This window comes from Nocardia sp. NPDC055321 (assembly GCF_053645575.1).
Window position 1 is genome coordinate 37,743 of sequence record NZ_JBSHMS010000025.1, and the last position, 56,652, is coordinate 94,394.

A 56,652-nucleotide genomic window follows, 5' to 3' on the forward strand; every position below is an offset into this window, starting at 1 on the left:
CGCCGACGGCGGGGTGGAGGCCCACCCCGCCGTCGAATTCCGTTCGGTCACCAAGGTTTTCCAGGCCGGTAAGCAGCGGCACACCGCGCTCGAGGACATCGATCTGCGCATCGAACGCGGCGAGATCTTCGGCGTGATCGGCTACTCCGGGGCGGGCAAGAGCACGCTGGTGCGGCTCATCAACGCCCTCGAGAAGCCGACCAGCGGGCAGATCCTGATCTCCGGGGACCCGATCACCGGGGTCTCCGAATCGCGGGTGCGGCGGCTGCGCCGCGACATCGGCATGGTGTTCCAGCAGTTCAACCTGTTCCGATCCCGCACGGCCGCGGGCAATGTCGAGTACCCGCTGAAGGTGGCGGGCTGGCCGCGCGACAAACGCAAGGCCCGGGTCGCCGAACTGCTGGAGTTCGTCGGACTGACGGACAAGGCGCGCAGCTATCCCGATCAGCTGTCCGGCGGGCAGAAGCAGCGCGTGGGCATCGCCCGCGCGCTGGCCACCTCGCCCACGCTGCTGCTGGCCGACGAATCCACCTCGGCGCTGGACCCGGAGACCACGGGGGAGGTGCTGCGCCTGCTGAAGAAGATCAACCGAGAACTGGGCGTCACCATCGTGGTGATCACCCACGAAATGGACGTGATCCGCGCCGTCGCCGATCGCGTCGCGGTGCTGGCCGAGGGCCGAATCGTGGAGCTGGCCAGGACCTTCGACGTGTTTGCCGATCCACAAGCCGCGCCGACCCGATCCTTCGTGGAGACCGTCCTGCACAATCGGCCCACCGCCGAGGAGCTGCGCCGACTCGGCGACAAGCACGCGGGCCGCCTGGTCACCGTGGACGTCGACGACGAGCGCGGCATCGGCGCGGCGCTGACCGTGGCCGCGCGGGCCGGCGTCGCCTTCGAGGTGGTGTACGGCGGGGTGAGTTCGTTGCAGGACAAGACGTTCGGCAGCATCACCCTCGCGCTGGACGGCCCCGAGGACGCCGTCGCGCGGGTCGTGGCCGAACTCGAGCGGGGCGCCGAGCATCGGAAGAGCGCGTGAACTACGCCGCCGTCCCCACCGATTGGGACAAACTACAGCCGGTGCTGATCGAGGCCATCGGCACCACGATCTACCTGGTGCTGCTGACCTTCGTGGTCGGCGGGCTCATCGGCCTGGCCCTGGGCACCGCGCTCTACACCACCCGCAAGGGCGGTCTACTGGCCAACGCGCCCATCAACCTGGTGCTGAACTTCCTGGTCAACGTGGTCCGCCCGATTCCGTTCATCATTCTGCTCGCGGCCCTGGGACCGGTGACGCTCGAAGTCGTCGGCACCACGATCGGCACCGAGGCCGCCGCGTTCGTCATGATCGTCGCCGCCTCGTTCGGTATCGCGCGCATCGTCGAGCAGAACCTGGTCACGGTCGACCCGGGCGTGATCGAGGCGGCCCGGGCCATGGGCGCGACGCCGCTGCGCATCATCGCGACGCTGCTGATCCCGGAAGCGCTCGGGCCGTTGATCCTCGGCTACACCTTCATCATCATCGCCATCGTGGACATGTCGGCCATGGCCGGCACCGTCGGTGGCGGCGGCCTGGGTGACTTCGCCCTGGTCTACGGCTACCAGCGCTTCGACTGGCAGGTCACCCTGGTGGCCACGCTCATCATCATCGCGGGTGTGCAGGCCATCCAGTTCGTCGGGAACTGGCTGGCCCGCAAGGTGTTGCGCCGCTGATCGACTACTGCGACTGCCGCATACCGGCCTCTCGACCCCACCCGCTGACGCGCAGGTCGAGGGGCCGGAGCCGGTCGTAGTAGATGTTGCGGAGCTGCTCGGGCGCCGACGGGCGTTCGGGATCCACCTCGTCGATGGCGAAGGAGATGGCCGCCAGTTCGCCGAGGAAGTCGTCGCGCTGGCCGGGGAGCCGGGCGCGGTCCTGGGCCTCGAGGCGCGGATTCGATTGCAGGTCGCTGTATTTGGCGCGGATGGCCATGTCGGTCTCGTCCATGCGCTCGCGCAGCCAGCCGCGCAGCGCCGAGGGGGTCTGCTGCATGATGACGATCTCGCGGATGGCGGGAATCCGCATGCCTTCGCGGATCAGGTCGTCGAGCTTCTCGTTGACGCGCGGCCAGGCCACGAAATCGCCTGCCGCGTAGGCGGCCCGGCCCTGCGCCTCGAGGTCGTCGCGGCGCAGCCGGAAGGCCGGGGCCGAATCCGGTTCGGTGCGCTGCAGCAGCAGGATGATCTCGTCGATCTGACGCAGATCGCGCTCGAACTCGGACAGCGGGGGTTCGAGGTAGTCGTCGGGGCCGTGGCTGTTGAGCAACCCCTGCACGATGGTCTCGGCCTCGAGCAGCAGGTGGTGGGCCTTGGCCTGATCCTGGGTCCGCTCGATGAGCGGCTCGAGCGCGGTCAGGCGCTGGGTCATCTCCGGCTCGGCCTTGGCGGCCTCGGCCTGGTGCACCTCGCGGCGCACCTGCTGCCAGTCCGTGCGCACACTCGCGGCGCGGGTGCGCAACGCGGACCAGGGGGCGACCTCGCGCACCGGGATCTCGATGGCCGCGGTGGCCGAGCGATCCAGGTGCGGGATGCGGACCGCGGCGTGAATGGTCCAGCCCGCCGCGAATTCCAGGGTGAGCTCGACCGGGGTGCCGGGCTCGAGGTCGTCGGGCAGGTCGCGAATCTTCACCTCGCCGATGGGAATCCAGCCCTCGTACAGGCGCACCGCCAGGGTGGTGCCGCGATTGGCGGTCTCCAGGCGCTGATAGACGCGGTGCGGAATCTTGGTGCCCGCCTTGACCACCCGGCACAGCTGGCGGTCCAGCATCTCGACCGAGAAATCGTGGGCCAGGATGTCACCGGCCAGATCCGGTACGGCCGGGCCGGATTCGACCCGCACGCTCAGGCGCTCGGCGGCGATCTCCGTGCCGTTCGCCAGGACCCGGACGACGCATTCGCCGGTGGGCAGCGCGATGTCGATGAACAGGAACGCGCCGTCGGCGTCGGTGACGACCTCGCGAACGGGCTCGCCGCCGTCCGGATGCACCTCGACGACGAGTTCCGCGGCGTCGACGCCACCGCGCAGCACCCGGCCCGCGATGTCCGCGCTGCCACCGTCGGCGACCAGGGGTTCGAGCTCGAGGACGCCGCCGCGGCTGGTCAGGCTCCCGGCCTTGAGCGCCGCGCCGACCGCGACCACCAGTTCGGGATGGAACAGGCGCGGGGTCACCTCGAAACGCTGTCGCAGCAGCTCGGCGACCAGCGGAATCCGCGAGGAACCCCCGACCAGCACGATCTCGTCGAGGTCGCCGGACTTCAGGCGCGCCCGCTCGACCGCGTCCGCGCAGTGCTCGAGGGTGCCGCGCACGAAATCCTCGATCATGCGCTCGAATTCGTGCCGCCCGAGCGGGAGATTGATGCTCATGGGCGTGCCCGCGCGGTCCTCGAGATCCTGGCTGACGATCTCGGTCTCGGTCTCGCGGGTGAGGTCGTGCTTGGCGGTCTCGGCCAGTGACAGCAGCCGGGCCCGGCGTTCGGCGTCGGCGGTGTTCCCGGGCTCGGTGCGCAGGTCGTAGGCGGGCAGCCGCTCGATCATCCAGTCCACGATGGCCTGATCGAAGTCGTACCCGCCGAGGTAGCGGTCGCCGTCGAAGGAGCGGCTGGCGAAGCCCTCCTGCGCGTCCCAGGACACCACCGAGGTGTCGAACGTGCCGCCGCCCAGGTCGTACACCAGGAAGCGGCGGCGCTCGGCGGTCGTCCCACCGGTCTCGTGCATGTGGGCCAGGGCCGCGGCGACCGGCTCCATGAGGGTCTCGGCCACCTCGAGCCCGGCTTCCGCGCCGGCGCGGGTGGTCTGGGTCTTGGCGCTGGTCTCGAAGTAGGCGGGCACGGTGACCACCGCGCGGTCGATCGGCACGCCCAGGGTCTGCTCGGCCACGGTCTTGAGGTGGCGCAGCAGATGCACCGACGCTTCGAGCGGGGTCAGGATCGCGTGCCCCGCGGTGACCAGGGCGTCGGTGCCCATGTTGCGCTTGAAGAACATGGCCGGCGGCGAACCGGGCAGGCGCGCTTTGCGTTTGGCGAGCGCGCCGACCAGCGGGGCACCGTCGGCGCCGATCCAGACCGCGGACGGGGTGGTCAGCGACAGATCCGGGTTGGCGACGATGAGCGCGCCGCCGAGCGGGCGCAACCGGCGGGAGTCGATGAGCTCCTGCTTGTTCGGGATATCGGCGTCGGCGGGAATCGCGAGACAGCAGTTGGTGGTGCCGAGGTCGATGCCGGCGACGATGCTCATGCGAGGGGCTCCTCATGGGTACGCGGGGTGGCGGGTTCGTCGCCGGTGGGGTGCGGCACCAGCGCGGGCAGCACCGAAAGCCGCAGGCGCAGTTCGGCGGAACCCGGCGGGGGCGGCGGTGCGGCGGACAGGGTGCGGCTGAACTCCAGCAGCTCGGCCAGCTCGGCCAGGTCCTCGCCCGCGGGTTCGGGCCGATGGGTGAGCAGGTCGGCCCGCAGCCGGGCGAGCGGGGTCGCGAGTTCCTCCTCGGCCGCGTTGATCTGCGCCACCGTCAGGGTCTCGCCGAAGAGCGGGAAGCGCTTGGCGTCGTAGGAGATCCGCTTGCGGCGCGCGGCGATCCGGGCGCGGGTGGTGGCCCGATCGGCCCCGGGATCGAGGTCCAGGATCTGAAAGGCGGTCTCGTAGTAGGGATTGCGATCGCGCCAAGCCCAGGGGTTCACGATGTGGTTGTCCTGTTCACGCTAGAAGAAGCCGATGGCGCTGCCCTGGGAGTAGCGCGCCCACTGACCCGCGCCGACCAGGATCTTGCGGGCCTGGTCGTAGGGGCTGTGGTCGGGAAGTCCCAGGGTCAGTGCGGTATTGAGGTGATTGGCCGCGATCCGGAAGCCGGCGCGATCCTCGAAGGGATTGCTCTGCAGCCGGTCGATGGTGGAGATCACGATGGCCAGGCCCAGCCAGAACTCGTGCCGTGCCAGTTTGGCGGCGAAGGCCGTGCGGTTCGCGTCGTCCAGTCGCGGGCGCAGGGCCGAACTCAGCAATTGTCCCGGGGTGAGGCCGAGTTCGGTGCACAGCGGGCGCACCATGGTCTCGACGCGTTCGAGGACGGTGCGCGCCTGCTCGGCCCACTTGTCGCCGCGGCGCTGTGCGGTCTCGGCGGCTTCGATGCCGACGTCCAGGGCCTGTTCGGCGAGCGGGACGTTGTCCGCGTCGATCTCGACCCACATCTGGGCCTCGTCCAGGGCGCGTTCGAGGTGGCCCTCGCGGGTCGAGCGGCGGATCTGCGCGCCCGCCTCGCGGGCCAGCCGGGTCCGGGCGCGGGTCAGCTCGTCCGCGGCGAAGGGCGCGGTGCGGATCAGCTCCAGATGCGCACGGGCCCGGGGGAGTTGGTCGCGGCGCAGTTCCAGGACGCGGGTGACGTGCGGCTCCAGCAGCTGGCCGGGCAGTTCCGCGCGCGCCCGGTCGACGATGAGCGCGCTCTCCTCGGGGGTGCTGTCCGCGGTGACCGCGTGCGTGCGGGCGCGCAACTCGTCCCAGAAGTCGTCGGCGGCGTGCAGCCGGGACCACAGCGCCAGGGCCTCGCGCCAGGCCTCGAAAGCCTCGGCGTCGCCGGCGATTTCGAGGGCGTACGCCCGGGCGTGGGCGGCGATGGCGAGGTGGTGCAGGCCCCGGCCGTCGGCGGCCTGTTCGGCGTCGCACTCGCGCCACAGGCGCAGCGCGGACGGCGTCCACGGGTGGACGTCGCCGTCGGCGCGCAGTTCGGCGTAGCCCAGGCGCTCGAGCGGGCGGTCGAGCGGGCGGTCGGCGGCGCGGGCGCGACGGCCGGCGGCGATCTCGGCGATTCTGGCCGCGGCCGCGCGCAATCGGTCCGCGTCCGCGCCCTCGAGCCCGGCCAGCAGCCGCGCGGCCCGGGCCAGCGCGCGGTCGGCGTCGGCCGGCGCGTCGAACAGTTCCGCGCGGGCGGCCTGCGCCAGGTCGGCGCCCGCCACGGAGACGCGCAGCTCGCGCAACCCGTCGCCCGCGCTCGTACCGCCCGCGCCGATGAGTTCGGAGACCAGTTCCGGCGCGTGATGCGCGACCGCGGTCAGCAGGGTCGTGGGATCGAGCAGGGTGCGGATGGGCCAGGCGCTGCCGTGCCGGGCGAGCAGGGTGCGCGCGCCCCGGGCGACGAGTTCGGCGTCCGCGTCCAGCGCGCCCAGCGTCAATTGCCCGTTGGCCAGCAGGGTTTCGTCGGCGGCGGTGGCGCCCAGCAGCCGGCGCAGGTGTTCGCGCGCGCCGTCGCGGTCGTCCGCGCGGATCCGGTCCAGGGCGGCCAGCAGGAGGGCGGCGGGCAGCAGGCGCGGCTCTCCGGCGCGCAGGACGCCGGTCAGCCGGTCGCCGGACGGGGTTCCGGACATGACGGCGGCCGCGCTCACCACCAGGTTCCGGTAGGGGCTGGGTGTGCCGGGACCCTTCAGCTGGTCGCCGGCCGTGATACCGCGCGCCAGACGGTGATACGCGCCGATGTCGTGCAACGCCCGGATGCGTTCCTCGGCCAGGTCGCCGCCGCCGAAGCGGCGTGCGAGTTCGTAGCGGCGCGCGGCCTCGTTCTCGTCGCCGCGTTCGGCGGCCAGATCGCCGACGAGCAGGAACCAGTCGGGTCTGCTCGCCGGGCCCAGGGCGTACAGCAGCAGCCAGACCGGTGAGGTGGGGCCGGTGAACTGGTAGTGCTCGAATTCCTTGTCCAGCAACCCGAGCAGATGCCTGCGCGCCACGCGGCGGAAGTCGTCCGAGACCGCCGGGCCCGGGGTGCGGACCGAGTTGGCCAGCCAGGTCGCCAGGTCGGCGTGCTCGGCCAGGAGCCCGCTCACCCCGAACCAGGTGCGCGCGAACTCCGGTACCGCGGGTGCGCGCAGCCAGGCCCCGAGTACCTCGCGCGCGGACTGTTCGTCGATCGCGCAGCGGTCGGCCACGTCGCACAGCAGGCGCACGGCGGCGTCCGGGGCGGCCCCGGCGAGTGTGCTCAGCCGAGCCTGCACCCCCGCGCGCTCCCGAGCCAGTTCGGCGTCGTCGTAGCGGTCGAGCAGGGCCTGAACAGCGGCCAGTACCAGGCGAATTCGGTCGGCGGGGTCGGCCTGTGCCTCGGCCCGTGTCACCTCGGTCTCGAAAACCGAGGGGCCCCGGGGTGGTTCCGGTCGCCGCGCCGGTCGCGGTGGCTCGGCCGACGTCTGCCCCACCGGTTCGTCCGGTCGCTCCTCGCCGCCCCGCGACCATGGCCAGTTCACGCGAAAACTCCTGCCGGAGGGCGGTATCGGGAAAACGTGCCGGGGATAGCCACCCGGATCCGCCCCCTGCCCGGTTCGAGAATATCCCTCGCCCGGCCCTTTTCGTCAACCGGTTCGCTCGGAATCGTTGTCGCGCCCCGGACATCGCGGAGACCGCTTCGTCGCGGAGCGGGCCGACCCGGCGACCGGTGGGACCGTGCGGTCCCGAGTCGCCCGGCTCGCGCCCGCTAGCCGCGTTTCTGCACGGCGACGGCCGCCTTGCGGGCCGCGACCTGCACCGGGTCCCAGACCGGGGAGAACGGGGGCGCGTAGCCCAGGTCGAGGGCGATCATCTGTTCGGCGGTCATGCGGGCGGTCAGGGCCACCGCGGCGATGTCGATGCGTTTGGCCGCGCCCTCGCGGCCGACGATCTGCACGCCCAGGACGCGGCCGGTGCGGCGTTCGGCGAGCATCTTCACCGTCATGGGCGCGGTCCCGGGGAAATAGCCGGAGCGGCTCGTGGATTCGATGGTGACGGTGACGAATTGCAGGCCCACCGCGTGGGCGTCCTTCTCGCGCAGGCCGGTTCGGGCCACCTCGAGTTCACACACCTTGCTGACCGCGGTCCCGACCACGCCGGGGAAGGTGGCGTAGCCGCCGCCGACGTTGGCCCCGATGATCTGGCCGTGCTTGTTGGCGTGGGTGCCCAGCGCGATATGGCGTTCGGTGCCGGACACCAGGTCCAGGACCTCCACGCAGTCGCCGCCGGCCCAGATGTGCTCGTGCCCGCGTACGCGCATGGCCAGGTCGGTGAGCAGACCGCCGGACGCGCCGAGCGGGAGCCCGGCGGCCCGGGCCAGATCGGTGGCCGGGCGCACGCCGATGCCCAGCACCACCACGTCGGCGGGGAACTCCGCGTCGGCGGTGGCGACGGCCCGGACCCGGCCCGCGTCGTCGGTGTGGACCGCGGTGAGCTCGGCGTCGCACAGGACACGAATGCCCATGCCGTCCATCGCCTTTCGAATGAGCACGCCCATGTCGGGATCGAGGGTCGCCATCGGCTGGGACCCGCGGTTGATCATGGTGACCTGGTAGCCGCGATTGATCAGGGCCTCGGCCATCTCCACGCCGATGTAGCCTGCGCCGACCACCACCGCCCGGCGGCCGTCGGTGGAATCGAGGGTGTCGATCAGCGCCTGCCCGTCGTCCAGGGTCTGCACGCCGTGCACACCGGGCGCGTCGATGCCGGGGATGGGCGGCCGGATCGGGGTCGCGCCGGTGGCGATGACCAGATCGGTGTATTCCAGCCAGCTTTCGGCCCCGGTGGTCAGATCCCGGGCCCGCACGCGGCGGCCCGGCGGGTCGATCTCCACGACCTCGGTGCGCATGCGCAGGTCGATGTCGCGCGCGCGGTGCTCCTCGGGCGTGCGGGCGATGAGGTGATCGCGGTGCTCCACGTCCCCGCCGACCCAGTACGGAATGCCGCAGGCGGAGAAGGAACTGAAGTTTCCGCGCTCGAAGACCACGATCTCGAGTTCCGCCGCCGGCCGCATGCGGCGGGCCTGCGAGGCCGCCGACATACCCGTCGCGTCCCCACCGATGATCACCAGGCGATCGCTCATGGGTACGACGGTACGGCGCGGGGCGCGCGGGCGGTCGCGCACATGCCGAACCGTCCCGGTGCGAGGTTCGCGCACCGCCCGTCGGGGCCGCCGCGAACCTGGTAGTACTGGACTTCGTGAGTATCGATGACATGGACGACGACAAGGTCCTCGAGCTGGCCACGCGCATCTTCGATTTCGCGCGCCAGGGCGACGCCGCACAGCTCGCGGCCTACCTCGAGGCCGGGGTGCCGGTGCAGCTGACGAACGCGCGCGGCGACAATCTGCTCATGCTCGCCGCCTACTACGGGCACGCGGCGGCGGTGGACACGCTGCTGGCCCACGGCGCGGACCCCAACGTCCTCAACGACAGCGGTCAGACCCCGCTGTCCGGCGCGGTGTTCAAGGGCGACACCGAGGTCATCGGCGCGCTGCTGGCCGCGGGCGCGGACCCCGACGCCGGGGCGCCCTCTGCCCGCGAGACGGCGATCACCTTCGAGCGCACCGATCTGCTGAAGCTCTTCCCCTAGCCGGGGTTGGACGCGAAGGAGCGCCCGCCGTAGCGGACGCTCCCCGTGTTCCGGTACGCGACTACACGTTGACCGGGTAGACCGGCTCCTGGATCTCCGGCTTGATGCGGTCCTCGACGAAGATGCCGTGCCAGATCATGAAGACCAGCAGCGTCCACAGCCGGCGCGAATGATCCACCGGGCCGGTGCGATGCGCCTCGAGCATGTCCGCGATGGCGGCCTTGTTCAGCAGGTGATCGGTCTGGCTGTCGGCGATCTGCTCCCGGGCCCAGTCGTGCAGCTCGGGCCCGCGCAGCCAATGCCGCAGCGGGACCGGGAAACCCAGCTTGGCGCGGTTGAGCACGTGCGCGGGCACGATGTCGCCCAGCGCCTGGCGCAGCGCGTACTTGGTGGTCTCCTTGGTGATCTTCTGCTCGAACGGAATCTTCTCCGCGACCTTGAAGACCTCGTGATCCAGGAACGGCACCCGCAGTTCCAGGGAGTTGGCCATGGTCATCTTGTCGGCCTTGACCAGGATGTCGCCGCGCAGCCAGGTGAACAGGTCCAGGTGCTGCATGCGCGCCACCGGGTCCATGCCGCGATCCTGGCTGCCGTAGATGGGGCCGGTCACGTCCTGATGCGTCCACTCGGGACGGAAATCGCGCAGCACCGAACGCAATTGGGCGTCGTTGAAGCTGCGGGCGTTGCCGTAGTAGCGGTCCTCGAGCTTCAGCGAGCCGCGGTGCAGCAGGCTCTTGCCGCGGGTGCCCTCGGGAATGCGGTCCGAGAGCTTGCCCGCGAGCCTGCGCAACCCGCTCGGCAGGTACTCGAAGGGCTTGAGCGAGAGCGGCTCCCGGTAGATGGTGTAGCCGCCGAACAGCTCGTCCGCGCCCTCGCCCGAGAGGACGACCTTGACGTGCTTGCGCGCTTCCTTCGCGACGAAGTAGAGCGGCACCAGCGCCGGGTCGGCGACGGGTTCGTCCAGGTACCAGACGATCTCGGGGATCGCGCCCGCGAAATCCTCGGGGGTGACCGTGCGGATGAAGTGCTTGGCCCCGATGGCCGCGGCGGTCTCGGCGGCCACATCGGCCTCGGAGTAGCCCTCGCGCTCGAACGCCGAGGTGAAGGTCAGCAGGTTCGGGTTGTGCCGAATGGCCAGCGCCGCAATGGCGGTGGAGTCGATGCCGCCGGACAGGAACGAGCCGACGGTGACATCGGCGCGCATGTGCTTGGCGACCGAGTCCTCGAGCGCCTCGGCGATCTCGCGGTACCGGTTGGCCGGGGTGTTGGGCCGGACGCCGGTCGGGCGGGTGGTGGGCACGTGCGCGTTCACGTCGTCCGGCTTGCCGAAGGGCACCACGCGGAACCGGGGATCGAAGTAGCGCGTGATGCGCGGGGCCGCACCGGGTTCCACCCAGGCGTAGCAGCCGGACTCGAGCCGGCGGATGTCCCGGTGCAGGGTCTCGGGCTCGGGCACGTACTGCAGCACCGTGTAGTGCTCGAGCGCGCGCGGGTCCAGGGCGTCGGAGAGTTCGAGCTCGGGCAGCAGCTCGAGGATGCTCTTCTTCTCCGAGGCGAACGCGGTGCCGCCGGGGCCGGTCGCCAGGAACAGCGGCTTGATGCCGAACGGGTCGCGGGCGATGAAGAGCTTGTTCAGCTCGGTATCCCAGATGGCGAACGCGAACATGCCGCGCAGGCGCTTGGTGGCCTCGGCGCCCCAGTAGTGGAAGGCGGCCACGATGGTCTCGGAGTCGCCCTCGGTGGCGAACATGGGGGAGTCGCCGAACTCGGCCCCGTGCGCGGCGGTCAGCTCCTCGCGCAGTTCGAGGTAGTTGTAGATCTCGCCGTTGAAGGTGAGGGCGTAGCGTTCCCGGTTCTCCGGCGGGCCCCAGCGCAGCGGCTGGTGCGAGTGCTCGATGTCGATGATGGACAGGCGATTGAATCCGAAGATCATGCGATCGTCGTTCCAGGTGCCCTTCTCATCCGGGCCCCGGTGACGCTGGCAGTGCAGGGCCTCGTACACCTGCGCCGCGGTGGTCTCGACCGTCCGCCCGTCCGGGGTAGTCGCCGTCTGAGCCGTCAGAAATCCGAGCAGTCCACACACTGCGGGCAGAACCTCGTTTCCGGAGTCAAGGGAAATGCGGGGATGTTCGCGCGTCGACACGCGAAACGTACTGTCCGAGTATGCCGCACGCGTGCCGATCACGCCGCGAGAGGCCGTATCCACGGCTTATGAGCTTTCCGGAGTGTCGAAGCGGACCCCATCACAATGACCGGCCAGGTTTGGTCTACGCTGCGTAGTACTCGGGAACTCCCGGCCCGGATCGTGCGTTGTGCGCGAACCTCGCCGGGAGCTCCCAAACGTGCTGTAGTTGTGTCGCCCGGCGGAAGGGAGCCCGGGCGACGCCAGTCGAATAGACGACCAGGAAGGCGTTGAGCGTGGCGCACAAGGCGAGCGAAGCGATAGGGGCACGATCCGCCCAGGGTCGGCAGGGCCGCATCCTTCGGCGGGCCGGGTTGGTGGTGTCCCTCGGGATCACCGCGATGCTCGTCTCGGGCTGCTCGATCGACAACCCGTGGCTGCGATTCGGTTGGCCCTCGGGTGTCACCCCGCAGGCCACGAAGATGCGGGAACTGTGGACCTGGTCCGTGATCGCCGCGCTGGTGATGGGCGTGCTGGTCTGGGGTCTGACATTCTGGACGATCGCGTTCCACCGCAAGAAGCCGAACTCCCCGGAGTTCCCCCGCCAGACCGGTTACAACGTGCCGCTCGAACTGAGCTACACGGTCGTGCCGTTCTTCATCATCGCGGTGCTGTTCTACTTCACCGTGGTCGTGCAGAACTACGTGCACGAGAAGGTCGACAATCCGGACGTCGTGGTCGACGTGACCGCGTTCCAGTGGAACTGGAAGTTCGGCTACCAGAAGGTCGACTTCAAGGGCGGCTACCAGTTCGACGGCGTCGACAAGACCCGTCAGGGCATGAACACCGAGATCCGCGAGAAGTACGAGGATCAGGTCAACGAGCACGGCCACAAGTCGCCGGGCCCGAACAACGGCCTGCCCGCCAACGACATCTCGTACCTGAACTACGACCGCGTCGAGACCATCGGCACCTCGAACGAGATCCCGGTGCTGGTGCTGCCGACCGGCAAGAACATCGAGTTCCAGCTGGCCGCCGCCGACGTCATCCACTCGTTCTGGGTTCCGGAGTTCCTGTTCAAGCGGGACGTCATGCCGAACCCGAAGGAGAACAACTCCGACAACATCTTCCAGATCACGAAGATCGAGAAGGAAGGCGCGTTCGTCGGCCGTTGCGCCGAGATGTGCGGCACCTTCCACTCGATGATGAACTTCGAGGTCCGGGCGGTCTCGCCGGAGAAGTTCGAGCAGTACCTGAAGGCGCGTGAGGCGGGCAAGACCAATGCCGCGGCGCTGTCGGAGATCGGCGAGGAGCCGCTGGCCGTCACCACCAAGCCTTTCGACACCGAACGTACGGCCCGCGGCGCGGGTCTCACGGAAGCCAAGTGAGGACTGAACTGACATGAAGGTCGAAGCGCGCATCTTCGAACTGATCACGGTCTTCTTCGTGATCGTGGCCGTGGTGTACGGCTACTTCACCGCCCAGTCGCGTACCGGCGTCGAATGGGCCGGTACCACCGCCATCGTGCTCTCGGCGGGCCTGTCCCTGATCGTGGCCACCTACTTCCGCTTCGTCGCCCGCCGCCTGGACCTGCGTCCGGAGGACTTCGAAGAGGCGGAGATCGTGGACGGCGCCGGCGACCTGGGCTTCTTCTCGCCCGGTTCGTTCTGGCCCATCCTGCTCGCCGCCGCCGGTTCGGTCTGCGCCCTGGGCTTCGCGTTCTTCCAGTACTGGCTGATCGCCATCGGCGTCGTGCTGATCCTGATCGCCTCGGCCGGTCTGGTCTTCGAGTACCACCTCGGACCCGAGAAGCACTGAGCTCACCCCGCTGAACACGCAAGCGCCCCATCCGAATCCGGGTGGGGCGCTTCGCTGTTCTCGGGGGTCGCGGCCGGGTGCGCTCAGATTCCCAGGGCGTGTCGGAGGCGGGTGCGCGGGGTCAGCCCGGTCAGGGTGAGCAGCGCGCGCGGGAAGCGCGGCTGCATGGTCGCCGGGCGGGTGCGCACGGCGGTCTCGATCCAGCGCGCGGCCTCGGACGGGTCGGGCGCGGGCTGCCCGCCGGCGTCGATGTGCGCGGCCGGATAGTGCACCGTGGTGACGTGGATGCCGCGCGGGGACAGCTCCGCGTCCGCGCACTGCCCGAACGTGGTCCAGGCGGCCTGGGAGCTGGCGTAGGAGGCGAAATTGGGGGCCGCGCCGGTGACCGGGCTCCAGGGCCCCACGTTGATCACGTGGCCCGAGCCGCCGGCGAGCATCGCGGGCAGCAGGCCCAGGGTCAGGCGCAGCGGGCCGAAGTAGTTCGTGGCCATCATGCGCTGATAGTCGGCGAAGCGGTCCAGCGACTGCAGCACCGGGCGCCGCGCGGGCCGGCCCGCGTTGTTGATCAGTACGTCGATGCTGTCGAACTCGGTGCGCAGCCAGCGCACCAGTTCGTCGACGTCGCCCAGGGCGGAGATGTCGCAGCGGTGCCAGTGCGCCTGCCCGCCGGATTCGATGATGGCGGCGCAGTCTTCGATGAGCAGACTCCCGCGGCGCGCGACGAGGAGCACCTCTGCGCCACGGGAGGCCAGTAATCGCGCGGTCGCGCGGGCGAGGTCGGAACTCGCGTCGGTGATGACGATGCGTTTGCCCGCAACGGAACCGGCGGGGTGCGTGCGGCGGGCAGCGCGAAATTCGATCATGGGATGCAACCTTCACTCACGATACGAGAGCTGAATGGTGCACCGGCATCCCGCCGACGTTACCGATGCGGACCGCGCCCGCGGGCTGCTGGAGCGTTGCCAGCGGTGCGGCAGCACACATCCTAATCGGTGGGGTCGTACCGCCGGGCGCGTTCGGCGACGCAGATCTCGTCGATCGAGGAAACGATGTCGCGCAACAGTTCCGAGGGCAGCGCGGCCGGGCGCAGGCGGCAGGTGAAGGTGATGAAGCCGTGCTCCTCGCCGTCGAGTTCCTGCAGGTAGCGCGAGCGTACGCCGTAGGTGAGCGCGGAGATGACGGTGAAGCAGCCGGTGGCCTCGCGGTGCCCGGAGAACAGGTCGTGCAGCCGGTGGAAGACCCGGGGATAGGTCGACAGCGGCGCGAAGACCGAGATGCGGTAGGCCGCACCGCGTTCGGAGGAGCTGATGACGGTGTCGGCCAGATACTCCGCGTCCCGCAGGGTCAGCACCTTCGGAGCGAACATGAGGGCGCCCGCGGCGGCGTTGCGGACCGGCATGCCCGCCCGGCCGCCGGCGGACGCGGCGATGGCGCCCAGCGACTTACGCGCGCGCGAGCCGACCTCGCGTCTGGCGCGCAGCGAGAGATTGGGGGCGGTGGGGTGCAGGCTCGACCACTGGCCGAAGCGCACCGTGCCCAGCTGCACCTTGCCGGTGCCGACCGGGCGGGAGACCTTCAGCGGCGCGGTGTCGACCCAGCGGCCCACCTGCAGCAGGGATTCGCCGGGCGACTGGATCTCCTTGAACGCCTGCTCGACGAAGGTGTCGAAATCCAGGAAGCGATGCGCGTCGGTGGTGAGCCAGGTGCGGTCCTTGTCCACATCGGTCACCTCCAGGGTCAGCGCGGTGATGATGCCCGTGCGCCCGCCGCCGCCCAGGATCCGCCGGAAGCGCTCGGTGTGGTGATTGCGCCCACAGGTGCCGAAACGCCCGTCCTGATCGACGTATTCGAGCTCCACCACGTTGTCGCTGAACATGCCGAAGCGGTGCGAGGCGGCACTGAGCCCGCCGACCGCCGCGAAGCCGCCCGCGGTGATGTCCCGATGGTCGCCCACGATGGGCAGGCCGAGCCCGTGCGCGCCCAGGGTGCGGTCGATATCGGACAGGCGGGCCCCGGCCTGCACCCGCACCGTGCGCGCGTCCGCGTCCACGACCTGGACGCGATTCATCTTGCGCATGGACAGCACCGAGCCTTGATCCGGTGGCGAGAGCTCCTCGTCCGGGCGCTCGCCACCGCGGATGATCAGCGGTTTCGTCGACTTGCGCGAATCCCGAACGGTACGAACCACATCCGCGGTGTCGCGGGGGAGGAATTCTTCCGGAAGGGTGGAGACGGGCGTGCTCATGGCGCTACAGCTAACCATAGTCACGCGCATTGTGCTCGCGGTTGGCGCGGCGTCTCAGTGAGCGGGGGCCAGACGCTGTGTGAACAGCACGTTTCCGGTTGCGTCGCACAGGTTTACTGTGAGTTCGCTGGACTTGCCGTCGATGGTGACTTCGCCGAAATGCTGATAGGCGCCGTCGAGCGGGGAGGTGTTCTGGACCGGCGGCGCGTGCACGAAAACGGCCTCGGGGCCGAAGGTCCCGTCCAGATCGTTGGGGCCGAACGCGCCGGCGTTGAGCGGGCCCGAGACGAACTCCCAGAACTCGTCGAAATCACCGAACGCGGCGCGGGCGGGCGAGTAGTGGTGCGCGGCGGTGTAGTGCACGTCCGCGGTGAGCCAGACGACGTTGCGCACCTTGTCGGACTTGATGGCGCGCAGCACCGTGGCGATCTCGGTCTCGCGGCCCGCGGGTGCGCCCGGATCGCCGTTGGCCGGACCTTCGAACGCGGTGTTCCCGTCCTTGACGGCCAGGCCGAGGGGCAGGTCGTTGGCGATGATCTTCCAGGTGGCCCGGGAGTCCCGCAGTCCCTCGGTGAGCCAGCGGGTCTGGGCCGCCCCGAGGATCGTGCCCGCGGGGCCGCGGTTCGCGCCGTTGAGGTCCTTGTAGGTGCGCATGTCGAGCACGAAGACGTCCAGCAGCGGGCCGTAGGAGATCTTGCGGTAGAGGCGGCCGTCGGCGGCCTCCTTCGGCTCCACCGGCATCCATTCGTGGAACGCCCGCCAGGACCGGGCGGCCAGGGTGTCCATGCTCCGCTCGGTGTATCCCTTGCCCTCGGCGATCTGCCCGCCGGGCGACCAGTTGTTGACGGTCTCGTGGTCGTCCCACTGCACGAGCTGGGCGACGGCGGCGTTGAAGCGGAGGTAGTTGGCGTCGGTGAGGTTGTAGGCGTAGTTGCCGCGGAACTGGTCCAGGGTCTGGGCGACCGCGCTCTTGGCCTCGGAGACGGTGTTGCGCCAGATCCGGCCGTCGGGCAGGGTCACCGATTCCGCGAGCGGGCCGTCGGCGTAGATGGAGTCGCCGGAGTGCAGGAACAGGTGCGGGTCGCGGGCGGCCATGGCGGCGAAGATCTTCATGCCGCCCAGATCCGGATTGATGCCGTAGCCCTGGCCCGCGACATCGCCGGACCACAGCAGCCTGATGTCGGCGGGCGCCGCGGGCGCGGTACGGAAGACGCCGGTGACCGGTTCGGACACCGCGCCGTCCTCGGCTTCGAGGGTGACGCGGTAGTGCACCTGCTGTCCGGCGGGCAGGCCGTTCACCCGGACCCGGCCGGTGCCGTCGGTGTCGGGGGTCAGCAGTCCGCCCTCGAAACGCGCGGCGTCCCTGAAGGATTCGGTGGCGGCGGTTTCGACGATCAGGGTGGCGGGGCGGTCCGCGCGGGCCCAGATCAGCGCGCCGTCGCTGCGCGGGTCGCCGACCGCGACGCCGTGCGTCAGGCGCGGGCGCTCGCGCACCAGGGCCGGGCCGCTGTTCGAGGAACAGGCTGCCAGGGCGGGCGCGACCAGCAGGCCGGCGGCGGAGGCGCGCAACAGGGTGCGGCGGGAGAGACCGAATTCGCGTGCGGGGGGAAGCGAGGCCATGCGCCGACCATTACGCAGTGAACTCAACACCGGTTGAACTCTGCCGTGCGGGCCGGCGAATGCTCGGCAACGGCGCGGCGTGCCCGCGGGGCGGCCGAATATCATGCGGCGCGCGGCGGTTCGGGTCGGCTAGTCTCGGCGGCGTGGACAGAGCGCAGCTGACGGCGGATATCGCGGCCGGAGAATCCCCGGAGTTCCTTTTCTTCTGGGGGCACACGCGCACTCCCGGGCACTCGGTGGGCAAGTGGGTGCTGAGCCAGTGGTGGCCGGTGGAGTTCACCGTGGACGGGCAGCGCTACGGCAGCGCCGAGCATTTCATGATGGGGGAGAAGGCCCGGCTGTTCGGCGACGAGGAGATGCGCGCCAGGGTGCTCGCGAGCGAGACGCCCGCCGATGCCAAGCGGATCGGGCGCGCGGTACGCGGATTCGATCAGGACGCCTGGGTGGCGCACCGGTACGACATCGTGCTGCGGGGCAGTATCGCCAAGTTCGGCCAGCACCCGGAACTGCGGGACTTCCTGCTGGCGACCGGTGACAAGGTGCTGGTGGAAGCGGCTCCGCGCGACACCATCTGGGGGATCGGGCTGGGGGCGGAGAACCCGGACGCGGCCCGTCCCGAGCGGTGGCGCGGGGAGAACCTGCTGGGGTTCGCGCTGATGGACGCGCGGGAGACGCTGGTCTCCGCGGCCTAGTCCGGGCGCGGGTCAGCGGCGGGGCGTGTCCAGGTCCGCGGTGAGGGTGGCGAAGACCGCGGCCGTGGGGGAGCCGGGGGCCGGGCAGTAGACGATGATGCGCTGGTCGGTGTCGGCGACGTGCAGGACCTGGCAGTCGAAGTCGAGGGGGCCCAGGGCCGGATGGTCGATGTGCTTGGCGTGACCGCGCCGGACCTCGACGTCGTGGGCGTCCCACATCCGCGCGAAACGGGGTGCGGTGCCCAGTAATTCGGTGACCAGGGCGGTCAGGGCCGGATTGCCCGGATAGCGGGCGCAGGCCGCGCGCAGATCGGCGACCGTGGAGTGCGCGAAGCGGACGATGGCGTCGTTCGCCCACAGCGGGTGATCGGCTTGGACGGCGAACATCCAGCGCACCATGTTGCGTTCGTGGTCCGGGACCGAGCCGAGATCGCCGATGAACGGAACGGCCCGTGCGTTCCAGGCCAGGATCTCGTAGGTGGCGTCCACCACGTAGGCGGGCGTCGCCAGGGAGTCGAGGATCACCCGGACCGATTGCGGGACGGTGCGATTCGGTCCGGCGATCGCCGGTGGGTTCTCCCCGCCCAGTCGGAACAGGTACTCGCGCTCGTCGGCGGTGAGCAGCAGGGCCCGGCCCAGCGCGGACAGCACCTGGCGCGAGGGTTTCGCGCCGCGGGCCTGCTCCATGCGGATGTAGTAGTCCACCGAGATGCCGGCCAGCTGGGCGACCTCCTGGCGGCGCAATCCCGGTGCGCGCCGGTTGATTCCGGCGGGCAGTCCGACATCGGCCGGGGTCAGCCGGTTCCGCCGGGAGCGCAGGAAGGACGCGAGTTCGGTGCGGTCGGCCATGGTTCCAGTCTCCGGCATCGGCGGACGCGGTGGGTGGTACTGACTGGTCCTCCCCGGCGCGCGCGGGCGGTGCCACGGTGAATCGCATGACGACAGCACTCATCACCGGGGCCAACCGCGGCATCGGTTTCGAAACCGCCCGCCTGCTCGCCGAGCGGGGCATGACCGTCCTGGTGGGGGCCCGCGACGAAGAACGCGGCCGGACCGCCACCGAGAAACTGAAAGCCGAGGGCGCGCAAGCACATTCGGTGCAGCTCGACGTGACCGACGCCGAATCCGTCGAGCGGGCCGCGGCCCGGATCGACGCCGAGTTCGGCTCGCTCGACGTACTGATCAACAACGCCGGAATCCTGGGCGGCTTCGACGTGGACGGCAAACCCTCCAACACGCAGGTGGCCACACTGGTGCGGACGCTGGAGACGAACGTGTTCGGCGTGGTCCGGGTGACCAACGCGCTGCTGCCGCTGCTGCGCCGGGCGCCGGCCGCGCGCATCGTGAACGTCTCCAGCGAGGTCGGGTCCATCACCGGCGCGCTCGATACGAACGGGCCGATGTGGCCCATGGTGGGCATCAACTACCCGATGTCCAAGGCCGCGCTCAACATGGTGACCGCGCAGTACGCCAAGGAACTCTGGGACACCCCGATCAAGGTGAACGCGGCCAATCCGGGCTACTGCGCCACGGAGTTCAACGGCAACACCGGTTTCCGGTCCGCGGCCCAGGGCGCCGAACCGTCGGTGTATCTGGCGACCCTGCCCGCCGACGGGCCGTCCGGTGAGCTGTGGGGCTACCTGTGGGGTGGCGACACCGAGTACGGGCGGCTGCCCTGGTGACGGTTAACGAGAATGTGATCGGCGGGAAACGGACATAGTTGGTCAATTGACCAGTATTAAGTACTGGTCGGGCATACCCTTGCGACCCGGCTCGGATCGGCGGAAGGATGCCCGTGAATATTGGCCGCAGAACAGTGCTCAGAGGTCCGGCGATGGCCGCCGCGGCCGCGATGGCGGGGCCGGCGGCGGCACGCGCGACACCCGGCGCCCCCGGGGCGAACCGGGACGCCGAGGTGATCGTGGTCGGGGCCGGACTGTCCGGGTTGGCGGCGGCCAAGGCGCTGCGCGCGGCCGGTCAGCGGGTCCTGGTCCTCGAGGCCCGCGATCGGGCGGGCGGGCGCGTCTTCAACGCCACCACGCGCGGCGGCATCCCCGTCGACGGCGGTGCGGAGTTCCTCGGTCCCACCCAGGACCGCATCGCCGCCCTCGCCGCGGAATACGGGGTGGCCACGCTGCCCACCTACAACCAGGGCGAATCGCTGTTCGCGATCAACGGTGCGCTGCACCGGGTTCCGGCCGCGATACCGGTGCCCGCCCTGCCCGGCACCGTCGAGACCGCGCTGGCCATGGCCCGCATCGACGCCACCGCTGTCGGATTCCCGGTCGGGGAGCCGTGGCGGCATCCCGACGCCGCGTACCTGGACTCGATCACCTGGCAGGACTGGATCGACGCCAACGCCCGAACCTACGAGGGCAGACTGTTTCTGGCGCTGGCGCAGACCGCGCCGCTGTCGGTGCGGCCGCACGAGTTGTCGGCCCTGTTCATGATGAACTACTTCGCCGCCTCCGGAAACGAAAGCAACCCGGGCACTTTCGCCCGGCTGCTCAGCGTGGAAGGCGGCGCGCAGGAGCGGTTCTTCGACGGCGGCGCGGCACTGGTGCCCTTGCGCATGGCCGAATCCTTCTCGGACGCCATCGTTTACGGTGCGCCGGTACGGGCCATCGAGCAGGGCGCGGGCGGCGCCGCGGTGTTCACCGATCGCGGCGTCTTCCGCGCCGCCAAGGTGGTGGTCGCCATGTCGCCGGCCATCAGCGGGCGGATCGACTACCGCCCGGGACTGCCGACCGAGCGGATCGAGCTCATCGGGGGCTACACGATGGGCCGGATCGCCAAGTTCCTCGCGGTGTACGAGCGGCCCTTCTGGCGCGAGGACGGGCTCACCGGCCAGGTCGTCGGCGACGGTACGCCCATCGACGTGACCTACGAGAGCTACGGCGGTGGGCACCACGTACTCATGGGCTTCATCTCCGCGGACGCCATGGCGGACCTGGACGCCCGGCCCGATCGCGACCTGGTCGAAACCGGTCTGGACAGCTTCGTGCGGTACTTCGGGCCCAAGGCCCGGACCGAGGTCGTGGACTACGGATTCAAGAAGTGGGACAACGATCCCTACTCCTGGGGCGGCCCCACGGCCACCACGCGACCGGGCATCCTCACCCGCGTCGGCCCGGCGCTGCGCGAACCGGTCGGCGACATCCACTGGGCGGGTACCGAAACCGCGGATTACTGGCAGGGGTACATGGACGGGGCGATCCGCAGCGGCGAGCGTGCGGCTCGGGAGATCCTGGCGCTGTGATCACTCGCGCGGGGCGGGCCGATCGATCGCGAACGGCTCGGAAACCACGAATGCAACCCTGGCGGAACGGATTCCGCCGGGGGTGCATTGTCCGGGGCGCGGCGTCAGTTGACCACTTCGATGATGTCGCCCGGATTCACGTGGTGGTACAGCCTTTCGGCGCCCTCGGGCACCATGCGGATACAGCCGTGCGACTGCTCCTCGATCGGGCCGATGTGGGTGGCGATGTCGCCGTTGAAGAAGACCGCCCAGAGCATGTCGGCGTGATGCATGGTGCTCCAGTGGTACTCCTTCTTGAAGGCCACCCTGAAGACGCCGGGCGGGGTCTCGTAGCCGGGCCGCCCGTGTGAGATCGGGGTCGGGCCGTAGGTGACCTTGCCGTCCTCCATGAGCCAGGCCTGGTTCTGCGACAGGCTCATGCAGACCCGGGCGCCGGCCGTGGTGCACGGCGCGAAGACCGGAGCCGGGGGCGGCGGCGGAATGATCGCGGGGACGCCGGGAATATCCGGCCCGCCGGGCCACAGCGGTTCGGCCTGCGCCGGGGCCGCCATCAGGACGGCGGCCGAGGCGATCCCGGCGAGGATCGCCGTGCGGGCGATGGGTCTATGAAAAGGATTGCCGCTCATAGTGTGTGAACCTCGCTCATCCCGGGCGCACGTGTGCGCGGCGGTGACCTGGTGATCGGGTCACCTGGTGGTCAATGCAAAGGAACTATCACCGCATCTTAAACGGGAATTGCGAACATTCGGGCGGAATCGACATCCTGGATGATCGGCCCGGATACAGCCCCTGACCGGGCGGTCGGTGACTATGCCGAACCGTGATCGGAACTCAATACGCGGGGTTGTCGCGCTCGTGTAAAAGCAGCAGCAGATACGCCGCGATGGTCTGGGAATCGACGATGACGCCATTCGCGATCATCGCTTCCACGTCCGCCCGGGAGAACCACGCGGCCCGCATGTCCTGTTCGGAGGGCTCGCGTTCGGGCTCGCCCGCGGTCAGTCCGCCGGCGAGCACCACGTGGCCGTAGTGATTGCTGGTGCCGGGTGCGGGGGCGATCTTGCCCAGCAGGGTGAGATGCGCTGCGCGCAAACCGGTTTCCTCGCGCAGCTCCTGCCGGGCGGCGGCGATGGGATCGAAGGGCGTGCCGGGCACCGTGCCGCCGGGGAACTCCCAGCCGCGCCGGCGCAGGGGGTATCGGAACTGTTCCACCAGGTGGAATCGGTCGCCGTCGCGCGGGATGACGATGGCGAAGTGCGCTTTGTCGATGTAGGCGTACAGGCCGTCGCCGTCCGGGCGGCGAATGATGTCCTCGTGCAGCGTGATCCAGGGATTGGAGTAGATCTCCCGCGATGAGATGGGTTCCATCGCGCCATCCTGCCGCACCGGGCGCGCACGCCGGGGCGCGGCAGGTCAGGGCCGCAGGCTCGCGGTGATCGACTCCGCGGCGGTGACGGTGGCCGCGGCCAGTTCGCGCAGCGCCGCGGCGGGCAGGTGGGTGTCGGGGCAGCTCACGACCGAGGCGATGACCGTGCCGTCCGGGCCGAAGATCGGGGCGGCCACCGACACCACGGCGTTGTTCTCGCCCAGTTCGTCGGGCAGGTAGTCGATGGTGATGAGTTCGGTGATCATGGCGCTGAGCCGGTGTCGCAGCGGATCGGTGACGGGGGAGTGCCGCAGCGCGGACAGCGCCTCGAGCATCGGCGCGGAATCGTCGGCCAGGCGCTCGACCGAATAGCCGCGCGAGGCGATGGCGTCCAGGACCGCGGCCAGCCGTTCGCGATGGGCCGGGTCGGCGGTGGCGAGCCAGGCGCGGCGTTCGGATTCCGGTGCCCAGGCGATGAATTCGCGGCACACGGGCGGGGCGAAGGGAATGCGCCTGGCGTGCCGGATCCAGGGCACGGACGGGGTGCCGATGATCTCGGTGACGGCGATGGTGTCGCGTTCGCGTTCGGCGAGGAAGACCGGGACGCCGCGGTCGGCGGCCAGTGCGCGCAGGGCGTCGGCGGCCGTGCGGCGCAGCGGGAACGCCGCCTCGGCGCGCCGGGCGACCGTCATCAGGCCCAGGCCGAGGGCGTAGTTGCCGTCCGCGTCGCGGACCGTCCAGCCCTCGGCGGTCAGCTGGGTCAGCACCGCGTGCGCGGTGGCCCGGGACATGCCGGTGGCCCGGACGATGCGGGCGAGCGAAAGCTGTTCGGCCGCATGGCGGGACAGCAGTTCCACGGTCTGCACGACCCGGCGGGTGGGCGGGGAGGCGGCGCTCTGTTCACCGGGCGCGGCGAGCGCGGGATCGCCGAGCGTGGCGGTGGCGGGGCTGTCGGTCACGGCGTCCTCTTCGGTGCGCTGCGGGCGGGCGGCGAGACACCCGCGCCGGGTAAATCGGCGCGGGGTATTGACCGGTACCGGTCAACCGACCTATCGTCGGTGTCACATTATCGAACGATAGCGTCGAATATTCGACACCGCAAGTCCCGAGCGCAACGGCTCTCGGACACGGCGGGGACGGATCGGCGCGGCGAGTGAGTGAAGCGAATGCGCGCGGGATACGAGCTGACGCACCTGGACGCCCTGGAGGCGGAATCGGTGCACATCATCCGGGAGGTGGCCGCCACCTTCGAACGGCCGGTACTGCTGTTCTCGGGCGGTAAGGACTCGGCGGTCATGCTGGAACTGGCGCGGCGGGCCTTCTGGCCCGCGCCGCTGCCGTTCCCGCTCATGCACATCGACACCGGCCGCAACTTCGACGAGGTGATCGACTTCCGCGATCGCACCGTCGCCCGGCTCGGGGCGCAGCTGCTGGTCGGCAGCGTGCAGGACGACATCGACGCCGGCCGGGTCACCGAGAAGGCGGGGGAGACCCGCAATCGGCTGCAGACCGCCACGCTGCTGCGCGCCATCCGGGAGAACCGCTTCGACGCGGTCTTCGGCGGCGCGCGCCGGGACGAGGAGAAGGCCCGCGCCAAGGAACGGGTCTTCAGCTTCCGCGACGAATACGGCGCGTGGGATCCGCGGGCGCAGCGCCCGGAGGTGTGGAACCTCTACAACGGCAGGCACAACCGGGGCGAGCACATTCGTGTGTTCCCGCTCTCGAACTGGACCGAACTCGACATCTGGGAGTACATCGACCGCGCCGAGGTGGCGCTGCCGTCGCTGTACTACGCGCACCGGCGGCTCGTGCTCGAACGCGACGGAATGCTGTTGGCGGACAACAGATTCATCACCCCCGCCGCCGGCGAACCACTGTTCGAGAACACCGTGCGCTTCCGCACCCTCGGCGACGCCGACTGCACCGGCTGCGTGGAATCCACCGCCGCCACCCCCGCCGAGGTGATCGCCGAAACCGCCGTCACCCGGCTCACCGAACGCGGCGCCACCCGCGCCGACGACCGCATCTCGGACTCCGGCATGGAGGATCGCAAGCGAGAGGGCTACTTCTGATGCGCCGCAACCTTTTGCGCCTGGCCACCGCGGGCAGCGTCGACGACGGCAAGTCCACCCTCATCGGACGCCTGCTGTACGACTCCAAGGCGCTGTTCACCGATCAGCTCGACGCCATCGAGCGGGTCAGCCTGGGCCGCGGCAGCGGGCAGCCGGACCTGGCGCTGGTCACCGACGGGCTGCGCGCCGAACGCGAGCAGGGCATCACCATCGATGTCGCCTACCGCTACTTCACCACTCCGCGCAGGAAATTCGTCATCGCGGACACCCCCGGGCACGTGCAGTACACCCGCAACATGGTGACCGGCGCGTCCACCGCGGATCTGGCGCTCATCCTGGTCGACGCGCGCAAGGGCGTCTCCGAGCAGACGCGGCGGCACGCCTTCCTGTCCTCGCTGCTGGGGGTGGGGCACCTGGTGCTGTGCGTGAACAAGATGGACCTGGTCGACTGGTCCGAGGAACGATTCGAGGAAATCCGTTCCGAGTTCGCCGATTTCGCCACCAAACTCGACGTCGGCGACCTGAGCTTCCTGCCGGTGTCCGCGCTCACCGGGGACAACGTGGTCGAATCCTCCACGCACACACCGTGGTACGCCGGGCCGCCGCTGCTGCGGCACCTGGAGGAGGTGCACATCGCCTCCGACCGCAATCTCATCGACGCGCGGTTGCCCGTGCAGTACGTCATCCGCCCGCACGGGGAGAGCGAACGCTCCTACGCCGGCACCATCGCCGGCGGGATCTTCAAGCCCGGTGACGAGGTCGTGGTGCTGCCCTCGGGGCGCAGCAGCCACGTCGCGCAGATCTGGGCGCCGGGCGGCGGCAAGGTCGAGGAGGCGTACGCCGGCATGGCGGTCTCGCTCACCCTCGAGGACGACATCGACGTCGGACGCGGCGACATGCTCGCCCGGCCCGGCAACCAGCCGCACCAGGACCGCGAACTCGACGCCATGGTGTGCTGGTTCTCCGACACCACGCAGCTGCGCGCCGGGAACGACTACAGCCTGCGCACCGCCACCCAGTCGACCAAGGTGCGGGTCACCGACCTCGACTACCGCCTGGACGTGAACACCCTGCACCGGCAGACCGAGGCGGAACAGCTGGGGCTCAACGACATCGGGCGCCTGACGTTGCACAGCCGCCAGCCGGTCATGTTCGACGCCTACCGCGACAACCGCGCCACCGGCAGCTTCATCCTGGTCGACGACGCCACCAACCAGACGGTGGCGGCGGGCATGATCACCGGGCGCACCCCGGGCAAGATCGAGACCAGCAGCGATCGCGGGCATCGCACCAGCGGACGGCGCCCGCGCCCGAACCTGGTGTGGCACAACTCCAAGGTCGATCGCGGGCAGCGCCTGAGCGCGGGCGCGACCATCTGGCTCACCGGGCTCTCGGGCTCAGGCAAGTCCACCATCGCCGTGGAACTCGAGCGCCAGCTCATCGCGTCCGGGCGGCCCGCGTACCTGCTCGACGGCGACAACCTGCGGCACGGGCTGACCAGCAACCTCGGCTTCACCGACGAGGACCGGCGCGAGAACATCCGGCGGGTGGCCGAGGTCGCGGCGCTGTTCGCCGACGCGGGCACCGTCGCCATCGTCTCGCTCATCAGCCCCTTCCGGGAACAGCGGCGCGACGCGCGAAAGCTGCACGACGACAAGCGATTGCCGTTCTTCGAGGTGTTCGTGGACACCCCGCTGAGCGAGTGCGAGCTGCGCGATCCCAAGGGGCTGTACAAGCGCGCCCGCGCGGGCGAACTGCGTGAGTTCACCGGGATCGACTCACCGTACGAGCGGCCCGAATACGCCGAACTCACCATCACCCCGCAGGCCGGGACCCCCGTCGACATCGCCCAATTGATCCGCCGCGAACTAGGCGGACTCTCCGAGAGGAATGGCTGAGGCCAGATGCCACAACCCGATATCGAACAGGCCGAACTGCCGCTGACCGAGCCCTTCCTGGCCGCGGTCGCGGAAGCCGAGAAGCTCATCGCGGCAGCGGAATTCATCCGCGACGAGCACGACCTCGCCGAGGGCTACGACTACCTGCAGGGCAGTATCGCCGCGGTGCTGCAGCTCTCGCGCGCGCACGGCACCTCGCACCCGTACTTCGTGTCCTCCACCGGGCCCTACGCCAAGATGGGCCTGGACAACCCGGACACGCTGTACTACCACGCCAACGTGGAACCCGGCGCGGAGTACCTGCTCACCGGCGTGCGCGGCAGCACCGTCGACCTGAGTTTCCAGGTGCTCAAGGGCGATTACACCGCCACCGACGTGCCGGGCGGGCAGGACGCGTTCGACGATCGCCGCCTCGACATCGCCGCGGACGGCAGCTACCAGTTGCGGTTCGGGCCGCCCAAGGAGAATCCGGAGCCGAACTACTTCGTGCTCGGCGAGGGCGCGTCCATGCTCGCGGTGCGCGAGGTGTACGGGGACTGGCTGTCCGAGCGCAAGGGCACCATTCGCATCGAACGGGTCGACACCGTCGGCACCGCGCCGGCCGAACCCGACGTGACCCAGCTGCGCAAGCGCTACCGGGCCGCCGGGCGCATGCTGCTGACCCGCGTGCACACCTGGTTCAACTTCCCCAAGTGGTTCTACCTGGATCTGCCGGTCAACACCCTGACCGAACCCCGGCTCACCCCGGGCGGACTGAGCACCCAGTACTCCTCGGTCGGGCACTACGACCTCGCCGACGACCAGGCGCTGATCATCACGGTGCCGGCATCGCAGGCGCCGTACCTGGGTTTCCAGCTCGGCAGCCGCTGGTACATCTCGCTGGACTACGTGAACCACCAGACCAGCCTCAATCACGCACAGGCGCAGGTGGATCCGGACGGGCTCGTCCGACTGGTGGTGTCGGCGCGCAACCCCGGCATCGCCAACTGGGTCGAGACCACCGGACGCCGCCGCGGGATCCTCCAGTTCCGCTGGCAGCGCGTCGATTCCCCGGTCACCCCGGACCAGGGCCCCACCTTCGAACTGGTGCCCTTCGACAAGGTGGCCGAACGGCTGCCGCACTTCGCACACAATCGGATCGACGACGCGGGCTGGCGCGACCGAATCGCCGCCCGTCAGCGTGGTTTCGCGGAAAGGATGCTGGGATGAGCCGGCTCGAAACAGGACTGCTCGCGGGCAAGGTCGTCGTGGTCAGCGGCGTGGGCCCGGGGCTCGGGCGGTCCATCTGCCTCAAGGCCGCTGCGGCCGGGGCCAAGGTCGTGCTCGCCGCGCGGACCGAGTCGCGGTTGAAGGAGGTCGCGGCCGAGGTCGAGGCCGCCGGCGGCGAAACCCTCAGCGTGGTCACCGATATCACCGACGCCGACGCCGTCGCGAACCTGGTGGCGCGCACGCTCGAGGCGTTCGGGCGGGTGGACGTGCTGGTGAACAACGCGTTCTCGGTACCGTCCATGAAGCCGCTCGCGCGCACCGACTACGCGCAGATCACCACCAGTCTCGACCTCACCGTGCTCGGAAACCTGCGCATGACACAGGCTTTCACCGAGGCGCTGACCGAGACCCAGGGCAACGTGGTCATGATCAACTCGGCGGTGCTGCGGCACTCCGAGCCGCGCTACGGCAGCTACAAGGTCTCCAAGTCGGCGCTGCTGGCGCTCTCGCAGACCCTGGCCACCGAGCTCGGTGAGAAGGGAATCCGGGTCAACAGCGTTGCCCCGGGCTACATTTGGACCGATCAGCTCAAGTGGTACTTCGGGGAGATCGCCAAGAAGTACGGGATCACCGAGGAACAGGTGTACCAGCAGACCGCGTCCAAATCCGATCTCAAGCGGCTGCCGCTGCCGGACGAGATCGCGCAGACCGTCGTGTTCCTGGCCTCGCCCTGGGCCAACGCCATCACCGGCCAGACCATCGACGTGAACTGCGGCGAATACCACGTCTGACCAAGCTTTTCCGGGGGTCACGGCAGGTGCTCGAGCCTGTCGCGGCCCCCGGCCCGAAAAGGAGTTACCTGAATGAGCGCACGCACCACCGTCGGCACCGTCGAGGATCTGCACGCCTCGGCCACCCGGGTCTGCGGCCTCGAGGATTTCGGCGGCGACGACCACCTCGAGGGTCTGGGCGTCCTGCTGGAGTCCTACCAGCGCGACGCCGGGCTCACCGAACTCGGCTCCAAGATGAGCCGGTACTTCCTGCGCGGGGCCCTGGTCGCCCGCGCGCTGAGCGAGGCGTCCTGGAAAGCCAACCCGGCCTACGCCGACACCCCGGTCCAGCGGCCGATTTTCGTGACCGGCCTGCCGCGCACCGGCACCACCGCCCTGCACCGGCTGCTCGCGGCCGACCCGCACCATCAGGCGCTGGAGATGTGGCTCGCCGAACTGCCGCAGCCGCGACCGCCGCGCGAGACGTGGTCCGACAACCCGATCTACCAGCGCATCGACGCCGGGTTCGCCCAGCACCGGGTGGAGAACCCGGACTTCATGGGGCTGCACTACATGAGCGCCTCCGACGTGGAGGAATGCTGGCAGCTGCTGCGCCAGACGGTGAAGTCGATCTCGTACGAGACGCTGGCCTACCTGCCGACCTACTCGCAGTGGCTGCGCAAGCAGGACTGGACCGACGCCTACGCCCGGCACCGGAAGAACCTGCAGCTCATCGGACTCGGCGACAACCGCCGCTGGGTGCTCAAGAACCCCAGCCACCTGTTCGCCCTGGACGCGCTGATGGCGGCGTACCCCGACGCGCTGATCATCCAGACCCACCGCGACCCGGTCACCATCGTCGGGTCCGCGTGCAGCCTGGCCGATCACGCCGCCCGCGGCTGGTCCGACACCTTCGTCGGTGACACGATCGGCGAGACCCAGCTCGAGCTGTGGTCCCGCGGCCTGCGCGAGTTCACCACCGCCCGAGCGCGATACAACCCGGACCAGTTCCTCGACATCGAGTTCGACGACCTGCGCGCCGACCCGATGGGGACGGTGGACCGGATCTACACCGCGTTCGGCCTGGAGTTCGACGAGCCCGCCCGGGCGGCCATGACCGCCCTCGACGAGGAGAGCAAGAGCGGCGACCGCAAACCCGCGCATCGCTACTCGCTCGCCGACTACGGGCTGACCGAGGACCGGGTGCGCGCGGAGTTCGGGATCTCCTGAGGGACAACGCTGTAGGACGGCGGGCCCGGGTCGGTCGCGACCCGGGCCCCGGTTCGTGCCGCCCGCCGTGTCGGGACGCCGGCTCCCGTGCCGGGAGCCCGGTGCGGCGGTGACGCCGACGGCGAGGGCGCTCGGTGGAACCACAGGTGACAGCGGGCCCTCCGTCGCTCGTCACAGCTGCGCGTCGTGGAGGACGTCCCGGCGATGCGGCTGAGCGTGCAGCGCTGTCCGCGGCTGCCGGCGGCCCGCCGGAACGCACTGCGCGGGATCCAGCCCGATGACACCGTATGCGTTGCCGCACCGCGGTTCCGGAGGCGCCGCTCACGACCGGAGAAGCTCCTCCCGTGAGGTCTCGGAGGTCGACCCGGGTCGCTCGTGGTTCCGGGGGCGGGCTAGGCGGGCCGGGGGTCGTCGTGGTGCGCGGCGGCCGGCCAATGCACGTCGTAGGCCCAGCCCAGGCGTTCGAACACCCGGATCAGGGCCGCCGTCGGATCGTGCTGGCCGGGCAGGCCGCCGTGGCGGGCGCTGGTGGGATTGGCGTGGTGCAGGTTGTGCCAGCCTTCGCCGAAGGTGAGGAACGCTATCCAGCGCACATCCCTGGACTGGTCCGCGCCGCGGGTCGGGTAGTGCCGGTCGCCGAACGCGTGGCAGATCGAATTGACGGACCAGGTGATGTGATGCACCAGGGCGTAGCGCACGAGCCCGGCCCACAGGAACGCGGTGATCGCGCCGTGCCAGCTCGCGGTCGCCAGGGCGCCCAGCGCCGCGGGCAGCAGCAGCGAGGCCGCGGCGATCAGCGGGTAGCAGCGGTCGATCCGGCGCAGGATCGGGTCGGCCAGCAGATCGGGGACGTAGCGTTCGCGGTCGGCCCGGCTCGGCGCGGTCGCGAACCAGCCGACCTGGGCGTGGAACAGCCCGCGCAGCAACGCCTTCCGGCTCGTACCGAACCGCCAGGGCGAGTGCGGATCGCCGGGCGCGTCGGAGTAGCGATGGTGGCGGCGATGCTCGGCCGCCCACAGCGTTACGGGTCCCTCGAGGGCGATGCCGCCCGCCAGCGCGAGCGCCACCTTCAGCGGCCCGCGCGCGGTGAACGACCGATGGGTGAAGCACCGGTGATAGCCGGCGGTGATACCGAAAATGGCCACGGCATACAGGATTCCGCCGAGCGCGAGATCCAGCCACGACGGGCCCCACCCGTAGCGCAGGGCCACCGGAACCGCGGCGAGCAGCACCAGCGGCGGCGCGATCACCAGGGTGATCAGGGCCAGGATCCGGTGGCCCGCGTCGATCGGCACGGTGTCTGCCGGGCGGGCCTGCCGGGCCGGGGCGCGCCGGAACCGCGGGCTCATCGCGGCGCGCTCCGGCCGAGCGTGACCAGGTACGTGCCGCTGTCCTCGGGGATGTTCCGCGCGAGGATCTCGGAGAACGAATGGGTCGAGGCGATGACGGCCATACCCTCGGGCGAGAACGTCTCCGGCGTGAACAGCCGGGGTGAGAGCAGCGGGTGGTTCAGGAGCTCGGAGAAGGCCGCCACGACGAACATCCGCCCCATCAGGCGGCCCCACAGCGCACCGGTCGCGGGCTCCTCGGCCGCCTGACCGACGTAGTAGTCGATGTCGTCGATCGCGCGATAGCGTTCCCGCAGACCGGATATGACGGCGCTGTCGCTGGATATCTGCCGCCAGTCCGTCACCCGCTGCAATCCGGCGAATTCACGATAGTCGTTGTAGGACGCCATTTTCAGGGCTCGTCCCATCGCGATGGTCGATTCCTCGGTCGGCAGCAGCGACTCGTGCGTGTTGAGCAAACCCAGCCTGCCCGCCGGTTGCGTCGAGAGGTCCTGGAACAGCGGCCCGAGCCCGCGGGACTCGACCAGTTTCGAATTCGCCAGCGTGTCGGACACGGGCACGGTCGTGCCGTCGATGACGTATTCGGACGGAATCATGCTGTGCCAGCGATAGGACATGCTGTATTCGACGGTGACCCAATTCGGTTGAATCCACGGCCCCCGATAGGTGCGCTTCGGATCGAGCGAGAACCGGAAGTGGAACGGCGTGAGATGGTTGACATAGTCTTCCAGCGCGACCCGGGTCATCAGCACGATGATGACATTGCGGGTGGTTTGGAAGACGCGTTCGTCGTCCCAATCCCGGTGTGCCGCCGCGATGATTCCGGCGATGCGGTTGTGCTCGCGCACGAACAGGGTCGCGAACATCTGCGTGCCGATGGTGGAATTGGAGCCGTCGCCGCCGAGGGCGTACAGCGAATCGCGCTTCTCGAACGGAATGCGCTCGAAGCGAACCGGTTCCACCGACGCGAATTCCGGCTTGATCCGCCCGCCCTCGCACAGCAGCGGCGGGAACTCCGCGTCGCCGACCCAGCGGCTCAGCAGCCGCCCGCCCTCGAAGGCGCGCAGGGCGTTGCTGATCTCCTCGGTGTGCCCGTAGAGCGGGCGGGCGTCCACCACGTGGGTCGAATCGATGCGCCGGGGATCGGGATCGTTGCCGCGGTGCAGGAATCCGTCGGTGAACCACTGCGACCACGCGGGGAGCAGGGCGCTCGAGCGTTCGGCGGTGATGGTCGGGCCCGAGCGCCGGAACAACTCGACGGTCTCGGCGACCGTCGGCAGACCCGGCCGCTCGGTGTCCACCGGCGGCAACTGCCGTCCGATGTAGGTCCGATCGGTCAGCGACGGCCAGCTGGTGTAGGAATCGCGGGCGCTCAGCGGCTCGGGCCGGGTCGGCAGATTCCGCATCGCGATCTGGGTGAGCTGACTGTTCAACTGACGCTGCACCGGGGTGATGCGGTTGACCGCGTTCCAGACCGGGCCGTAATGCGACAACACGTGCGCGGCGAGCCGCGCGGGCCGGCCGTCGCGGGACATGTCACGCCCGGACGTGATAGCACTGCACATGGGACATCCCTCGAAACGTAACGGGTGTGGAGCCGGACCTACGGTGCCCGGCAACAGGTTTCACGCGGCCGCACGGGCCGGGCTAGGCGGCCGAACAGTCGCCGCCGGAGTCCGGAATCACGGCGGCGCGGCTCGCGCGGCCGCCGCCGATCAGGAACTCGACCTCGCGCCGGATGTCCGTCAGGAGCATGTCGGCGACGGCCCTGCTGAAACCGTTGCGGATGACGAACCTGGCCACCGCGATGTGTTCCAGAGCGGGCGGCAACGTGTAGGTGGGCGCCTGCCAGCCGCGCACCCGCAGCCGATCGGACAGCTCGGCGACGGTGAACGTCCGCTCGTGGTCGGGGTGCACCCGCACGGTGAGGATGGGCAGGTGCTCGCCACCCGAGACGACCTGCAGACCCTCGATGCCGGCCACCTGCTCGGCGAGGTGGCGCGTGACGTCCACGCAGGTCTGCTGCACCGCCCGATAGCCGCCGAAACCCAGGCGCAGGAAGTTGTAGTACTGGGCGATGACCGGTGCGCCCGAGCGGGAGAAGCTCAGCGTGTACGTTTCCACGTTGCCGCCCAGCAGATCACAGTCCAGCACGAGATCCTCCGGCAGCGCGGACGGTTCCTGCCAGACGATCCAGCCCACGCCGGGGAACACCAGGCCGAACTTGTGCCCCGAGGCGTTGATCGACTGCACCCGCGGTAAACGGAAGTCCCACACCAGATCCGGTTCCAGGAACGGCGTGATGAAGCCGCCGATCGCGGCGTCCACGTGGATGGGGATGTCCAGGCCCGTGCGCCGGTGCAACTCGTCCAGTTCCGCCGACATCCGCGCGATCGGATCGAGCTTGCCGACCTGCGTCGACCCGAGCACGCCGATCACACCGATGGTGTTCTCGTCGCAGTACTCCGGCAGTCGCGCGGGGTCCAGGGTGTAGGTGCCCTCCTCGATCGGTATCCAGCGCGGTTCGACGTCCCAGTACCGGCAGAACTTGGGCCAGCAGGTGTGCACCGCCGTGGACAGCGCCAGATTCGGCCGCTCGATCGACAGGCCCCGCGCCCGCCGGCGTTCGCGCCAGGTGAATTTCATGGCCAGCCCGCCCAGCATCGCGGCCTCGCTGGAACCGCTGGTCGAACAGCCCACGCTGATGCCGTCGGGGTCGCGCCACAGGTTGTCGAGGATGTTGACGCAGCGCGCCTCCATGTCGGCGGTCTGCGGGTACTGATCGTGATCGACGATGTTCCGGTCCAGGGTCTCCGCGATGAGTTCGCGGGCCTGCGGTTCCATCCACGTCGTGCAGAACGTCGCCATGTTGAGCCGTGCGTTGCCGTCGAGAATGAGCTCGTCGCGAATGAGCGCCGCGGCGGCTTCGGGTGACATCGGGTGGTCGGGAAGCGTGAATTTCGGTACCCCGCCGGGCGGAACCAGGCCGCTGTACAGGGGGTTGATTTCGACCGATTCACTCCAGCGGTCCGATTGCACATGGGTAAGCATCGTTCACGCACCTTCTCAGCGCGGGCATGGCGAAGAAAGCGAAGCGCTGATCTTTGGGGACAAGAGCTGTCGAGATTGTCGAGCCGTTCGGCGGAATTCGGATAATTCACCCACGGGGCCGCGTCACCGATTATTCGTTGCCCCGCTGGGCAATTGGTGGCGGCGCCGGAGCGTAATCCCCGCCGCGCGAGCCGCGAAACGCATCGCTCGCACTCGTCATGAATCCGCAGGAGTTTCTTTTCATCGACTGCAGTGCGCGGGAGATGCGACGGCGCGGCAAGCTGAGCGAGAATCCCTGAAAGTCACAGGGACGGGGGAGTATTGGGGTTTGATGGCTACAACTTCGATGGCTATATCGGAGCAATCGTTCCTGTAGCAAGGTTAGCAGTCGCCGAGTCGGCGCGGCAATAGAACGGCCGAGACCACGCCCCGAATCATGTTCCGCCGCAAACACGCCGATAAGACCGGTGCGCGCCGGGAATTTATCGCACTCGGGCCCGGAGGCGAATCGCCTCCGGGCCCGCGAGATCGGGTGAGCGCGCCGGCGGACTCAGTGCATCGTCGCGACCCGCCGCAGCCGCTCCATGGTCGCGGCGTCCGGGTGGTCCGGCAGGAGGTAGCGCGGTGGGTGCAGGCCCGGGACGGGCTTCGGCTGCACGATGCCGATGACCAATTCCAGTGGAACGCCGATGTTCCGCGAGAAGTCACCGTCCGGATCGATCACCACCACCTGATCCACGATGGGCATCAGCGTCGCGTCGCCGTCGACCCAGGACGCCACGGTGAGGGCGGTGCCGTCCGTGCGCGCCCCCGCGATCACATCGGCCACCAGCCAGTTGTCGTCGCCGTCCGCGCGCAGGGCGCGCAGGCGCTCGGCCTGCTGCTGATAGCAGGTCGCGGTGAAGCGGGCCGAAGCCCGCTCCAGCGCAGCGAATTCGGGCGCTTCGAAGCCGGCCTGGTAGGGCACCAGCCTGCCGCGGTCGCAGACGTACGGCAGCGGAGACAGCGGCCGCGCGGCGCTCTCGTACCGCCGCTCGATCTCTTCCCACAGCAGCGTCCCGCGGCCCTTCATGCCGAGACCCAGCACGAGCGTGCCCTCGGCGGGCATGAACACCAGGGTGTCCGGGCCCAGGATGTCGCACACCTGCTCGTACCAGCCCTCGAGCATCGGGAGGGAGGCCGCGAAATCACCGGGCTCCCCGGACAGATCGAGCAGTTCGGGCTTGCCGGTGCCCGCGGGCCGGTCGTCCAGGGCGGCCCCGGTGGCGCCCTCCATGTTGCGGTAGGCCGCGGCGAAAGCCTGCTCGGCGGTGATTCCCCAGTGCCGCAGCAGGGCCGGGACCACGTAGCTGCCCAGGAGTTCGGGAAAGACGTAGCCGTGCGCGCCGGGCAGATCGATCATCACGTACCGATCGATGAGGGGCGACACCAGCGGCAGCGAGATCGGCGTGTAGTCCCCGATGTCCAGGCCCAGCCCCGCGATGATGCGCCGGCGTTTGTGCACCGACTCGTCACCGAAGCCCGCGCGCCGGATCACCGGACGCAGCAGGTGCGCGACGTCGTCGAGTTCCGGCACCGGGGTGTGCGTGATGCCCGATGGTGTGTGCTGCTGTCCGAGAGAGTGATTCATCGCGCGTTCCGCCAGAGTTCGATGAGCTTGCCGGTGTCCGCGGTGTGCGTCCGGATCGTCTTGGACCGGAGGTCGGCGTCGAATCGCAGCGGGCGCAGGTCCGGACCCCGGCCGGTGGACGGTCCGGTGGCGCCGAGTCGCTCGTACTCGCCGGGTTGCCACCAGAACAGGTGCGGCAGCAGGCGGTGCTCGGCGGATGCCGTGTACCGCTTGACGATCCAGTCGAGCAGGCCCAGCGTCTCCGCGACATCGGTCACCGGGGCGATCGGGTACACCACGACCACCTCGGGCGCCGGGAACGCGACCAGCGCGCCGAGCCGGGCGGCGGCCGTATCCACGAGCCGGGTCAGCACGTGCGCGTGGGCGCCGACGTAGCGGTGGTCGGCCTCGAGCGCCAGCACCGTGACCGGACCGTAGGTGTGCTCGAGAACCCGGACGTGGTCCTCCGCCAGGGAGTTCCGAATGGCCGCCCCGAAAACGAGGTTCGCGTTCCGGCCTTTCAACTCCGAACGGTTCAGCGGCCGGATCTGGTCGGGGAGGTCTATCACCACCGTCTCCTTCAGGCCCGGCGCCAGCTGCCGGGTCAGCAACGAGTCGCCGAGCCGGATGCGCCGATCGCCGTGCTGCATGACCTGGTCCATGTACTCGTCGGTGTGCAGCCGGATGCGCAGGTTCGCGTCGGCCGGATCGGCGGTCGCGAACATCAGCGTGGCCTGGTGGGCGTAGCTTGCCGCGGCAGCCGCGAGCCCGCCCTCCGCGTTCGCGTCGATGTACTGGAACCAGCGCTCGACCGGGAGATCGAGGCGGTCGCCGTCCGGTGCGGTGACCCCGATCGCCGTCGGATTCTCGAGGACTCCCCGATAGCCCCGAGACTCCAGCGCGTCGAGCAGGGTCGATATATAGATGTTGTGCGCCAAGGTGTTCCTTGCGATCCGGCGGAAAATACGTGAAGCGGGAGCGGATCCCCTCCACCGAGCACCCTACGTGCGCGCGCACCGGCCTGCCACAAAAAGCAATACATAACCGGTGGGTAGGTTGACCGTCGGCCGTGGGGCGCGGTGTTACGAAAGGCGTTCGGCGGGGGGCGTTTCCGGGGGATAGCGCAGGGCCAGGCCGTCGACGAAGGAGGTCAGGGCCAACTCGAAGCTGTCGGAATCTATTTCGTCGGCCTTGGCGCGCAGGCGGTGGGCCTGGTCCAGGTGGGGATAGCGGTCGCGGTAGAGGTGGGCGTCGTCGCTGAAGCCGCGGGAGAAGGAGCCCAGGGTCGCGCCCATCACCAGGTAGCGGGTCGCGGCGCCGATCAGGGTGGCCTCGCGCGGGGGCCAGCCGGCGGTGACCAGGCCGCCGTGGACCGCGTCGGCGGCGCGCAGGTTCTCCTCGCGGGTGCCGGGGCCGGTGGCCAGGTAGGGGACGAAATTGGGGTGGGCCGCCAGGGCTGCGCGGTAGGAGCGGGCCCAGGAGGTCAGGCCGTGCCGCCAATCGCCGGTCGCGAAGGCCGAGGTGTCCACCCGGGCCATGATGCCGCGGGCGATGTCGTCGAGGAGATCGTCCTTGGTGGGGTAGTGGCCGTAGAGGGAGGCGGCCTGGACGGTCAGCTCGGCGGCCAGGCGGCGCATCGACAGTTCGGGGAGGCCGTCACGGTCGATCAGGGTGAGCGCGGCGGCGCGGATGCGGTCGCGGCTCAGCAGCGGGACCCTCGGTCTGGCCATGGGGGACACCTCCCTCTTCGCGGGTGCACGGCGGGTTGTGCCGGGAGCCTTGAAAAACCGAACAGCGTTAGGATAGCTTCGTGGCGTAAACCTAACAACGTTCGGTTAGGAGCTTCTCGCCGATGGATTTCGAGCTCGACGACGCGCAGCGGCAATTGCGCGACCTGGCCCGCGCCTGGGTGGAGAAGGAGGTCGTGCCCTACGCCGCCGCCTGGGATCGGGCGGAATCGGTGGACACCGCCATCGTCGGAAAGCTCGGGGCGATGGGGTTTCTCGGCATCGAGATCCCCGAGGAGTACGGCGGATCCGGCGGAACCGCGCTGGACTACTGCCTGCTGCTCGAGGAACTCGGCGTCGGCGACAGCTCGGTGCGCGGGATCGTGTCGGTCTCGCTCGGGCTGGTGGCCAAGACCATCAAGACCTACGGCACCGAGGCGCAGAAGCGAGAGTGGTTGCCGCGCCTGTGCTCCGGGACCGCGCTGGGCTGCTTCGGGCTCACCGAACCCGGCACCGGCTCGGACGCGAGCAGCCTGATCACCCGGGCCGAACGCGACGGTGACGACTGGCTGCTCACCGGCACCAAGATCTTCATCACCAACGGCACCTGGGCCGACGTCGCCCTGATCTTCGCGCGCACCGGCGGACCCGGTCCCCGGGGCGTGAGCGCGTTCCTGGTGCCTACGGCCGCACCGGGATTCACCCGCACCGAGATCAAGGGCAAACTCGGGCTGCGCGGGCAGGCCACGGCCGAGCTGGTTCTGGACGGCGTCCGGGTGCCGGACTCCGCGCGCCTCGGCGCCGAGGGCCAGGGCTTCAAGATCGCCATGGCGGCGCTGGACAAGGGCCGCATGGGCGTGGCCGCCGGCTGCGTCGGCGTCGCGCGCGGCTGCCTGGAAGCGTCGGTGAAATACGCGACCGAGCGCGAGCAGTTCGGCAAACCCATCGCCTCCTACCAGCTGGTCCAGGAACTGCTGGCCGACATCGCGGTGGAGGTCGAGGCGGCGCGGCTGCTGGCCTGGCGGGTCGCCGACCTCGTCGAACGCGGCAAACCGTTCGGCACCGAGGCCTCGGTCGCCAAACTCTTCGCCAGCGAAGCCGCGGTCAAGGCCGCCAACAACGCCATTCAGGTGTTCGGCGGCTACGGCTACATCGACGAGTACCCGGTCGCCAAGTACCTGCGCGACGCCCGCGTACTGACCCTCTACGAGGGCACCAGCCAGATTCAGAAACTGCTCATCGGCCGCGCGCTGACCGGCGTCAACGCCATCGTCTGAAACCCTTCCGCGACAAGGAGATACCCATGAGTCCCAAGGTAGCGTTCGTCACCGGCGCGGCCCGCGGCATCGGCGCGGCCACCGCCGCCCGCCTGGCCGCCGACGGCTTCACCGTCGCCATCGCCGACCTCGACGAGGCCGCCTGCAAGGGCGCCGTGGACGCCATCGCGGCCCAGGGCGGCGCCGCGATCGCGGTGGGCTGCAACGTCACCGACGAAGCCTCGGTCGACGCGGCCTTCGAACGCGTTGTCGCCGAACTGGGTTCGGTCGACGCGCTGGTCAACAACGCGGGCGTGCTGCGTGACAATCTGCTGTTCAAGATGTCCGTGGACGACTGGGACACCGTCATGTCCGTGCACCTGCGCGGCGCCTTCCTGTGCAGCCGGGCCGCCCAGCGCTACATGGTGAAGCAGAAGTCCGGCAAGATCGTGAACACCTCCAGCGTGTCCGCCCTCGGCAGCCGGGGCCAGGCCAACTACTCCGCGGCCAAGATGGGCATCCAGGGCTTCACCCGCACCCTCGCCATCGAACTCGGGCCGTACGGCATCAACGTCAACGCCGTCGCGCCGGGCTTCATCGTCACCGACATGACCGACGCCACCGCCGCCCGCGTCGGCGTCGACCCGGAGGTCTTCCGGGCGCAGGCCGCCGAGATCACCCCGCTGCGCCGCGTCGGCAAGCCCGAGGACATCGCGAACGTGGTGTCCTTCCTGGTGTCCCCGGACGCCTCCTTCGTCACCGGCCAGACCATCTACGTCGACGGCGGCCGCCGCATCTGAGAAGGGCTCGCCCCATGATCGACTTCACGTCCTTCGACCAGCTGCGCGCCGCCGTCGGCACGGAAATCGGTGTGAGCGAATGGATTTCCATCGACCAGGACCGCATCGACCGGTTCGCCGAGGCCACCGGCGACCACCAGTGGATCCACGTCGACGCCGAGCGTGCGGCCGCCGGCCCGTACGGGCGCACCATCGCGCACGGCTTCCTGACGCTCTCGCTCATCGTGCCGATGACCGCGCAGGTGATGCGGGTCGGCTCCGCCCGCATGGCGATCAACTACGGGCTCGACAAGGTCCGGTTCATCAACCCGGTGCCGGTCGGCAGCCGCATCCGCGGCCGCGTGAAACTCGCGGCTGCACAGGATATTCCGGGCGGGGTGCAGATCGAGCGCACCGTCACCGTCGAGATCGACGGCGAGGCCAAGCCCGCGTGTGTGGCCGCGGCGATAGCCCGGTTCCTGGAGTGAGTGGCGAAGGCCCGCCCACCGAAACGGTGGACGGGCCTTCGTTGTCGATACCTCGCGCACCCGCGCCTCAGCGCGGCGCCTCGCCGGGGCCGAAGGGCTGGGCCGAGAGCGGGGTGTGATCCGGGGTCATGGTCGCGACCACCGAGATGCCCGCGGCACGGAAATTGGTGAGCGCGCGGGCGATGTGGTCGCCGGAGGTGATCAGGATGGCCGCGTGCGCGCCGATCGCCTCCATGACCTTGGCCGAGAACGCCGCGTTCTGCACCGTCGAATTCGCCTGGGTCTCACTGTGAATGCGCACCGGGTCGATGCCGCGCCCGATCAGCCAGTCCGCCATCGCCTGCGCCTCGGTGCGGCCGGCCTGCGGATTACCGCCGGTCACGATGACCGGGGAATGGGGCGAGAGCAGCGCCGAGACGTATCCGGCGTACAGCCGGTTGATCAGTTCCGGCCGCATCTCACCGTCCGGCAGCAGACCGTAGCCCAGCACCACGATCGCGGTGGTCGGGCTCAGCGCGGTCGGCAGATCCTGACCGGGCAGCTGCAGCGTGGTCACCGAGTCGATCATCTTGATCACATCGGTGCTGATGCTCGCTACCGGATCGGGAACGGGGTCGGGCGCGGCATGCGCCGGTACGGCGGCGGCGATGGCCGCGACCGTGGCACCCGCGAGCAAGGTCCGCGCGGCCAGGCGCGCGGTGCGGCGAGTGATGTTTCGAAGGACCGGAACGGCCGGAATCAGATCTAGCATCGAAAACCCCCTGCGTAGCCCCAAGGTGACTACTGGTCGGTTCACATTTCGATCCATGATCACCCAAAACGGGCGTAGCGGACGCGGATTCGCGGAATCAAGCCCCAGGTTTCCCCAGCGTGCACCGGGGGTTACAGATAGCTCGGCGTACGCGGGGAACGGGCCGGACCGCACGCGGTGCGGCACCGCGCCGACACCGCCATCGCCTAAAGTGGTCCCATGATTACCGCGATCGTGCTGATCCACGCAGAATCCGACCGCATCCCCGAGACCGCCCAGGCGCTGGCCGACATCGACGGCGTCGCCGAGGTGTACTCCTGCGCGGGCGACGTGGACCTGATCGGCATCGTGCGCGTGCGCGACCACCAGCAGATCGCCGAGGTCGTGACCGGGCACATCAACAAGACCCCGGGCGTGGTGCGGACCGCGACGCACATCGCGTTCAAGTCCTACTCGAGCATCGACGTCGAGGCGGGCTTCTCGATCGGCGAATGATCCGCCGCGCCCGAAACCGGGTGCGCGAGGCGGACACCGGTGGCCCGCCGCCCGGTGCCGCCGCGTCCGCGACGACACCGCTCGCGGCTACTCCGAGCCGAGCTTGTTCGTCAGCTCCGCCCAGCGCTCGAGCAGTTCGCCGGCCCGGCCCGAATCGACCGTCGCCGCAACCCGTTCCAGGGCCGCGCCGAGCCGGTCGTGCAGATCCTCGCCGACCTGATCGGCGGTGAGCTCGAAGGCCACCACCGCGGCCGCCGAGTTCAGCAGCACCGCATCGCGCACCGGACCGGCCGCGCCGGCCAGGAAATTCCGGGCGATCTCCGCGTTCAGGGTGGCGTCCCCGCCCTTGAGCGCCTCGGGGGCGACCCGCTCGATACCGAGTTTCGTGGGATCGATGGTGGTTTCGGCCCGCCGGCCGCCCGCGACGACCCAGGCGTCGGTGGTGTCGGCGGTGGTGATCTCGTCCAGGCCATCGTTACCCCGGACCACCAGGGCGGACGCGCCGCGCTCGGCGAACGCGCCGGCGATCACCGGCAGCAGATCCGCGAAGGCGCAGCCGATCAGACCCGCGCCCGGCTGGGCCGGATTGGTCAGCGGGCCCAGGATATTGAAGACCGTCGGGATGCCGATCTCCGCGCGCGCGGGACCCGCGAAACGCAGCGACGGATGGAACACCGGGGCGAAACAGAAGCCGATGCCGACCTCGCGCACACTCGTGGCAACCGACTCCGGGCCCAGGGCGATCTTCACCCCGAGCGCCTCGAGCACGTCCGCGCCGCCGCTCTTGGAGGAGGCCGCGCGGTTGCCGTGCTTGACCACCGGAATGCCGGTGGCCGCCACCACGATCGAGGACATGGTCGAGATGTTCACCGTGCCGGAGCGATCACCGCCGGTGCCCACGATGTCGACCGCGGCGCCGTCGACCTCGACCCGGCGCGCGTGCGCGAGCATGCCCGCGGCCAGACCGCTCAGCTCGACCGGGGTCGGGCCCTTCATCTTCATGGCGACGCCGAACGCCGCGATCTGCGCGGAGGTGGCGCTATCGGTGAAGATCTCGTTCATCGCCCACGCGGCCTCGTCCGCGGCCAGATCGTTGCCATCGGTGAGGATGCCGAGGATTTCTCGCCAGCTGCGCGCGCTCATTGCTCATCTCTTCCGTCGCCGGTGATGTCCGTACACCAGTGTTGTCGACGCCAGCCTAGTGCGCGGGGGCTATTTCTTTTCTCCCGGACGCCCGGGCGCGGGCTGCAGCGCCTCCCAGCCCAGCAGGACCGCGCCGTGCCGATGGGCCACAGCGGTCAGGCGGGAACGCTCCTGCGCGCAGTGCATCGCGTCGAGTACCTGCACCCGGCGCACCAGCAGGGCGACGGTCTCGGCCGGGTCGGGGGCGAGACCCGCGGTCGCGATGACCCGCTCGGCGGCGGCCGCGGATTCCGGGGTCCGCGCGGCGGCGCCGGTCGCGACGGTGTCATAGCCGAGCTCCGCGGTGATGATCCGCACCGCATCGAGCCGATCCGCGGGCACCAGCAGGTGCTGGCGCAGCACCACGGGCTGGTCGGCGGTCCAGGCGCCGGTCCGGCCCAGGGCCACCGAACACGCCTCCGCGTCATCGAAACTCGACGCCACCGGCACCAGGTCGCCACGCCCGGGATCCAGTTCCGTTGTCCCGCCGCGCCGCAGCATTCTGCCCACCCACGACATCCCCGCCACCATCCCTTCCCAACCGGCCTATAAGTGGCTCAGCTTTCTCTTAAACGGCCAATCTATGCTGCTCCGAGACACGCCGAGCGCCCCCCGAGAGGCTCGCTCGCCCTGCGGTTTCCGACACGCTGACCGAGTTTTCCAACCCGGCTACGCCTGTCGTACTACGACAAGTCATACTTACCGGCGTGACGACCGCAGTAGGGACCCCAGGATCGGCCATTACTCAGCGTGTGCATTCGCTGAACCGGCCCAACATGGTCAGCGTCGGTACCATCATCTGGCTGTCCAGCGAGCTGATGTTCTTCGCCGGCCTTTTCGCTATGTACTTTGTCGCCCGCGCGCAAGCCGGCGGCGATAAGTGGCCGATGGAGCCGACCGAGCTGAACCTCGGCCTCGCCGTCCCGGTGACCGCCGTCCTGGTGGCTTCCTCGTTCACCTGCCAGATGGGCGTCTTCGCGGCGGAGCGGGGCGACGTCTTCGGCCTGCGCCGCTGGTACGTCATCACCCTGATCATGGGGGCCTTCTTCGTCGCCGGCCAGGGCTACGAGTACTACCACCTGGTGGAAGAGGGCACGACGATCTCGAGCACCGTGTACGGCTCGGTCTTCTACATCACGACCGGCTTCCACGGCCTGCACGTCATCGGCGGTCTGATCGCGTTCGTGTTCCTGCTGATCCGCACCAAGGTCAGTAAGTTCACCCCCGCGCAGGCCACCGCGGCGATCGTCGTCTCGTACTACTGGCACTTCGTCGACATCGTCTGGATCGGGCTCTTCGCCACGATCTACTTCGTCCGCTGATTTCGGACAGATCCACGGCACAGCCCGCCGTAGGCAAGAAGCTTCTGTACAAGTCGGTTCCGTCTACTCCAAAGGGACACAGATGAGTTCATCTCCCCCGTCAGCGCCAGATCCGCGCCCCGAATCCTCGGGCGCCGCGATCGGCGAGGCCACCAAGACGCGTAAGCAGCGCCGCTTGCGTCGGCGTATCGCCGGCGGTCTGGTTCTCCTGATGGGCCTCGTCGGAGCCGGCTTCGCGGCATCGGCCCTGACGCCCACCGCGCAGGTCGCCACGGCGCACGAGGACCAGTCAGCGCTGATCCGCGAGGGCAAGCAGATCTACGACACCTCCTGCATCACCTGCCACGGTGCCAACCTGCAGGGTGTCGCCGATCGCGGCCCGAGCCTGATCGGCGTCGGCGAGGCCGCGGTGTACTTCCAGGTCTCCTCCGGTCGTATGCCCGCGGTGCGCAACGAAGCCCAGATCATGCGCAAGCCCCCGAAGTTCGACGCCCGTCAGACCGATGCCCTCGGCGCCTTCATCCAGGCCAACGGCGGCGGCCCGACCGTGGTGCGCGACGCCAACGGCGAGATCGCCCAGGAATCCCTCATCGAGGGCGCCGACCTGGGCCGCGGTGGCGAGCTCTTCCGCATGAACTGCGCGTCCTGCCACAACTTCACCGGCAAGGGCGGCGCGCTGTCCTCCGGTAAGTTCGCGCCGCCGCTCGCGCCGGCCAGCGAACAGCAGATCTACCTGGCCATGCTCACCGGCCCGCAGAACATGCCCAAGTTCTCCGACCGGCAGCTGACGCCGGAAGAGAAGAAGGACATCGTCGCGTACATCAAGGACCGGATGGAGACCCCCTCCGAGAGCGGCTACGGCCTCGGCGGCTTCGGCCCCGCGACCGAGGGCCTCGCGGCGTGGATCATCGGCATCGTGCTGCTCGTCGGCTCGGCGATGTGGATCGGGTCCCGGTCATGAGTGAACAGGAGCAAAAAGGCATGGGGGACAACCCCACCGGTGCGGACTACACCGACGAGCAGCTCGACGCCATGTCGCGCGATGAGCTCGTCGCCCTCGGCACCAAGCTGGACGGCGTCGACGTCGTTTACCGCGCACCGCGCTGGCCCGTCCCCGGCACCAAGGCCGAGAAGCGGGCCGAGCGTCAGGTCGCCACCTGGTTCGGCATCTCGGTGCTGGCCGGACTCGCCCTCATCGGCGTGTTCCTGTTCTGGCCCTGGGAGTACAAGGGCCGCGGAGAAGAGGGCAACGCCGCGTACACGCTGGCCACCCCGCTCTACGGCATCACCATGGGTCTCGCGGTGCTCGGCATCGGCGTCGCCGCCGTGCTCATCCGCAAGAAGTTCATCCCGGCCGAGATCTCGATCCAGGAACGCCACGACGGCATGTCCTCCGAGGTCAACCGCCGCACCCTGGGCGCGCAGCTCGCCGACGCGGGGGAGACCTCCACGCTGGGCCGCCGCAAGATGATCACCCGCAGTGCGGGTGCGGGCGCGGGCATCCTGGGCATCGGCGCGCTGCTGGTGTTCCTGGGCGGCTGCGTCAAGAACCCGTGGGCCAAGGGCGACAAGTCGCCGCTGTGGGTCTCGGGCTGGACCCCGGACTACGAAGGCCAGACCATCTACCTGCGCCGCGACACCGGCCGCCCCGAGGACATCGTCCTGGTGCGCCCGGAGGACCTGGACGCCGGCTCGATGGAGACCGTCTTCCCCTGGAAGGAAGAATGGCGCGGTGACCACCACGCGACCTTCCAGTCGCTGCGCGGAATCCGCAACTCGGTCATGCTCATTCGCCTGCGCACCGCCGACGCCGAGGCCGCCATCAAGCGCAAGGGCCAGGAGAGCTTCAACTACGGCGACTACTTCGCCTACTCGAAGATCTGCACCCACCTGGGCTGCCCCACCTCGCTGTTCGAGCAGCAGACCAACCGAATCCTGTGCCCCTGCCACCAGTCGCAGTTCCTGGCGACCGAATGGGGTAAGCCGATCTTCGGTCCCGCCGCTCGTGCGCTGCCGCAGCTGCCGATCACCGTCAACTCCGAGGGCTACCTGGTCGCCGTACACGACTTCATCGAGCCCCTCGGACCGGCCTTCTGGGAGCGTCGTTCATGAGCCCTAGCAAAGTGGTCGCACAGGCCAACGAAATCGACGAGCGGTATCACGCCGCGGCGTTCGTGAAGCGGTCGATCAACAAGGTCTTCCCGACCCACTGGTCCTTCCTGCTGGGTGAGATCGCGCTCTACTGCTTCATCATCCTGCTGCTGTCGGGTGTGTACCTGACGCTGTTCTTCGACCCGTCCATGAGTGAGGTCGTCTACGACGGCGCCTACGAGCCGCTGCGCGGCGTCACCATGTCGCGGGCCTACGAGACCTCGCTGAACATCTCCTTCGAGGTGCGCGGCGGTCTGTTCGTGCGCCAGGTGCACCACTGGGCGGCACTGCTGTTCGCGGCGTCGATCATCATCCACCTGTTCCGCATCTTCTTCACCGGCGCTTTCCGCAAGCCGCGTGAGGCCAACTGGGTGATCGGCTCGCTGCTGCTCATCCTGGCCATGTTCGAGGGCTTCTTCGGCTACTCGCTGCCCGACGACCTGCTCTCGGGTACCGGTCTGCGCGCGGCGTTCTCGGGCATCACCATCGGTGTTCCGGTCATCGGCACCTGGCTGCACTGGCTGCTGTTCGGCGGCGACTTCCCGGGCAACCTGATCATCCCGCGTCTGTACGTGCTGCACGTGCTGCTCATCCCGGGCATCCTGCTGGCCCTGATCGCGGCGCACGTCGCCCTGGTCTGGTACCAGAAGCACACCCAGTTCCCCGGACCGGGCCGCAAGGAGACCAACGTCGTCGGCGCCCGCATCGTGCCGGTGTTCGCCGCGGACCAGGGCGCGTTCTTCGCCTTCACCCTCGGCATCATCGCCCTCATGGGCGGCGTGCTGCAGATCAACCCGATCTGGAACCTGGGTCCCTACAACCCGTCTCAGGTCTCGGCGGGTTCGCAGCCCGACTTCTACATGATGTGGACCGACGGCATGGCGCGCCTCATGCCGCCGTGGGAGCTCTACCTGGGCCGCTACACGGTTCCGGCCGTGTTCTGGGTCGCGCTCGTCATGGGCCTGGTCTTCACCGTCCTGATCCTGTACCCCTGGATCGAGAAGAAGCTGACCGGCGACGACGCCCGGCACAACCTGCTCCAGCGTCCGCGCGACGTGCCGGTTCGTACCGCCATCGGCGCCATGGCCATCGCCTTCTACCTGGTGCTGACCCTGGCCTGCGTCAACGACATCATCGCGCTGAAGTTCAGCATCTCGCTGAACGCGACCACGTGGATCTTCCGCATCGGTCTGCTGGTGCTGCCGCCGCTCGCGTACTTCGTGGCCTACCGCTTCTGCATCGGCCTGCAGCGCAGCGACCGCGCGGTGCTCGAGCACGGCGTCGAGACCGGTGTCATCAAGCGCCTGCCGCACGGTGAGTACATCGAGATCCACCAGCCGCTGGGCCCGGTGGACTCGCACGGCCACCCGATCCCGCTGGAATACCAGGGCGCCCCGGTGCCCAAGAAGATGTCCAAGCTGGGTTCGGCCGGCAAGCCCGGCTCCGGCTCGTTCATGAAGGCCGACCCGATCGCCGAGATCGAGCAGAACGCCGCTCTGGCCCACAAGGAAGAGCACGACATGCTCGCGGCCCTGGAGAACTACCAGGACGGCGCCGGCTCGGTGGACAAGCACGGCCACTGAGATACAGCGAAAAGGGAAGGCCCCGAGTCGACTACGACTCGGGGCCTTCCCCGTTTGGCATCACGGCACTTCGGACAGAACACCAACCGGCACCATGCTGGTAGTCTCGTGGGTAGTCTCACCCCCGTGGCAGTCGAATGGTTCTGGGCACTGGCCCAGATGCTGGCGAAAACTGGCGTGGACATCAACGAGGTGTTCGACATGGTGAACGCGTGGCAGACGGGCAAGCGCCGAGTGCGGCTGGCGCGTGCCATGGATCCTGCGACCGGACTACGTGTCTTCGGGCCGTTGCCGTGTATGCCCGCCACAACGGCCCGGACATATACATTTTCGACGCGACCTATCTCACCCCCGAGCAGATCGCCGACTTCGCACGCTGGGAGGCGAACCACGATGACTGATCCGTTCCACGACATGAGTCCCGACGAGGTCGCGGCGATCAAGGACCGCCTGGAACTCACGGGCGAGACCGTGACCGAAGCCGAACTGGGGATCTCTGTCGGTCCCGACAGTGAGCCGGTGTTCGTCCCCCGGTCGATCAAGATGCCTTACGAACTCGACAGGGCGTGCAAGTCGCGAGCACAGACGCTGGGCCTTTCCCAGTCCGCCTATATTCGTTCGCTGATCGAGGCCGATCTCGCGATGGCCGGAGTCGGTGAGCAGCGACCGGCGTGGGTGCGTGAACTGCTGGCTGTGATCGCGCACCACGAGCACGACGATCAGTGCCGCGCATCCTGACTCCGTGTCCCCGCTGACGCGATCCGAGCTGTCGGCTCACCGATCGTGCTCGGCCGCTGCTGATTCCGTGCCGGGCTGTTCGGTGCCGGCCAGCTCTGCCGCGGCCTCGGCGCGGGCGGCCCAGGCCAGCCAGGGGCCCGCGCCGTGGCGGGGCTCGTGGTAGGCGTGGGTGGTGCGGACGATGCGGGTGCCGGGTTGTTCGAGCCAGCGGACCAGCAGGGCCGTCTCCTCGGGGAGGGCGCCGTGTAGTGGGGGATACGGCGGTGAGAGGGGTTCGGGCGCATCCGGATCGGTGGTGGGGAGGGGATGCAGGGGTTCGGGGATCACCGTCTCGGCGGCGGCTACCAGGCGGTCGACCGTCGGCATCGGGGAGATGCCGCGGGGGGCGTTGCCGGCGGAGGCGAGGCGGCCGTAGCGGATCACGGCGAAGTGCCAGCCGCCCGCGCCGTCGGGGTGGGCGGCGACCAACTCGGGGATGCGGGCCAGGGCGGCCAGGCGCTGGGTGCGGCGCAGGGCGCGGATCACCGGGAGGGTGCGATCACGCAGCCGGGCCGCGGCCTCGAAATGTTCTGCGCGGGAGAGGGTTTCGAGCTTGTCCCGGATCGTCTCGAGGACTTCGGGGGAGCGGCCCGCGAACAGGGCGCGGACACGGTCCGGGGCGTGCGCGTACTCCTCTATATATAGGGGTGTGTTCTCGGCGGCCGCGGGGCAGCCGCCGACAACCGCGGGCGGGCAGTCGTGCCGTCCGGTGCGGGGCAGGCGGGTGGTGCAGGTGCGCAAGCCGGAATTCTCGGCGAGGGTGATTCCTGTCTCGGTTGCCTCGGTCCGGGAATGAAAGGGGCCCAGGGCATCCCGGGTGGGGGTGCGCGAGACGGCGAAGCGCGGGAACGGCTCCTCGGTGAGGGTGAGCCACCAGGCGCGCTGCGGGAACTTCGAGCGGCGGTTGTAGGGCGGGGCGTGCGCCAGCAGCAGACGCAGTTCGCGCACACCGGCTTCCAGGGCGTGCGCGCACTCGACGTGATCGACCCGGGTGGCCAGCTGCACCATCTCGCGCATGCGCGGGCGGGTGTCCGACCCGGTGAAGTAGCCGCGCACGCGCCGGCGCAGATTCACGGCCGTCCCTATATAGAGGACTTCGTCGGACGGCCCCCGGAACAGATACACCCCGGGGGTGGCCGGAAGATCCGCCGCGATCACCCGTTTGGCGCGCTGGCGGCGCGTCACCTCGGGCAGGTAGTCCAGAAGCTCGGTGAGGCTGTGCACGCCCTGATTGCCCACCCGCCCGATGAGCGCGTGCAGCACGTCCACGGTGGCGCGCGCGTCGTCGAGCGCGCGGTGCGTCGGCTGGGTCTGCGCGCCGAGCAGCTGCGCGAGCACCGACAGCTTCACCGAGGGCGCCTCGTCCCGGCCCAGCACCCGCCGCGCCAGCTGCACCGTGCACAGCACCTGAAAAGGCGGCCAGGGCACCTGCATCCGCGCCGCGGCGGCGCGCAGGAACCCGGTGTCGAAACGGGCGTTGTGCGCCACCAGGACGCAGCCGTGCGCGAACTCCAGGAATCCGGGCAGCACCGACTCGATCCGGGGCGCGTCGATGACCATGGCGGTGGTGATTCCGGTGATCTGCACGATCTGCGGTGTGATGTCCCGGCCCGGATTCACCAGTGTCGCGAACTCGCCGAGCACTTCGCCCCCGCGCACCTTGACCGCGCCGATCTCGGTGATGGCGTCGCCATCGGGGCTGGTCCCGGTGGTTTCGAGATCCACGACCACGAAAGTGGTCGCGTAGAGCGGGGTTTCGAGCTCGTCGAAGGCCAACTGTTCGGGCACGAGCCGAAATCGTAGGGCGGGGGTACGACACCCGGGGGCGGTATCGCCGGGACCTGCGATGATGGCTTCCCGGCCGGTCACGGCGGCGGTTCGGGTCCCGAACGGCCACCCGGCGCTAATCCGAGAAATGTCCGTTTATCTGCTCGAGATTCTCAAGATGCAATCCCCGAATTGCGGAAGTATGCCAGTTTGTGACTAGGGTCACAGTGATTCGGTAATGATATGAATACCGCCGGGTGTGGCGTGGCCGCCCCGGCGGCGGGCGCCGAGTGCTGTCCCAGTCGGGTCGTGATCACCCGCTCGGCACATCCCCCGGTCAGGGCCTGATTATTCACGGTGTGCCCGACCTGCTGTTATAGGGAATCGTGCCTGGAAGAGGGGGTTGTGGGCCCGGGTAACCTACCGGCGGGTAGCGGTTCGGACGCTCCTGGCAATTCGGGCGTTGTTATCGTTTCGTGATTGCTGTGACGTTTGTCGCAGCGAAATGACGGCACGTAACAATTCCAGGCCACCCGGCGTTGGTCGCGGCTTTACAAAGCACCGTTATGCGCTCGTAATCTTCCTGAGACCTCGCGGAGTCCGACCCACCAAACCGGTGCGGCGTCGCGGGGCAGATTGGAAGTACCTCACCATGGCGACCAACACCGTCAAGCGGGCCCTCTCGGCCGGTGCCGTCGGCGCTGCCACGCTGAGCGCGCTGCTGCTGCCCGCTACGCCCGCCTCGGCGCAGCCGGTCACTATCCCGGGCGTCGGCACCTTCGATGTGCCGGACGCGATTCAGCTGCCCGCCGGCATTCCCGGTGTGCCCGAGTCCCTCCCGGTGACCATCCCGGCCATCCCCGGCGTCGAGGTCCCCGCGCCCGCCGCCCCGGCCGCTCCCCAGGTGAGCCCGCGCCAGGAGGCCGTCAACGCCGCCATGAGCCGCATCGGCTCGCCGTACGTCTACGGCGCCACCGGCCCGAACGCCTTCGACTGCTCCGGTCTGGTCAAGTGGTCGTACGCGCAGGCCGGAATCGACCTGCCGCGCACCAGCTATGAGCAGCTCAACGCCGGTTACCCGGTGTCGGCCGACGCACTCGAGCCCGGCGACGTGGTGTCGTTCTACGGCGGCGGCCACACCGGAATCTATGTGGGCGACGGCAATGTCGTGCACGCCTCGACCTCCGGTCAGCCGGTCAAGGTCGCCCCGATCTCGTCCATGCCGTTCGACGGCGCCCGCCGGATCTAGTACCAACCGCAGGTCTGTGACCTGCGGACGAAGCGGCGGCCGTAATGGTTTCGTGGCCTGCTGGACATATGCGGCCGCTGTTTCGTAATCTTATCGAGACCTTCTTTTCCGGCTTGGGGTAAGAGAACGGGACATGCCGACGGTGGCAGCGCAGCAGCGGAAGCAACGCACCAGACAACTGGTGGGTGGGGCCCTCACGGTGGGTGTCCTCGTGATCGGCAGTGCCGCAACCGGACCCGCGGTCGCGGATCCGGTCGCCGCACCCGCCACGGCCGGTGACGCCGTCCAGCGCCTGATCGATCTGTCCCGGGAATCCGAGCAACTCAACCAGGCCGCGCTCAACGCGCAGACCGACCTGGACAACAAGATCGTCGCCGCCACGGCCGCCGACACCGCCGCCGCCGACGCGGCCGGGGCGCTCGACGCGGCCCGCGCCGAGATCGACCGCTTCCGGCCCGCCATCGACCGGGCCGCGACCGCCGCCCTGGTCGGCGGCCGCACCAATCAGCTCACCTCGCTGCTGGTCAGCGATTCCCCGCAGCAGCTGCTGGACCAGATGTCCATCATCGACCTGGCCGCCGCGCGCACGAACAATCAACTGAGCCAGTACAAGAAGGTCAGCGACGCGGCCGCCGCCGCGGAGTCCGCGGCCCGCGGCGCCGCCGACACCGCGCGCGCGGCCTTCGCCGCCGCCGACGCGCTGCGCTCCGATCTCGAACGCAAACGCTCGGAGCTGCAGGGCTCCATCGCCGGCGTGATCGCCGCGTGGGGTCAGCTCTCCGCGGGCGACAAGTCCGCCCTCGCCGGATCGATGTTCCCGCCCGGCTTCGACCGTGACACCCTGCTGCGCGGGCTCGTTCCCGGCAGCGGCACCAGCGCGTTGGCCGCCGGGCTCACCCGCGTCGGCGCGCCGTACGTGTGGGGTGCGGTCGGTCCCGATCAATTCGACTGCTCCGGTCTGGTGCAGTGGGCGTTCAAGCAGGTCGGCAAGAGCGTGCCGCGCACCAGCCAGCAGCAGTCCAACTTCGGCACGCCCGTGGCCGAGCAGGACCTGCAGCCCGGCGATGTGGTGTTCTTCTACTCTGAGGTCTCACATGTCGGGATCTACGCGGGCAATGGTTTGATGCTGCACGCCTCCACGTTCGGAGTGCCGGTGCAGGTGGCGCCGATGGGTTCGACACCGTTCCATTCCGCGCGCCGGTACTGACGCCGCGCCCGAACACGAGGTGGCAATGAGCGCACTGCGACAGGTTCGCGGCTGGTTCTCGGCCAAGCGGCGATTCGAGTTCTGCCTCGTCCTCGTCATGGTGACCGGGCTGACCGCGGCCTGCGGCGCGCTGCTCATGCTGCCCAATTCGGTGCTGCCGAAGCTGCGCGCGGTGGTGCCCGGCCCCGAGAGCGGTCAGGTCACCGCCTCGGATCCGCAAGTGCCGCAGGTCAAACGGTTGATGGAGGGGTACGGCAAGGTCATCGCGGAAACGGTCGGCACCGGCGACGGCCGCAGCGGGATCGTGCTCGGGCACGCGTCGCGCAGCGCCGACGTGGAGGTGCTGGCCGGTGAACTCGCCGCCGCCACCCTCGCGGTGACCGCGCTGTGGGGCCCGCAGTGGTCGCAGGCCCCGGTGGTGGTCGTGGCCGCCAGCGCAACCGAATTCGCCGCGCTGACCAATGCCACCGGCGACGTCCCGGCCGAAGTCGCGGCGGCGACCATCTCCGACGTGTTCCATCCCGGGGCGCAGCCGACCGGGCAGCGCGTGGTCTTCGGACCCGAGGCCGGCCGGCGGCTCGGCCCCGACGGTCTGCGCACGGTGCTGCGGCACGAGCTCACCCACGTGGCCGCCCGCGCGGTGACCGCCGAGGACGCCCCGCAGTGGCTGCTCGAGGGTTTCGCCGAATACGCCGCGCACCGCGGTTCGGCCGAGACCGTCGCCGAGATCGCGCCGACGCTGACCGCACGGGCGCGCACCGCGGCGCTGCCCGGGGATCTGCCCGCCGACGCGGTGTTCGAGCCCGCGAGCGGGCAGGCCGCCCTCGCCTACGAACAGGCCTGGTCGGCGTGCGCGTTCCTCGCCGATCGCTACGGCGAGGACCGATTGACCGGGCTCTACCGGCAATTGGCGCGGGGGCCGCAGGATCGCGCCGCGGTGGACGCGGTGTTCCGCGCGGTCATCGCCACCTCCTACGACGATTTCCTGAGTGGCTGGCGCGCCTGGATCACCTCGCGCAGCACCGAAGGCGCGTGAGAAGCCTTCCGGCCTGATCGTTTCCGAGGCGCGGGGCTCGAACCGGGCATTCCAACCGGTTCGGTCGAATGCGACGCGCCGGTCCGGCGCGCGTGGCACGCCTGGCCGCCCGCGCGCGGATGCCGTGTCGGGGTGCGAGGTTTCGGGGCGGGGATCGCGGTCGGCGCCGGTGCAGTAGGTTGGGCACATGGGGCGAACCTTGCTGGTTACCAATGATTTCCCGCCGCGACCGGGAGGTATTCAGTCCTATGTCCATGCGCTCGCGATGCAGCTGCCGCCCGATGATCTGGTGGTGTACGCGCCCCGCTGGAAGGGCGACAGCCACCGGAGGTTCGACGCCGAGCAGCCGTTCCAGGTGGTCCGCCACCCCACGACCCTGATGCTGCCGACGCCGCTGGTCATGCGCCGCGCCGCCAAGCTGATTCGCGACGAGCAGTGCGAACAGGTGTGGTTCGGCGCGGCCGCGCCCCTCGCGCTCATGTCGCCGCACCTGCGCCGGGCCGGGGCCGAGCGCATCGTGGCCTCCACGCACGGACACGAGGTCGGCTGGTCGATGCTGCCGGGCGCGCGCCAGGCGCTGCGCGCGATCGGCGACGACACCGACGTCATCACCTACGTCAGCAAGTACACCCGCCGCCGGTTCTCCGCGGCCTTCGGGGTCGACGCGGCCCTGGAATACCTGCCCCCGGCGGTGGATTCGGAGGTGTTCAAGCCCGATCCGGCCGCCCGCGCCGTCCTGCGCGAACGCTACGGGCTGGGCGATCGGCCCACCGTGCTGTGCCTGTCGCGGCTCGTCCCGCGCAAGGGGCAGGACGCGCTCATCGTGGCCATGAAGGACATTCGCGACCGGATCGACGGCGCGGTGCTCGTCATCGCGGGCGGCGGGCCGTACGAGGAGAAGCTGCGCCAGCTGGCCAGGTCCGCGGGCGTCGCCGACGACGTGGTGTTCACCGGCCGGGTGCCTTCGGCCGAACTCGCCGCGCACCACACCATCGCCGATGTCTTCGCGATGCCGTGCCGCACCCGCGGTTTCGGCCTGGACGTCGAGGGTCTGGGCATCGTGTTCCTGGAAGCCTCGGCCAGTGGGGTTCCGGTGGTGGCGGGCGATTCCGGTGGTGCGCCCGAAACGGTGCGCGAGGGCGAGACGGGCCACGTGGTGGACGGGCGCTCGACCGCGGCCATCACCGACGCGATCGTGGCCGTGCTGTCCGATCGCGACGCCGCGGCCCGCATGGGCGCGGCCGGTCGGGCCTGGGTGCAGCGGCAATGGCGCTGGGATCGCATGGGCGTGCGGCTGCGGGAACTGCTGGATACGAACGTGCCGGCGATCTGAGCTAGGCTCAGCCGAGTGAGCAGTATCCAGGTTGCCGACCAGACCTTCGTCGCCGCGCCGGGCGCCGCCGTGGGGCAGGTCCTGGCAGATAAGGCCCGTTGGCGTCGCTGGTGGCCGGATCTGCAACTGCAGGTGCGAGAGGATCGCGCCGACAAGGGGATTCGCTGGACCATCGCGGGCGGCGCCACCGGGACCATGGAGGTCTGGCTCGAGCCCATGCTCGACGGGGTCATCCTGCACTACTTCATGCACGCCGAGCCCAAGGGCGTGGAGTCGATGTCCGCGCGCGATCTCATGGCCGCCAACCGGGCCCGCCGGGTCGCCGGGAAGACGATGTCCTTCGAGATCAAGGCTCGTCTGGAGGCCGGCCGCAAGGCCGGCGTCGCCCCCGCCGCGCTCTGAACTCCGCCCGGTTCTCTCCGCTCGAAGATTCCGCCGCCGCAGCTGGAAAGGAAGCGTTGCCTCCCATGGCCGATCGCACCCAACGGTCGATCGTGATCGACGCCCCCTCGGAACGAGTGATGGCCGTCATCGCGGATCTGGAGTCGTATCCGGAATGGGTCGCCGCGGCCCGTTCGGTCGAGGTGCTCGACAAGGACCCGCGCGGGCGCGCGCGGACCGCGCGTTTCGTGCTGGACGCGGGCGTCGTGAAGGACACCTACACCCTGTCCTATACCTGGCGGCCCGACGGCCGCGCGGTCAGCTGGACGCTGATCGGCGGGGAGCTGCAGAAGGCGCAGGACGGCACCTACGAACTCTTCGAGCTGCCCGACGGTAGTACCGAAGTGGTGTACGAGCTCACGGTGGACCTGAACATCCCGATGATCGGCATGTTCAAACGCAAGGCCGAGAAGGTCATCACCGATACCGCGCTGACCGAACTCAAGAAACGGGTCGAAGGCTGACCGCGAGTACGACCGGACGCCCGTCGCGCTCCACCCGCGTGGAGCTGTTCGTCGGCAAGGGCGGGGTGGGGAAGACGACGCTGGCGTGCGCGACCGCGCTCGCCTACGCGCGCGCGGGGGAGCGGGTGCTGCTGGCCTCGCTCGATCAGGCGCATTCGCTCGGCGACGCCCTGGGTTTCCGGTTCCGGCATCAGCCGGGCAGCGTGCCGGGCGTGGCCGCGGTGCAGCCGGGCCTCGATGTGATCGAGGTGGATTCCCTTGCGCTGCTGGAGGATCGCTTCCGCACGGTATTGCTGCTGCTCTCGGGGGCGAAGAACGAGCACGGCATAGACGTCTCGGCGCTGGATCCCGCGGAGCTGACCGGCCTGCCCGGCATCCAGGAACTGCTGGCCCTGCTCGAGATCACCGATTTCGCGGGTATCGGCCGGTGGGACGTCATCGTGCTGGACTGCCCGCCCTCGGCCGACATGCTCCGCATCGTCACCGCGCCGGACACCCTGCTGGGTTATCTGGATCGGGTGTGGCCCGCGCACGCGCGCGCCCTGACCTCGGTGGGCGGGGATTTCCGGCAGGCGATGATCGCGGTGTCGGTGGAGCAGATCGTCACCCTGGTCACCGCGGCCCGCGATCTGCTCGCGGACCGCTCGCGCACCACCGCCCGCCTGGTCACCGCGCCCGAACAGGTCGCGGTGGCCGAATCCACCCGGGTGCGGTCCGCGGCCGCGCTGCTGGGCCTGGAATTGACCGGCGTGCTGGTCAACAAGGTGCTGCCCGATCTGATCGAGGCCGAACCGCCCGCCGCGCAGTCGAATTCGGCCGCGTTCGTGTCCGGGGAACCGGCGCTGCTGGGCCCCGACGACGACACCGCGACCGTCGCGGCCTGGACCACGCGCCGCAGCGGCGCGGCCGCCTGGTTCGGCACGCCCGCGCCGGCCGCGCATCATCCGGCCGTGCGGTGGTATTCCGATCG

At 69.5% G+C, this 56,652-nt stretch carries 51 protein-coding genes (1 of these 51 cut by a window edge); 29 read left to right on the forward strand and 22 right to left on the reverse strand.

The window, feature by feature from the left end; translation table 11 throughout:
- Positions 1-13 precede the first annotated feature (13 nt).
- Both ACWIGI_RS32140 and ACWIGI_RS32145 read left to right on the forward strand, forming a co-directional pair.
- Complete coding sequence (locus ACWIGI_RS32140) at positions 14-1,039, forward strand: methionine ABC transporter ATP-binding protein (RefSeq protein ID WP_454206808.1); 1,026 nt, start codon at positions 14-16, stop codon at positions 1,037-1,039.
- Positions 1,036-1,713, forward strand: coding sequence for a methionine ABC transporter permease (locus ACWIGI_RS32145; protein WP_354989292.1), 678 nt, complete (start codon positions 1,036-1,038; stop codon positions 1,711-1,713). The genes ACWIGI_RS32140 and ACWIGI_RS32145 overlap by 4 nt, the downstream gene beginning before the upstream one ends.
- Before the next feature lie 4 nt (positions 1,714-1,717).
- On the opposite strand, the gene ACWIGI_RS32150 is transcribed toward ACWIGI_RS32145, so the two are convergent.
- From ACWIGI_RS32150 to ACWIGI_RS32165, 4 genes are all read right to left on the reverse strand, one after another.
- The gene (locus ACWIGI_RS32150; protein ID WP_454206694.1) at positions 1,718-4,273 is read right to left on the reverse strand and encodes an Hsp70 family protein; all 2,556 of its coding nucleotides are present in this window, start codon (positions 4,271-4,273) and stop codon (positions 1,718-1,720) included.
- Complete coding sequence (locus tag ACWIGI_RS32155) at positions 4,270-4,713, reverse strand: hypothetical protein (protein WP_454206696.1); 444 nt, start codon at positions 4,711-4,713, stop codon at positions 4,270-4,272. Before ACWIGI_RS32155 ends, ACWIGI_RS32150 begins: the two co-directional genes overlap by 4 nt.
- A gap of 21 nt (positions 4,714-4,734) precedes the next feature.
- A complete protein-coding gene (locus ACWIGI_RS32160) occupies positions 4,735-7,125 on the reverse strand; it encodes a hypothetical protein (RefSeq protein ID WP_454206698.1) in 2,391 nt (796 codons plus the stop codon).
- A 356-nt stretch (positions 7,126-7,481) separates the two neighbouring features.
- Positions 7,482-8,855 (reverse strand): FAD-dependent oxidoreductase, encoded by a 1,374-nt coding sequence (locus ACWIGI_RS32165; RefSeq protein ID WP_454206700.1) that lies wholly within the window; start codon positions 8,853-8,855, stop codon positions 7,482-7,484.
- Positions 8,856-8,986: 131 nt separating this feature from the next.
- On the opposite strand from ACWIGI_RS32165, the gene ACWIGI_RS32170 reads away from it, so the two are divergent.
- Entirely contained in the window at positions 8,987-9,364 is a 378-nt protein-coding gene (locus tag ACWIGI_RS32170; RefSeq protein ID WP_454206810.1) for an ankyrin repeat domain-containing protein, read from the forward strand.
- A gap of 61 nt (positions 9,365-9,425) precedes the next feature.
- Here the strand turns inward: ACWIGI_RS32170 and asnB are convergent, their stop codons facing one another.
- On the reverse strand, positions 9,426-11,447 hold the full coding sequence (asnB, locus tag ACWIGI_RS32175; protein WP_454206702.1) for an asparagine synthase (glutamine-hydrolyzing): 2,022 nt from the start codon (positions 11,445-11,447) through the stop codon (positions 9,426-9,428).
- 440 nt (positions 11,448-11,887) lie between these two features.
- On the opposite strand from asnB, the gene ctaC reads away from it, so the two are divergent.
- Both ctaC and ACWIGI_RS32185 read left to right on the forward strand, forming a co-directional pair.
- Positions 11,888-12,874, forward strand: coding sequence for an aa3-type cytochrome oxidase subunit II (gene ctaC, locus ACWIGI_RS32180; protein ID WP_454206811.1), 987 nt, complete (start codon positions 11,888-11,890; stop codon positions 12,872-12,874).
- 13 nt (positions 12,875-12,887) lie between these two features.
- Positions 12,888-13,304, forward strand: coding sequence for a cytochrome c oxidase subunit 4 (locus tag ACWIGI_RS32185; protein WP_454206704.1), 417 nt, complete (start codon positions 12,888-12,890; stop codon positions 13,302-13,304).
- An 83-nt stretch (positions 13,305-13,387) separates the two neighbouring features.
- Here ACWIGI_RS32185 and ACWIGI_RS32190 read toward each other — a convergent pair whose 3' ends face one another.
- From ACWIGI_RS32190 to ACWIGI_RS32200, 3 genes are all read right to left on the reverse strand, one after another.
- Positions 13,388-14,167, reverse strand: a complete 780-nt coding sequence (locus tag ACWIGI_RS32190) for an SDR family NAD(P)-dependent oxidoreductase (protein ID WP_454206706.1) — start codon at positions 14,165-14,167, stop codon at positions 13,388-13,390.
- A 122-nt stretch (positions 14,168-14,289) separates the two neighbouring features.
- Positions 14,290-15,549 (reverse strand): FAD-binding oxidoreductase, encoded by a 1,260-nt coding sequence (locus ACWIGI_RS32195; RefSeq protein WP_454206707.1) that lies wholly within the window; start codon positions 15,547-15,549, stop codon positions 14,290-14,292.
- 54 nt (positions 15,550-15,603) lie between these two features.
- Entirely contained in the window at positions 15,604-17,169 is a 1,566-nt protein-coding gene (locus tag ACWIGI_RS32200) for an alkaline phosphatase D family protein (protein WP_454206709.1), read from the reverse strand.
- A 143-nt stretch (positions 17,170-17,312) separates the two neighbouring features.
- On the opposite strand from ACWIGI_RS32200, the gene ACWIGI_RS32205 reads away from it, so the two are divergent.
- The gene (locus ACWIGI_RS32205; protein ID WP_454206711.1) at positions 17,313-17,861 is read left to right on the forward strand and encodes an NADAR family protein; all 549 of its coding nucleotides are present in this window, start codon (positions 17,313-17,315) and stop codon (positions 17,859-17,861) included.
- Between the two features lie 12 nt (positions 17,862-17,873).
- Here ACWIGI_RS32205 and ACWIGI_RS32210 read toward each other — a convergent pair whose 3' ends face one another.
- The gene (locus ACWIGI_RS32210; RefSeq protein WP_454206712.1) at positions 17,874-18,710 is read right to left on the reverse strand and encodes a helix-turn-helix transcriptional regulator; all 837 of its coding nucleotides are present in this window, start codon (positions 18,708-18,710) and stop codon (positions 17,874-17,876) included.
- A gap of 86 nt (positions 18,711-18,796) precedes the next feature.
- Here ACWIGI_RS32210 and ACWIGI_RS32215 point away from each other — a divergent pair, with 86 nt between their 5' ends.
- Positions 18,797-19,543 carry an SDR family oxidoreductase gene (locus tag ACWIGI_RS32215; protein WP_454206714.1) on the forward strand — a complete coding sequence of 249 codons (747 nt, stop codon included), beginning with the start codon at positions 18,797-18,799 and terminating at the stop codon, positions 19,541-19,543.
- A gap of 152 nt (positions 19,544-19,695) precedes the next feature.
- A complete protein-coding gene (locus tag ACWIGI_RS32220; RefSeq protein WP_454206716.1) occupies positions 19,696-21,120 on the forward strand; it encodes a flavin monoamine oxidase family protein in 1,425 nt (474 codons plus the stop codon).
- 104 nt (positions 21,121-21,224) lie between these two features.
- On the opposite strand, the gene ACWIGI_RS32225 is transcribed toward ACWIGI_RS32220, so the two are convergent.
- The 3 genes from ACWIGI_RS32225 to ACWIGI_RS32235 form a co-directional block, all read right to left on the reverse strand.
- Positions 21,225-21,746, reverse strand: a complete 522-nt coding sequence (locus ACWIGI_RS32225; protein WP_454206718.1) for a L,D-transpeptidase — start codon at positions 21,744-21,746, stop codon at positions 21,225-21,227.
- Between the two features lie 205 nt (positions 21,747-21,951).
- Entirely contained in the window at positions 21,952-22,488 is a 537-nt protein-coding gene (locus ACWIGI_RS32230) for an NUDIX domain-containing protein (protein WP_454206720.1), read from the reverse strand.
- 45 nt (positions 22,489-22,533) lie between these two features.
- Complete coding sequence (locus ACWIGI_RS32235) at positions 22,534-23,445, reverse strand: helix-turn-helix domain-containing protein (RefSeq protein ID WP_454206722.1); 912 nt, start codon at positions 23,443-23,445, stop codon at positions 22,534-22,536.
- Between the two features lie 207 nt (positions 23,446-23,652).
- Between ACWIGI_RS32235 and cysD the strand changes: the two genes are divergently transcribed.
- From cysD to ACWIGI_RS32260, 5 genes are all read left to right on the forward strand, one after another.
- Positions 23,653-24,558 (forward strand): sulfate adenylyltransferase subunit CysD, encoded by a 906-nt coding sequence (gene cysD, locus ACWIGI_RS32240; RefSeq protein WP_454206724.1) that lies wholly within the window; start codon positions 23,653-23,655, stop codon positions 24,556-24,558.
- Complete coding sequence (gene cysC / locus ACWIGI_RS32245; protein ID WP_454206726.1) at positions 24,558-26,456, forward strand: adenylyl-sulfate kinase; 1,899 nt, start codon at positions 24,558-24,560, stop codon at positions 26,454-26,456. Before cysD ends, cysC begins: the two co-directional genes overlap by 1 nt.
- Before the next feature lie 6 nt (positions 26,457-26,462).
- Positions 26,463-27,665: a hypothetical protein gene (locus tag ACWIGI_RS32250; protein ID WP_454206728.1), complete on the forward strand. Its 1,203-nt coding sequence runs from the start codon at positions 26,463-26,465 to the stop codon at positions 27,663-27,665.
- On the forward strand, positions 27,662-28,456 hold the full coding sequence (locus tag ACWIGI_RS32255; RefSeq protein ID WP_454206730.1) for an SDR family oxidoreductase: 795 nt from the start codon (positions 27,662-27,664) through the stop codon (positions 28,454-28,456). The genes ACWIGI_RS32250 and ACWIGI_RS32255 overlap by 4 nt, the downstream gene beginning before the upstream one ends.
- Positions 28,457-28,528: 72 nt before the next feature.
- A complete protein-coding gene (locus ACWIGI_RS32260) occupies positions 28,529-29,665 on the forward strand; it encodes a sulfotransferase family protein (protein WP_454206732.1) in 1,137 nt (378 codons plus the stop codon).
- Positions 29,666-30,057: 392 nt separating this feature from the next.
- Here ACWIGI_RS32260 and ACWIGI_RS32265 read toward each other — a convergent pair whose 3' ends face one another.
- From ACWIGI_RS32265 to ACWIGI_RS32290, 6 genes are all read right to left on the reverse strand, one after another.
- Positions 30,058-31,014, reverse strand: a complete 957-nt coding sequence (locus tag ACWIGI_RS32265; protein ID WP_454206734.1) for an acyl-CoA desaturase — start codon at positions 31,012-31,014, stop codon at positions 30,058-30,060.
- Complete coding sequence (locus ACWIGI_RS32270) at positions 31,011-32,579, reverse strand: peroxidase family protein (RefSeq protein ID WP_454206736.1); 1,569 nt, start codon at positions 32,577-32,579, stop codon at positions 31,011-31,013. The genes ACWIGI_RS32265 and ACWIGI_RS32270 overlap by 4 nt, the downstream gene beginning before the upstream one ends.
- Positions 32,580-32,661: 82 nt before the next feature.
- Complete coding sequence (locus tag ACWIGI_RS32275) at positions 32,662-34,065, reverse strand: glutamate decarboxylase (RefSeq protein ID WP_454206738.1); 1,404 nt, start codon at positions 34,063-34,065, stop codon at positions 32,662-32,664.
- 550 nt (positions 34,066-34,615) lie between these two features.
- Positions 34,616-35,695, reverse strand: a complete 1,080-nt coding sequence (locus ACWIGI_RS32280) for a hypothetical protein (RefSeq protein ID WP_454206740.1) — start codon at positions 35,693-35,695, stop codon at positions 34,616-34,618.
- Positions 35,692-36,612: a hypothetical protein gene (locus ACWIGI_RS32285; RefSeq protein ID WP_454206742.1), complete on the reverse strand. Its 921-nt coding sequence runs from the start codon at positions 36,610-36,612 to the stop codon at positions 35,692-35,694. Before ACWIGI_RS32285 ends, ACWIGI_RS32280 begins: the two co-directional genes overlap by 4 nt.
- A 144-nt stretch (positions 36,613-36,756) precedes the next feature.
- On the reverse strand, positions 36,757-37,404 hold the full coding sequence (locus ACWIGI_RS32290) for a TetR/AcrR family transcriptional regulator (RefSeq protein ID WP_454206743.1): 648 nt from the start codon (positions 37,402-37,404) through the stop codon (positions 36,757-36,759).
- A gap of 122 nt (positions 37,405-37,526) precedes the next feature.
- On the opposite strand from ACWIGI_RS32290, the gene ACWIGI_RS32295 reads away from it, so the two are divergent.
- Genes ACWIGI_RS32295 through ACWIGI_RS32305 form a run of 3 tightly spaced genes read left to right on the forward strand, consistent with a single transcriptional unit; the run spans position 37,527 to position 39,924 of the window.
- Positions 37,527-38,678, forward strand: coding sequence for an acyl-CoA dehydrogenase family protein (locus ACWIGI_RS32295; protein WP_454206745.1), 1,152 nt, complete (start codon positions 37,527-37,529; stop codon positions 38,676-38,678).
- Between the two features lie 26 nt (positions 38,679-38,704).
- The gene (gene fabG, locus ACWIGI_RS32300; protein ID WP_454206747.1) at positions 38,705-39,457 is read left to right on the forward strand and encodes a 3-oxoacyl-ACP reductase FabG; all 753 of its coding nucleotides are present in this window, start codon (positions 38,705-38,707) and stop codon (positions 39,455-39,457) included.
- Positions 39,458-39,471: 14 nt separating this feature from the next.
- Positions 39,472-39,924 carry a MaoC family dehydratase gene (locus tag ACWIGI_RS32305; protein ID WP_454206749.1) on the forward strand — a complete coding sequence of 151 codons (453 nt, stop codon included), beginning with the start codon at positions 39,472-39,474 and terminating at the stop codon, positions 39,922-39,924.
- A 67-nt stretch (positions 39,925-39,991) separates the two neighbouring features.
- Here the strand turns inward: ACWIGI_RS32305 and ACWIGI_RS32310 are convergent, their stop codons facing one another.
- Positions 39,992-40,675: a YdcF family protein gene (locus ACWIGI_RS32310; RefSeq protein WP_454206751.1), complete on the reverse strand. Its 684-nt coding sequence runs from the start codon at positions 40,673-40,675 to the stop codon at positions 39,992-39,994.
- Positions 40,676-40,894: 219 nt separating this feature from the next.
- On the opposite strand from ACWIGI_RS32310, the gene ACWIGI_RS32315 reads away from it, so the two are divergent.
- Entirely contained in the window at positions 40,895-41,170 is a 276-nt protein-coding gene (locus ACWIGI_RS32315; RefSeq protein ID WP_454206753.1) for an Lrp/AsnC family transcriptional regulator, read from the forward strand.
- 87 nt (positions 41,171-41,257) lie between these two features.
- On the opposite strand, the gene trpD is transcribed toward ACWIGI_RS32315, so the two are convergent.
- Together trpD and ACWIGI_RS32325 are read right to left on the reverse strand one after the other, a co-directional pair.
- Complete coding sequence (gene trpD, locus ACWIGI_RS32320) at positions 41,258-42,313, reverse strand: anthranilate phosphoribosyltransferase (RefSeq protein WP_454206755.1); 1,056 nt, start codon at positions 42,311-42,313, stop codon at positions 41,258-41,260.
- A gap of 69 nt (positions 42,314-42,382) precedes the next feature.
- On the reverse strand, positions 42,383-42,871 hold the full coding sequence (locus ACWIGI_RS32325) for a hypothetical protein (RefSeq protein WP_454206757.1): 489 nt from the start codon (positions 42,869-42,871) through the stop codon (positions 42,383-42,385).
- Positions 42,872-43,059: 188 nt separating this feature from the next.
- On the opposite strand from ACWIGI_RS32325, the gene ctaE reads away from it, so the two are divergent.
- The 5 genes from ctaE (at position 43,060) to ACWIGI_RS32350 (ending at position 48,146) form a co-directional block, all read left to right on the forward strand.
- A complete protein-coding gene (gene ctaE, locus ACWIGI_RS32330; protein WP_454206759.1) occupies positions 43,060-43,674 on the forward strand; it encodes an aa3-type cytochrome oxidase subunit III in 615 nt (204 codons plus the stop codon).
- An 82-nt stretch (positions 43,675-43,756) separates the two neighbouring features.
- The gene (qcrC, locus tag ACWIGI_RS32335; RefSeq protein WP_354991687.1) at positions 43,757-44,635 is read left to right on the forward strand and encodes a cytochrome bc1 complex diheme cytochrome c subunit; all 879 of its coding nucleotides are present in this window, start codon (positions 43,757-43,759) and stop codon (positions 44,633-44,635) included.
- A 20-nt stretch (positions 44,636-44,655) separates the two neighbouring features.
- Positions 44,656-45,786, forward strand: coding sequence for a cytochrome bc1 complex Rieske iron-sulfur subunit (qcrA, locus tag ACWIGI_RS32340; protein ID WP_454206813.1), 1,131 nt, complete (start codon positions 44,656-44,658; stop codon positions 45,784-45,786).
- Positions 45,783-47,408, forward strand: coding sequence for a cytochrome bc1 complex cytochrome b subunit (qcrB, locus tag ACWIGI_RS32345; RefSeq protein WP_454206762.1), 1,626 nt, complete (start codon positions 45,783-45,785; stop codon positions 47,406-47,408). Before qcrA ends, qcrB begins: the two co-directional genes overlap by 4 nt.
- 126 nt (positions 47,409-47,534) lie before the next feature.
- On the forward strand, positions 47,535-48,146 hold the full coding sequence (locus ACWIGI_RS32350; protein WP_454206764.1) for a hypothetical protein: 612 nt from the start codon (positions 47,535-47,537) through the stop codon (positions 48,144-48,146).
- 36 nt (positions 48,147-48,182) lie between these two features.
- Here the strand turns inward: ACWIGI_RS32350 and ACWIGI_RS32355 are convergent, their stop codons facing one another.
- Positions 48,183-49,973: a DEDD exonuclease domain-containing protein gene (locus tag ACWIGI_RS32355; protein WP_454206766.1), complete on the reverse strand. Its 1,791-nt coding sequence runs from the start codon at positions 49,971-49,973 to the stop codon at positions 48,183-48,185.
- A 631-nt stretch (positions 49,974-50,604) separates the two neighbouring features.
- Here ACWIGI_RS32355 and ACWIGI_RS32360 point away from each other — a divergent pair.
- The 7 genes from ACWIGI_RS32360 to ACWIGI_RS32390 all read left to right on the forward strand — a co-directional run.
- Positions 50,605-51,201 (forward strand): C40 family peptidase, encoded by a 597-nt coding sequence (locus ACWIGI_RS32360; protein ID WP_454206768.1) that lies wholly within the window; start codon positions 50,605-50,607, stop codon positions 51,199-51,201.
- Between the two features lie 133 nt (positions 51,202-51,334).
- Positions 51,335-52,408, forward strand: a complete 1,074-nt coding sequence (locus ACWIGI_RS32365) for an NlpC/P60 family protein (RefSeq protein ID WP_454206770.1) — start codon at positions 51,335-51,337, stop codon at positions 52,406-52,408.
- A gap of 25 nt (positions 52,409-52,433) precedes the next feature.
- A complete protein-coding gene (locus ACWIGI_RS32370) occupies positions 52,434-53,444 on the forward strand; it encodes a peptidase MA family metallohydrolase (RefSeq protein WP_454206772.1) in 1,011 nt (336 codons plus the stop codon).
- A 187-nt stretch (positions 53,445-53,631) separates the two neighbouring features.
- Entirely contained in the window at positions 53,632-54,777 is a 1,146-nt protein-coding gene (locus ACWIGI_RS32375; RefSeq protein WP_454206774.1) for a glycosyltransferase family 4 protein, read from the forward strand.
- 15 nt (positions 54,778-54,792) lie between these two features.
- The gene (locus ACWIGI_RS32380; RefSeq protein ID WP_454206776.1) at positions 54,793-55,179 is read left to right on the forward strand and encodes a polyketide cyclase / dehydrase and lipid transport; all 387 of its coding nucleotides are present in this window, start codon (positions 54,793-54,795) and stop codon (positions 55,177-55,179) included.
- A 65-nt stretch (positions 55,180-55,244) separates the two neighbouring features.
- Positions 55,245-55,682, forward strand: coding sequence for an SRPBCC family protein (locus ACWIGI_RS32385; protein ID WP_454206778.1), 438 nt, complete (start codon positions 55,245-55,247; stop codon positions 55,680-55,682).
- Between the two features lie 44 nt (positions 55,683-55,726).
- Positions 55,727-56,652, forward strand: the 5' portion of a protein-coding gene (locus ACWIGI_RS32390) for an ArsA family ATPase (RefSeq protein WP_454206815.1). Its footprint extends 466 nt past the window's final position; 926 of the gene's 1,392 nt are visible here — the first part of the coding sequence; it begins with the start codon at positions 55,727-55,729; its stop codon lies beyond the right edge, outside the window.

What these genes read in the sequence shown, in the direction of transcription:
- ACWIGI_RS32295 (WP_454206745.1), top strand. Translation starts at nt 37,527, where the DNA reads ATGGATTTCGAGCTCGACGACGCGCAGCGGCAATTGCGCGACCTGGCC.
- ACWIGI_RS32225 (WP_454206718.1), bottom strand. Translation starts at nt 21,746, where the DNA reads ATGAGCGGCAATCCTTTTCATAGACCCATCGCCCGCACGGCGATCCTC.
- qcrA (WP_454206813.1), top strand. Translation starts at nt 44,656, where the DNA reads ATGGGGGACAACCCCACCGGTGCGGACTACACCGACGAGCAGCTCGAC.
- trpD (WP_454206755.1), bottom strand. Translation starts at nt 42,313, where the DNA reads ATGAGCGCGCGCAGCTGGCGAGAAATCCTCGGCATCCTCACCGATGGC.
- cysC (WP_454206726.1), top strand. Translation starts at nt 24,558, where the DNA reads ATGCGCCGCAACCTTTTGCGCCTGGCCACCGCGGGCAGCGTCGACGAC.
- ACWIGI_RS32170 (WP_454206810.1), top strand. Translation starts at nt 8,987, where the DNA reads ATGGACGACGACAAGGTCCTCGAGCTGGCCACGCGCATCTTCGATTTC.
- ACWIGI_RS32215 (WP_454206714.1), top strand. Translation starts at nt 18,797, where the DNA reads ATGACGACAGCACTCATCACCGGGGCCAACCGCGGCATCGGTTTCGAA.
- ACWIGI_RS32220 (WP_454206716.1), top strand. Translation starts at nt 19,696, where the DNA reads ATGGCCGCCGCGGCCGCGATGGCGGGGCCGGCGGCGGCACGCGCGACA.
- qcrB (WP_454206762.1), top strand. Translation starts at nt 45,783, where the DNA reads ATGAGCCCTAGCAAAGTGGTCGCACAGGCCAACGAAATCGACGAGCGG.
- ACWIGI_RS32255 (WP_454206730.1), top strand. Translation starts at nt 27,662, where the DNA reads ATGAGCCGGCTCGAAACAGGACTGCTCGCGGGCAAGGTCGTCGTGGTC.
- ACWIGI_RS32290 (WP_454206743.1), bottom strand. Translation starts at nt 37,404, where the DNA reads ATGGCCAGACCGAGGGTCCCGCTGCTGAGCCGCGACCGCATCCGCGCC.
- ACWIGI_RS32265 (WP_454206734.1), bottom strand. Translation starts at nt 31,014, where the DNA reads ATGAGCCCGCGGTTCCGGCGCGCCCCGGCCCGGCAGGCCCGCCCGGCA.
- ACWIGI_RS32280 (WP_454206740.1), bottom strand. Translation starts at nt 35,695, where the DNA reads ATGAATCACTCTCTCGGACAGCAGCACACACCATCGGGCATCACGCAC.
- ACWIGI_RS32190 (WP_454206706.1), bottom strand. Translation starts at nt 14,167, where the DNA reads ATGATCGAATTTCGCGCTGCCCGCCGCACGCACCCCGCCGGTTCCGTT.
- ctaC (WP_454206811.1), top strand. Translation starts at nt 11,888, where the DNA reads ATGCTCGTCTCGGGCTGCTCGATCGACAACCCGTGGCTGCGATTCGGT.
- ACWIGI_RS32375 (WP_454206774.1), top strand. Translation starts at nt 53,632, where the DNA reads ATGGGGCGAACCTTGCTGGTTACCAATGATTTCCCGCCGCGACCGGGA.
- ACWIGI_RS32200 (WP_454206709.1), bottom strand. Translation starts at nt 17,169, where the DNA reads ATGGCCTCGCTTCCCCCCGCACGCGAATTCGGTCTCTCCCGCCGCACC.
- ACWIGI_RS32250 (WP_454206728.1), top strand. Translation starts at nt 26,463, where the DNA reads ATGCCACAACCCGATATCGAACAGGCCGAACTGCCGCTGACCGAGCCC.
- ACWIGI_RS32385 (WP_454206778.1), top strand. Translation starts at nt 55,245, where the DNA reads ATGGCCGATCGCACCCAACGGTCGATCGTGATCGACGCCCCCTCGGAA.
- fabG (WP_454206747.1), top strand. Translation starts at nt 38,705, where the DNA reads ATGAGTCCCAAGGTAGCGTTCGTCACCGGCGCGGCCCGCGGCATCGGC.
- ACWIGI_RS32150 (WP_454206694.1), bottom strand. Translation starts at nt 4,273, where the DNA reads ATGAGCATCGTCGCCGGCATCGACCTCGGCACCACCAACTGCTGTCTC.
- ACWIGI_RS32315 (WP_454206753.1), top strand. Translation starts at nt 40,895, where the DNA reads ATGATTACCGCGATCGTGCTGATCCACGCAGAATCCGACCGCATCCCC.
- ACWIGI_RS32370 (WP_454206772.1), top strand. Translation starts at nt 52,434, where the DNA reads ATGAGCGCACTGCGACAGGTTCGCGGCTGGTTCTCGGCCAAGCGGCGA.
- ACWIGI_RS32195 (WP_454206707.1), bottom strand. Translation starts at nt 15,549, where the DNA reads ATGAGCACGCCCGTCTCCACCCTTCCGGAAGAATTCCTCCCCCGCGAC.
- ACWIGI_RS32360 (WP_454206768.1), top strand. Translation starts at nt 50,605, where the DNA reads ATGGCGACCAACACCGTCAAGCGGGCCCTCTCGGCCGGTGCCGTCGGC.
- ACWIGI_RS32275 (WP_454206738.1), bottom strand. Translation starts at nt 34,065, where the DNA reads ATGCTTACCCATGTGCAATCGGACCGCTGGAGTGAATCGGTCGAAATC.
- ACWIGI_RS32310 (WP_454206751.1), bottom strand. Translation starts at nt 40,675, where the DNA reads ATGCTAGATCTGATTCCGGCCGTTCCGGTCCTTCGAAACATCACTCGC.
- ACWIGI_RS32325 (WP_454206757.1), bottom strand. Translation starts at nt 42,871, where the DNA reads ATGTCGTGGGTGGGCAGAATGCTGCGGCGCGGCGGGACAACGGAACTG.
- ACWIGI_RS32260 (WP_454206732.1), top strand. Translation starts at nt 28,529, where the DNA reads ATGAGCGCACGCACCACCGTCGGCACCGTCGAGGATCTGCACGCCTCG.
- ACWIGI_RS32270 (WP_454206736.1), bottom strand. Translation starts at nt 32,579, where the DNA reads ATGTGCAGTGCTATCACGTCCGGGCGTGACATGTCCCGCGACGGCCGG.
- ACWIGI_RS32185 (WP_454206704.1), top strand. Translation starts at nt 12,888, where the DNA reads ATGAAGGTCGAAGCGCGCATCTTCGAACTGATCACGGTCTTCTTCGTG.
- ACWIGI_RS32165 (WP_454206700.1), bottom strand. Translation starts at nt 8,855, where the DNA reads ATGAGCGATCGCCTGGTGATCATCGGTGGGGACGCGACGGGTATGTCG.
- ACWIGI_RS32210 (WP_454206712.1), bottom strand. Translation starts at nt 18,710, where the DNA reads ATGGCCGACCGCACCGAACTCGCGTCCTTCCTGCGCTCCCGGCGGAAC.
- ACWIGI_RS32230 (WP_454206720.1), bottom strand. Translation starts at nt 22,488, where the DNA reads ATGGAACCCATCTCATCGCGGGAGATCTACTCCAATCCCTGGATCACG.
- ACWIGI_RS32305 (WP_454206749.1), top strand. Translation starts at nt 39,472, where the DNA reads ATGATCGACTTCACGTCCTTCGACCAGCTGCGCGCCGCCGTCGGCACG.
- qcrC (WP_354991687.1), top strand. Translation starts at nt 43,757, where the DNA reads ATGAGTTCATCTCCCCCGTCAGCGCCAGATCCGCGCCCCGAATCCTCG.
- cysD (WP_454206724.1), top strand. Translation starts at nt 23,653, where the DNA reads ATGCGCGCGGGATACGAGCTGACGCACCTGGACGCCCTGGAGGCGGAA.
- ACWIGI_RS32365 (WP_454206770.1), top strand. Translation starts at nt 51,335, where the DNA reads ATGCCGACGGTGGCAGCGCAGCAGCGGAAGCAACGCACCAGACAACTG.